The following is a 52691-nucleotide window of genomic DNA, read 5'->3' as shown; positions in this document are numbered from 1 at the left end:
CTGATCAGACAGGGCGCCGTCAAGGTCGGCGGCCAGCCGGTCAACGAGACCAAACGCAAGATGGCAGCCGGTGACCGCGTATCGGTCGACATGCCGGAGCCGGAGCCGGCGGAGCCGCAAGGCGAGAACATCCCGCTCGACGTCCTCTATGAAGACAATGAATTGATCGTCATCGACAAGCCGCCGGGGCTGGTCGTCCATCCCGGCGCCGGCAACTGGACCGGCACGCTGGTCAACGCGCTGATCCACCATTGCGGCGACAGTCTTTCCGGCATCGGCGGTGTGCGGCGGCCGGGCATCGTCCACCGCCTGGACAAGGAGACCAGCGGCGTCATGGTCGTGGCAAAAACCGACCGCGCCCACAAATCATTGTCGGAGGCCTTTGCCGACCATGGCCTGACCGGAGATCTCAAACGCGCCTATCTGGCGCTGGTCTGGGGGATTCCGATGAGACCGACAGGCACGGTCGACGAGCCACTCGGTCGCGCTGCCGACCGCGTGCGCCGTGCCGTGGTGCCACAGGGCCGCGACGATGCCCGCCACGCCGTCACCCATTTCACGGTGATCGAGCGCTTTGGCGAGCAGCAAAAGGAGTTTGCCACGGCGAGCCTGGTCGAATGCCGGCTCGAGACCGGCCGCACCCATCAGATCCGTGTCCACATGGCTCATATCGGCCATCCGGTCGTCGGCGACCCCGATTACGGCCAGGCCTTTCGCACCAAGGCGAACCGGCTGCCCGAGCCGCTGAAAGGCCAGGTGAAGGCCTTTCCGCGACAGGCATTGCATGCCCGCCTGCTTGAATTTCGGCATCCGACTACCCATTTACCGATGAGGTTCGAGGCGCCGCTACCGAGCGACATGGAGGAACTCGTGGACGGCTTCCGCAGACTCTGTACCGGCCTTCATCCATTCAAAACCAGATCGGCAAAAACCTGACCCGCGTTGTTCACTTTGGCGTGACACACTGTTTCGTGTTGAACCAAATGCTGTCCTTTCTGGTTTTGTTCCTGTATACATCCGCTGTCGCGAACGAGCCTTTTGGCGTTCGTGACATATGCCCGCCGCGTTAGGGGGCACCACTCCAAGAGAGAGGGGCGCTATCATGGCCCAGTCACTACCCAGTATCGTTTCCGGCGAAGGCGGCCTCAGCCGCTACCTGGAAGAAATCCGTCGCTTTCCGATGCTTCAGCCGCAGGAAGAGTACATGCTCGCCAAGCGTTACGCTGAGCACGAGGACACCACAGCTGCGCACAAGCTCGTCACCAGCCACCTTCGGCTCGTCGCCAAGATCGCCATGGGCTATCGCGGCTACGGCCTGCCGATCGGCGAAGTGATCTCGGAAGGCAATGTCGGCCTGATGCAGGCCGTCAAGAAATTCGAACCGGAGCGCGGCTTCCGGCTCGCCACCTACGCGATGTGGTGGATCAAGGCCTCGATCCAGGAATACATCCTGCGCTCGTGGAGCCTGGTCAAGATGGGCACCACCGCCAACCAGAAGCGCCTGTTCTTCAACCTGCGCAAGGTGAAGGGCAAGATCCAGGCGCTCGACGACGGCGACTTGAAGCCCGAGCAGATCGCCGAGATCGCCACCCGCCTCAACGTGTCGGAAGCGGAAGTGGTGTCGATGAACCGTCGCCTGTCGGGCGACGCCTCGCTCAACGCGCCGATCCGGGCGAGCGAAGGCGAGTCCGGTGAGTGGCAGGACTGGCTGGTCGATGACCACGAAAGCCAGGAAGAGGCGCTGATCGAGCAGGACGAACTGGAGAACCGGCGCGGCATGCTGTCCGGCGCTCTTGCCGTGCTCAACGAGCGCGAGCGGCGCATCTTCGAGGCGCGCCGCCTGGCCGAGGAGCCGCTGACGCTGGAAGAGCTGTCGGCCGAGTTCGACATCAGCCGCGAGCGCGTGCGCCAGATCGAGGTGCGCGCCTTCGAGAAGGTGCAGGACGCGGTCAAGGCCGCAGCCAAGCGCCAGATGCAGGCGCTGCGCACCATCGAGGCGCAGCCGGCGGCGTAAAACCTCCGGCGGAAACAAATAGCGGCGGCGCCAGGTAACTGGCGCCGCCTTTTTTGTGGGTCCTCGGTGTGATCAGCCTGGCTGGCTCATAGCGGCTTATAGCAATTTTCCCCAAGCCCTGGAAACCGCAACGCTGCAAATTGTGGCGGCAATGTTCCGGCGCCGACACGGGCTTCCGTCGTGAAATTTCACAAGGCGACGCTTGCGGCAAGCGGGCGCGACAACCGGCCGTCGGGGCTGCGCTGGGCAATTGAGCTCGCCTATTTGGAAACCAAAGGCAGTATGACGATGACGATTTCTCCGTTTCTCACCGCTCTCGGGTCCGCAGGTCCCCCAGCCGACCGAGCGAAAGACATGAACCTGTATGGATGGCTAATTGGAAGCTGGGAAATGGACACGGTCCACTACCGCAATGACGGCACAATCCAGAAATGGGATGGAGAATGCCATTTTGGCTGGGTGCTCGAAGGCCGCGCGATTCAGGACGTCTGGATCAGGCCCAAGCGCCCTGCGCCATCCACGATGTATGGCACGACTTTGCGCATCTTCGATCCTGGGATCGATGGCTGGCACGTCATATGGAATGACCCGCTCAACCGAGATCACTCGCGCCAGATCGGGCGGGCCGAGGGTAAGGACATTGTCCAACTCGGCATTGATTTGCGCGGTCTGAAAACTCGATGGCGTTTCACCGAGATCACTGCCAACAGCTTCCATTGGATCGGCGAGGAAAGATCTTCCGAGAGCGACCCTTGGCAAATCACGTATGAACATTTAGTCCGCCGAACAAAACCCTGAAGCTAGAATGGCTGGCGTCTGCGCTGCCCCTCATCCGGCTGCCGCCACCTTCTCCCCGTATAGTGACGGGGAGAAGAGGCTGCGTCAGCCAAAGCGTCCTTCTCCCCGTCACTATACGGGGAGAAGTGCCCGGCAGGGCGATGAGGGGCGGCGCCGAGATTGCAAAAGTTGGACCCGCGCCCCTCAAAGGCAATCGAGCGGAAATTTCAAATAGCGGCGGCCGTTCGATTCCGGTTCCGGCAAGCGCCCGCCATTCATGTTGACCTGCAGCGCGTGCAGGATCAGCCTAGGCATCGGCAGCGTCCTGTCGCGCGCCTCGCGCAACGCAACGAAATCGGCCTCCGTCCTGCAAGCGGCAACATGGGTGTTCTTGGATTTTTGTTCCGCGACCGTGCTCTCCCACAAGGGCTCGCGCCCCTCCGCCTGGTAGTCATGACCGACGAACAGACGTGTCTCGTCCGGCAGCGCGAGGATATTTTGGATCGAGCGCCAGAGTTGCGCGGCACTGCCGCCGGGAAAGTCCGCTCTCGCCGTGCCGCTGTCCGGCATGAACAGCGTATCATGGATGAAAGCGGCGTCGCCGATCACATAGGTGATCGAGGCCAGCGTGTGGCCCGGCGAAAAAAGCACCTTTGCCGGAACGCCGCCGACGGAAAAGGTCTCGCCGTCGGCAAACAGCCTGTTCCACTGGGATCCGTCGGCAGGAAACCCCGGCCAGTTGTAGATTGCCTTCCACAGTTTCTGGACGTCGACGACCTTCTCGCCGATCGCCGTCGGCGCTCCTGTCTTCGTGCTGAGATAGTGTGCCGCCGAGAAATGGTCGGCATGCGGGTGGGTGTCGAGGATCCATTCCGCAACCAGCCGTTGATCTCTAATGAAGTCGAGCAGGGCGTCGGCATTTTTCGTGGCAGTGGCGCCGGACTTCTCGTCGAAATCCAGGACCGGATCAATGATTGCGCATCGTCGCGTCTGCGGGTCGGCAACGACATACTGGATGGACCCGCTCGGCTTGTCGTAAAAGCCTGCCACCTGCAGCCTGGCCGATGTCGCGTCCAATCCCAGCTCCCTCAACTCTCACCCGGCAGGAATGGTTTTCCCTGCCGGGGTAAAAGAAGAGCATGGTCATTCGCCAGCGCCACGCCGTCAAGCACCGCATGCTTCGCCGAGGCAAAAAAGGCGAAAATCCTTCCGTGCCGCCTTCTCAGGCGGAGGGCTGCTTGGTCTTCCGAAGATACGGCAGGATCGTCTCGAAGGCGCCGAAACGCTTGACCGCATCCTCGTTGGAAACAGCGGCGGTGATGATGACGTCCTCGCCCTGCTTCCAGTTCGCCGGCGTCGCCACCTGGTGCTTGGCGGTCAACTGTATGGAATCGATCGCACGCAGGATCTCATCGAAGTTACGGCCGGTCGTCATCGGATAGGTGAGAACCAGCTTGATCTTCTTGTCGGGGCCGATGACATAAACTGAACGCACCGTAGCGTTGTCGGCGGGCGTGCGGCCTTCCGAGGTTTCGCCGGCGCCCGCCGGCAGCATCTCGTAAAGCTTGGCGACCTTGAGGTCCTTGTCGCCGATCAGCGGGTAGTTCACCGATTGGCCGGTCGCCTTTTTGATATCTTCCTGCCATTTGCCATGGCTCTCGACCGGATCGACGGAAATCCCGATGATCTTGACGTTGCGCTTCTTGAACTCGCCTTCCAGCCCGGCCATCGTGCCGAGCTCGGTCGTGCAGACCGGCGTGAAATTCTTCGGATGGCTGAAAAGCACGGCCCAGCCATCACCGATCCATTCGTGGAAGTTGATCGTCCCTTGCGTGGTTTCGGCCGTGAAATCCGGCGCGGTGTCATTGATACGAAGGCTCATGATGCGTCCCTACCCTGTGATTGCAGCCGGCATGGACCACCCACCGGCCCTGCTTCCGCCTTTTACCACTGCGGCGTCATCCTTCATACGCCTGTTGCACCGGTACCGGGGCCGGCGACGACAACTTTTTCGCTTTTTGTCGTAAACAGCAGCATTTCGCGCCCATTGATGCCGGCGCAATAGGGCGTTGGGCCCGACAGCAGTGGAAATCTAGGCCTTGTTCACCGCCAGAGTCGTCGCCAGATCTTCCATGCGCTGGGCGAGCGCGCCAAGCGCCTGAGTCAGTACGGAATCGTTCTTGTCGGCCTTGGTCAGCGCGTCGTCACGCGTCTTGCGCAGCGTCAGCACTTCGCTTTCCATGCCCTTGACGCGCTTTTGCAGTTCCGAAAGCTCGTCCATGACCATGATGCCGGCCATCACCGTCAGCCGCTGGTCGCCGATTTCGCCGAATGAGTCTTTCAGATGCGAGACATAGCGGTCGAAGCGCTCGGCAAGGTCGATCAGATGCTCTTCCTGGCCCTCGTCGCAAGCCATGCGATACTGCTTGCCATCGATGGAAACCGTGACTTGTGCCATTGGGCCAGCCCCTATCTATCCAACACGGCGCGGATGGTTTCCATGGCGGTCACCAGCCGACGCGACACTTCCTTGTTGGCGTCTTCCAGCCGTTCGGCGCGCGCTTCGGAATTGTCGAGTTCCTGCGCCAGCCGAGAGCGGTCGGCGTTCATGCGCTGCACCTCCGCCTCGGCTTCCGTATAGTCGCGCTCGTGCTCGAGCTTGGCCGCGACGGCGTCTTCCAGCCCCTCGATGGCCTTACCCAGCCTGGCGATGACTTCCTTGAGTGTCGTTTCCCCGGTCATGGCTTTCGTCCTGCGCCCTGCCCATCACCGAATCATCCACGTTCAGAACGCGTTATGTCTGAAACATTATGCGCCGTGTGAAGCCAACGTCAATAAAGCTCTCGCGACTGTCCCCTGCTAACGCTAATTTAGGCCACCAAAGCCCTCCTGGCGCCATCACAAGACCGGCAAAAACGCCGGTTTATTGACCAACAGGATCGGCAAAAGCGCGCCGGTTTGTTGACTAAAAAGCCGCGCCTGCTATGTGTCGCGCACCCTTTTCCAGGGCTCTCCCAAGGCCCCGACCCCCACACTGGAGGAAGCATGACCTCGCGCGAACAACATGACCGGATGGCCAATGCGATCCGTTTTCTTTCCATGGACGCCGTCGAGAAGGCCCAGTCCGGCCACCCCGGCCTCCCCATGGGCTGCGCCGACATCGCCACGGTGCTGTTCACGCGTTTCCTGAAATACGATGCGAAGAACCCGCATTGGCCCGATCGCGACCGCTTCATCCTGTCGGCCGGCCACGGTTCGATGCTGCTTTATTCGCTGCTTTATCTGACCGGCTACGAGGACATCACCCTCGACCAGATCAAGCATTTCCGCCAGGTGGGGTCGAGGACGGCAGGCCATCCCGAATATGGCCATGCCGCCGGCATCGAGACGACGACCGGCCCGCTCGGCCAGGGCCTTGCCAATTCGGTCGGCTTCGCGCTCGGCGAGCGCATCATGAATGCCGCCTTCGGCAACGACCTCGTGGACCACTACACCTATGTGCTGGCCGGTGACGGCTGCCTGATGGAGGGCGTTTCCCAGGAAGCCATCGCGCTTGCCGGACATCTCAAGCTGAACAAGCTGATCGTCTTTTGGGACAACAACAACATCTCGATCGACGGCCCGGTTTCGCTGGCCGACAACACCGATCAGGTCGCCCGCTTCCAGGCGTCCGGCTGGAATGCCAGCCACATCGACGGCCAGGACCCGGAAGCGATTGCCTATGCCATCGAGGCTGCGCGCCATTCCGACAAACCGACGATGATCGCCTGCAAGACGACGATCGGCTTCGGCGCGCCGACCAAGGCTGGCACCAACAAGGCACACGGCTCGCCGCTCGGCGCCGAGGAAATCGCCGGTGCGAGAAAATTCTTCGGTTGGGATTATCCGCCTTTCGAGCTTCCTGCCGATATCCTCGATGCCTGGCGCGACGCCGGCAAGACCGGCATCAAGGCACGCACCGACTGGGAAGGCCGCCTTGCCAGCGCCGACGCCCAATTGCGCAGCGAATTCGAGCGCCGCATCAGTGGCACGCTGCCGGCGAATTTCGACGCCGTCATCACCGACTACAAGAAGAAGCTCAGCACGGACAAACCGAAGGTCGCTACCCGCAAATCGTCGGAAATGGCGCTCGAGGTCATCAACGGCGCCGTGCCGGAAACCATCGGCGGCTCGGCCGACCTGACCGGCTCCAACAACACCAAGACCAGCCAGACCAAGAACATCACCTCGGACGACTACGGCCAGCGCTACGTTCACTACGGCATCCGCGAGCACGGCATGGCCGCCGCGCTCAACGGACTGACGCTGCATGGCGGCCTCATCGCCTATGGCGGCACGTTCATGTGCTTTTCCGACTACGCCCGTCCGTCGATGCGGCTCGCCTCGCTGATGGGCATCCGCTCGATCTTCGTCATGACCCACGATTCCATCGGTCTCGGCGAAGACGGCCCCACCCATCAGCCGGTCGAGCATCTGGCCGCACTGCGCGCCATTCCGAACCACAATGTCTTCCGCCCGGCCGACGCGGTCGAGACCGCCGAATGCTGGCAATTGGCCATCGAACAGGAAAAGACGCCTTCGACGCTGGCGCTGACCCGGCAGAACCTGGCTACGGTGCGCAACGACTTCGTTGCGGAAAATCTCAGCCGCCACGGCGCCTATGAGCTGGCCGCCGCCAGTGGCGATGCGGCGGTGACGATCTTCGCTTCGGGCTCCGAGGTCGAGATTGCGCTGGCGGCGCGCGAGGCGCTGGAGAAGCACGGCCATCCGACCCGCGTCGTCTCTGTGCCCTGCTTCGAATTGTTCGACAAGCAAAATGCTGATTACCGCAACAAGACGATCGGCACCGCGCCGGTCAAGATCGCCATCGAAGCCGGCATCCGCCAGGGCTGGGATCATTTCATCGGCATCGACGGCATCTTCATCGGCATGACCGGCTTCGGCGCCTCTGGCACGATCGAACAGCTCTATCTGCATTTCGGCATCACCGCCGAAGCGACAGTGAAGGCGGCGGAAGCCCGCCTGCACGGCGAGTAAATGTGCTGGTCTCCGGCGAAGCCGCAGATGGCGGTTTCGCCGGCAGCCGCGACCTAATGGACTTAAATCCAACCCATCGACGGCTGGATTCTTTGCCAGCCCGCCGTTATGAAGCTGCGGACTTGATCTTCGGCCTCCAACTCCCAGGGAGAGAAAAATGACCGTCAGAGTTGCCATCAACGGATTCGGCCGCATCGGCCGCAACATCCTGCGCGCCATCCACGAATCCGGCCGCAGGGACATCGATGTCGTCGCCGTCAACGACCTCGGCCCGGTCGAGACCAATGCGCATCTGCTGCGCTACGACAGCGTGCATGGCCGCTTCCCGCATGAAGTGACGGTCGACGGTGACCAGATCACCGTCGGCAGCGAAAAATTCAAGGTCACCGCGATCAAGGACCCGACGCAGCTGCCGTGGAAGGAACTCGGCATCGATATCGCGCTCGAATGCACCGGCATCTTCACCGCACGCGACAAGGCCGCCGCCCACCTCACCGCCGGCGCCAAGCGCGTCCTCGTCTCGGCGCCGGCCGAGGGCGCCGACCTCACCGTCGTCTATGGCATCAACCATGACAAGCTGACCAAGGACCACATCGTCATCTCGAACGCCTCCTGCACCACCAACTGCCTGGCGCCGCTGGCAGCCGTGCTGCATGAGGCCGTCGGCATCGAGAAGGGCATGATGACGACGATCCACTCCTACACCGGCGACCAGCCGACATTGGACACCATGCACAAGGATCTCTACCGCGCCCGCGCCGCAGCGCTGTCGCAGATCCCGACCTCGACCGGCGCGGCCAAGGCGATCGGCCTGGTGCTGCCCGATCTGAAGGGCAAGCTCGACGGCATCTCCATCCGCGTGCCGACCCCGAACGTCTCGGTCGTCGATTTCAAGTTCATCGCCAAGCGTTCGACCACGGTGCAGGAAATCAACGAGGCGGTGATCGCCGCCTCCAACGGCAAGCTGAAGGGCGTTCTCGCCGTCACCCGTCATCCGAACGTGTCGATCGACTTCAACCACGACCCGCATTCCTCGATCATGGCGCTCGACCAGACCAAGGTCATGGACGGCAACTTCGTTTCGGTGCTGTCCTGGTACGACAATGAATGGGGTTTTTCCAACCGCATGGCCGACACCGCCGTCGCCTTCGGCAAGACCATCGCCTGACCGCAGAACCATCTTCTTGCGACTTGAAACGCCCGGCCTGCCCGGGCGTTTTCATGAGAGCGCCCAGCGCCCTTTTGAATGCGCAACGACGCTCTAAGGGTTTGTTTGGCAAGACCCGCGCCTTGAGCGCCAAAACACTCGAAAATCAGCGGTATAGGGCAAAAAACCACCCTCACGCCTTGCACCGGTCATGTCTTCGCCTCACTCTCCCGTAAAGCGAGAGGGACACGAATTCGAGGGGCAATTGGCGGATGGAGCATGCGATCTATCTCGTGACGCTGGTCGGTGCCGCGCTCGTCGTCGCCGCCGCGTTTTCGAGCCTGATCGCCTTCCGCTTCGGCGCCCCTCTCTTGCTGCTGTTTCTCTGCATTGGCCTGGCCACGGGAACCGACGGCCTCGGCATCCAGTTCGACAATGCGCGGCTGGCTTATTTTGCCGGCTCACTGGCGCTGGCGGTGATCCTGTTCGATTCCGGTTTCGGCACACCGCTCAACGCGTTGCGCCAGGCGGCCGGACCGGCGCTGTCGCTGGCGACCATCGGCGTCCTTTTGACCACTGGCCTGTTCGGCGCGGTCGCCCATTATCTGCTCGATCTCAGCTGGCTGGAATCCTTCCTGCTCGGGGCCGCTGTCGCCTCGACCGACGCGGCAGCGGTGTTCTTCCTGTTGCGCGCCGGCGAGATCAATTTGCGCGAACGCGTACGCTCGACGTTAGAGGTGGAGTCCGGCACCAATGACCCGATCGCCATCTTCCTGACGATAAGCCTGGTCGAGATCATCGCCGCCAACGCCAGCCCCGAGGCCAGGGTGCTGGTTACCGACCTTGTCCTCGGCTTCCTTCTCAACATGGGGCTTGGCGCCATCGTCGGCATTTTCGGCGGCCTCGCCATTGTTCGCCTCGTCGACCGGCTCAATCTCGACCACGGGCTGCTGCCGATCTTCGTGCTGACGCTGTCGCTGATGGTGTTCGCCGCCGCCGGCGCCATTGGCGGTTCCGGCTTTCTGGCGGTCTATCTCGCCGGCCTCATTGCCGGCAATTCCGACATCCGCGCCGTCACCATCCTCAAGCGCTTCCAGGACGGCATGTCGTGGCTGGCGCAGATCATCATGTTCCTGATCCTCGGCCTGTTCGCGACGCCCTCGCAATTTCCGGCGATCCTGCTGCCGGCGGTGCTGCTGGGCCTGTTCCTGATATTCGTGGCGCGGCCGATCGCCGTCTGGCTTTGCCTGATGCCGTTTCGTCTGCCGCGCCCGGAAGTCGCCTTCGTCTCATGGGTGGGTCTGCGTGGCGCCGTGTCGATCCTGCTCGCCATCACGCCACTGCTTGGCGGTCTTGAGAATGGCCGCCTCATCTTCAACACCGCCTTCATCGTGGTGTTGGTATCGCTGGTCATCCAGGGATGGACCGTCGGACCGCTGGCGCGCCGCCTCGGTCTGATCGTGCCCGCCCGGCTGGGTCCGTTGGACAAGGTCGAGCTCGAACTGCCTGGCTCCGCCCATCACGAACTGCTCGCCTACCGCGTGGCACCAGGCAGCCCCGTGGCGCGCGGCGAGCGCATTCCGCGCTGGGCGCGGCCGTCGCTCGTGCTGCGCGACGGCCGCTCGATGCGCTTCCAGGACATGGGCAGGCTCGCCGCCGGCGACCATGTCTACATCTTCGTGCCGGATCGCTATCCCGCCCTGCTCGACAAGCTGTTCGCCAGCCGCGCCGTGGTCGATCCCGAGGATGCCGACTTCTTCGGCGCCTTCGCCGTCGATCCGGCACGCTCCGCCGCAGAACTGGAAGCCGCTTACGCGCCGGGCCTGACCGAGGAGGAACGCAAGCTGACCGTCGGCGACCTGGTGACGGCGCGGCTCGGCGGCCATGCCGAATATGCCGACCGCGTGCTGATTGGTCCGATCGAGCTGATCGTCCGCGACGTCGACGACAAGGGCAGGATCACCGGTCTCGGTCTTTCCCTCGAGCCGACCGCGCCGGTGGCGCGGGTGCCGGTGTTCCTGAGTGCCGGCGAAATCGCCGACCGCATCGTTGGCTTTGTTCGCAATTGGCGCAAGCGGACCAAAAGGCCGGGTGCCGAGGCGCCGGACGACGCGGAACCGGCTCCACAGCCAGTGATGAAAAAAACAACCGGCGAGGGCTGACTGCTTGCGACCGAGGCGTGGATCATATTTTCCGTGAACTCCCATGCAGGTCTTGCATCGTCGTTGATGCGGGGTAAGGTCCCCGCGATTTTTCGCGAAAGGGAACAGCATGGCCGGCTTTAAGACACTGGACGACATCGGCAATATCGACGGCAAGCGTGTGCTGGTGCGCGTCGACCTCAACGTTCCCGTCGCCGACGGCAAGGTCACCGACGCCACCCGCATCGAGCGCATCGCGCCGACCATCGCCGAGCTTTCCGGCAAGGGCGCCAAGGTCATCCTGCTTGCCCATTTCGGCCGGCCCAAGGATGGACCTTCGCCCGAATTCTCGCTTGAGCCGATCGCCAGGGCGGCCGCGGAGGTGCTTGGCCGCCCTGTCGGCTTCGCGGCCGATTGCATCGGCGACAAGGCCGCGAGCGCCGTCGCCGCCATGAATAACGGCGACGTGCTGCTGCTCGAAAACACCCGCTTCTACAAGGCCGAGGAGAAGAACGACCCGGCCTTCACCGAAAAGCTCGCCGCCAATGGCGACATCTTCGTCAACGACGCCTTTTCCGCCGCCCACCGCGCCCATTCGTCGACGGAAGGGCTTGCGCACCTGCTGCCGGCCTTCGCCGGCCGTACCATGCAAGCCGAGCTCGACGCGCTGGAAAAGGGCCTCGGCAATCCCCTCCGCCCTGTCGTCGCCATCGTCGGCGGCGCCAAGGTCTCGAGCAAGATCGACCTCCTGATGAATCTGGTGAAGAAGGTCGACGCGCTGGTCATCGGCGGCGGCATGGCCAACACCTTCCTCGCCGCGCGCGGCACCGCCGTCGGAAAATCGCTGTGCGAGCATGATCTCGCCAACACCGCCAAGCAGATCATGATCGAGGCGGCCGAAGCCGGCTGCGCCGTCATCCTGCCGGTCGACGGTGTCGTCGCCAGGGAATTCAAGGCGGGCGCCGCCAGCGAAACCGTCGCCATACCGAAGGTGCCGGCCGACGCCATGATCCTCGATGTCGGCGAAAAGACAGTGAAGACCGTTGCCGACTGGATCGACCGCGCCGCGACGCTGGTCTGGAACGGTCCGCTCGGCGCCTTCGAGATCGAGCCGTTCGACCGGGCGACCGTGGCGGCGGCCAGGCACGCCGCGGCCCGCACCAAGGCCGGCAAATTGATCTCGGTGGCAGGTGGCGGCGACACGGTGGCCGCCCTCAACCATGCCGGCGTTGCCGACGACTTCACCTATGTCTCGACCGCCGGCGGCGCCTTCCTGGAATGGATGGAGGGCAAGCCGTTGCCCGGTGTCGACGTGCTGAAGCGCTGAGGCGCTAGGCCCTGGGCATCAGGCGAACAGGGGCGTTTGCGCGTTTCAATCGATTCGAGCTTTCCGCTTGGAATGGTTCGACTTGAACCTGCTTTGCTCTAGTGGTCTGCTAGCCCGGATTTTCACACTGTTTGGAACAACCGGTTCAGGAGGATGCACAATGAGCGAACGTCTCGAGGACATTGCCGCTGCGATGGTGGCCGACGGCAAGGGTCTTTTGGCCGCCGACGAGAGTTCCGGCACCATCAAGAAGCGCTTCGACGTCATCGGCGTCGAATCGACCGCCGACAGCCGCCGCGACTATCGCGAGATGATGTTCCGCGCCAGGGAGGCGATGACCAGATACATCTCCGGCGTCATCCTCTATGACGAGACTATTCGCCAGAAAGCCGCCGATGGCACGCCGCTGGTCGACATCATCAAGGCGACCGGCGCCATTCCAGGCATCAAGGTCGATGCCGGCGCCAAGCCTCTGGCCGGGTACCCCGGCGACACCATCACCGAAGGCCTCGACGGCCTGCGCGAGCGGCTCGCCGACTATTACAAGCTCGGCGCCCGTTTCGCCAAATGGCGTGCGGTGATCGACATCGACGTCGCCAGGGGCGTGCCCTCCGCCACGTCGATCGGCTCGAACGCGCATGCGCTCGCCCGCTATGCGGCGCTCTGCCAGGAGGCCGGCATCGTGCCGATCGTCGAGCCGGAGGTGCTGATGGACGGCGCCCACGACATCGGCACCTGCTACGAGATCAGCAAGGCAACGCTGACGAAACTCTACACCGAGCTCTACGCCGCCCGCGTCGTCCTTGAAGGCACCATTCTGAAGCCGAACATGGTTCTCGCCGGCAAAAAGTCCGGCAACACCAGCAGCCCCGAGGAAGTCGCCGAAAAGACCATAAAACTGTTCCGCGAAACGGTGCCGGCAGCGATTGGCGGCATCGCCTTTCTCTCCGGTGGGCAATCGGATGAGGAGGCGACCGCCAACCTCAACGCCATCAACGCCATCGGCCCGCATCCATGGAAGCTGACCTTCTCCTATGGCCGCGCCTTGCAGGCGGCGCCACAGAAGGCATGGAGCGGCAAGGCGGCCAACGTCGCCGCTGCCCAGGCAGCCTTCGCCCACCGCGCCCACATGAACCACCTGGCAGCGCTTGGCAAATGGCAGCCGGAATTGGAACAGGCCGCCTGACCGGTTTTTCTATCTTCGTCCGAACCCGGGCCATGTGCCCGGGTTCCATCTGCTCCAAAATGCTCCAAAAAAATGCGGCGCCGTGTCGGCTTGCGTTGAGCCCGAACGTCCTTGGGGCTCAACGAGGAGCAGGCTGATGCCAAACAACAGGATCGTTTCACAGCAAGACTGGCTCCAGGCGCACAAGGCGCATCTGGCCCGTGAAAAGGAATTGACGCGTTTTCGCGACCGCATCGCTGCCGAACGGCGGCAATTGCCTTGGCTGAAGATGCGGAAGGACTATGTCTTCGAGACCGAACGGGGCCCGAAGAAACTGGCCGACCTGTTCGGAGGCGCGAGCCAGCTGATCGTCTACCACTTCATGTTCGGGCCGGGCGCCGACTACCGTTGCGAAGGCTGTTCCTTTCTTGCCGATCACATCGACGGCGCCAACCAGCACCTCAAGCACCATGATGTGTCGCTGATCGTGATCTCGCGGGCGCCGCTGGCCGAATTTCTGCCCTACAAACAGCGCATGGGCTGGAAATTCGACTGGGTGTCGTCCTACGCCTCGGACTTCAACTTCGACATGCAGGTTTCCTTCACCGACAAGCAGATCGCATCCGGCGACACGACCTACAATTTCGAGCAGCGCCCGCTGAGATCGAAGGACCTTCCCGGCATCAGCGTGTTCTACAGGGATGAGAACGGCGACATCTTCCTGACCTTCATGTCGCGCTCCAGGGGCGGCGATCCGCTGATCGGCGCCTATCACTATCTCGACCTGACGCCGAAGGGCCGCAACGAGACCGGTCCCTACCACAGCCTGATGGACTGGGTGCGGCTGCACGATGAATATGCGGGCAGGCACGAAATGGAGGGCGCCTGTTGCCATTGACGTCGGGCGGCCAACGCAAGGTCTTTCGTCTCTGGCCCGATATGCGCTAAGTGCTGCTTGCTATGCCCTTTGACGGACTTACCCATTGGCGGTTGGCCCCATTAACGGTGTGCGATGCAGCGTTTTCTTGCCCTCCTCACCTGGCTCGCCTTTCCGGTCTATGTCTGGCAGGGGCTCGGCGTGCGCCGCCGCACCAGCCGCATGCTGCCGGCGCAAGGTCCAGTCATGCACGAGATTTCGGGCCTGGCGCCGGCGATCTCGCTGCTGATGCTTGGCGATTCTTCCGCCGCATCGGTCGGCATCGGCAATTCCGAACACGGGCTGGCCGCGCAACTGGCCGAGCTGATCTCGAAACGCACCGGCCGCGCGGTGCGCTGGCGGGCAGCCGGCTTCAACTCGGCGACCTCAGGCCAGATCCGCGATCATGTGCTGCCCAATCTGTCGGCCGATCCCTGGACGCATATCGTGCTCGCCGTCGGCACCAACGACACCAAGAACTTTCACTCGGTGCCACGCTTCAAAAGCGATTTTGGCGGCCTGCTCTACGCGCTGCGCGCCAAATGGCCGGAGGCGCGCGTGGTGTGGTCGCCGGTGCTGGAATTCACCCGCGCACCGGCAATGCCGCCGCTGCTCGGAAAGATCCTGGAAATCCGCGCCGCCGAGATGAACCGGATGGGCGAGCGCCTTTGCCTCGAACGCGGGGCTGTGCCGGCGCCGCGCCTGCCGATCACCAATGCCGAAGCCGGTTTTGCCTCCGACGGATTTCATGCCTCGGAAGCCGGCTACCGGGCCTGGGCGGAACATCTGGTCGATTTGGTGCTGGCCAACGAACCACGCCTCGCGTAGCGGGCCGCCAGCCCTAATGCATGTCGCGCAAAAGCATGCCCTCGGGCTTGAACCGAGGGTGTGCAGCGGTTTTGCGATAACGACATGCATAAAACGACAACCTAAAGCGCGTCGCGTGAGGTCGGTCGAACGCGACGCGTTTTAGGCCCAATGGCCCAGCGCCGCTGTTATCGAAATTGCCGCCATCGCCAGCACCGCCAGCTTCCAGAAATCGCTGCGCCGCTTCAGCCCCGGCCAGCCGAGCGGCTTGATCAGCTGGATGACCATCATGGCAATGATAACGAGCGCGAGGAGTTTCGACATGGCCGCTTTTGACTAGCGCATCGGCCCGCAAATCGAAATCGATTTCGGAAAGCACGATGCGTAGAAGGTGCTGTAGCGTCCTTTGCGCGTCAAAAAGGACGCGGCGCTCCAGCATCGCGCTCAGCTGTCGAAGCGCTCCTTTCGCTCCCTCACGGGAGCACTATGCCAGCGGCTTGAGGCCGGCCTCGATCGCAGCCCGTTTCGGTTCGAGGAACGGTGGCAAGGCCAGCCTTTCGCCCAGCGTTTCGAGCGGCTCGTCGGCCGTGAACCCTGGGCCGTCGGTGGCAATCTCGAACAATATGCCGTTCGGCTCGCGGAAATAGAGCGAACGGAAGTAATATCGCTCGACCTCACCGCTTGACGGCAGGCGGAATTCGGCCAGCCGCTCCGTCCATTGATGCAAAATCTCCTGGTCCGGCGCCCTGAATGCCACGTGGTGGACCGCACCGGCGCCCTGCCGTGCCGGCGCAAGGCCCGGCTGCACAGCGACATGAAGCTCCGCCGCCGGGCCGCCTTCTCCCATCTCGAAGACGTGAACCTGGCCTTGACCATCCGGCGAGGCATAGTCCCGCGCCTTGCGCATGTTCATCACCCTGGTCAGCACGGTTTCAGTGTTGGTGATGTCGGGAACGCTGATGACGATAGGCCCGAGCCCGCGTATCTGGTGCTCGATTGGGACCGGGCTTTGATCCCAGGGGTGACTGTCGCCCTTGCCGCCATCGCTGACGAGACGCAGGCGCTGGCCTTCCGGGTCTTCGAAGTCCAGCGACGGGTGGCCGCCGATATCGCCGATCTCTCCCGTCGCGACGGTCTCGCCGGACAGGTGCTGCTTCCACCAGACAAGGCTTTCAGGGCTGGCGACCCTCAGGCTGGTCCGCACGATGCTGTTGGTGCCGCGCCGCTCGCGTCCGACCGGCCAATCGAAGAAGGTAAGATCGGTGCCAGGCGTCGCCTCGGCGTCGGCATAGAAAAGGTGATAGGCCGACGTGTCGTCCTGATTGACCGTCTTCTTGACCAGTCGCAGGCCCAGGGTCCTGGTGTAGAAACGAAGGTTTCCGGGTGCATTGGCCGTGATTGCGGTCAGATGGTGAATTCCTGTCAGTTGCAGGCTCATTGTGATCTCCCTGATCTCTCGAAAATTTTTCTCCTTAGATATCAGAACCCCGGCCCTGTCGCTGCTGCGGATTCCGACGGTCCGTCGTTGGCAGATGAAAGACTTGATCCGGCGACGAGAAAGCCTGATTCTCTCGGGCAAACGGATCGGAACCGGCAAAACCTGGCACGCTCGCCAAAGACCGCTCTGCCTCCTGACAGACTGCTGTCAGGAGGGGTGTGCGATAGTGTCTCCATAGAAAGAGAGGAGACCAGCCATGAACGGTTTTACCATTCTGCGTAGCGTTCAGCACTATGTCGGCAAGATCCGGACGATGCGCAACGAGATCCGCACCCGGCGTTTCATGAACGGGTTGCCGCAGAGCATCCGCAAGGACATCGGTTGGCCGGATAATTATGAAGGCCGCCACGGCCGCGGCCATTGAGGCGATTTTTTGCGGCAGCGGTTGCATGCGGACGCCACGCGCCCAGATAAATAGGTCCGGCGGACCGAAAGACGGAGCAGCAAATGTCGGAACAGAAAACTATCGGCGTTCTTTTCATCGATCGTTTCGCAGACTGGGAATACGGGCTGCTGGCGGCTTCGGCGGTCGAATGGTTCGGCGCACGCGCGGTTTCGCTGGCGCCGAACGGCAAGCCGGTGACTTCGGCGAGCGGATTTATGCTGACGCCCGACCGCTCCACCGCGGTTGATGAAAACACCGATCTTGACGCCGTCGCGGTCATCGGCTCCGACCAGTGGGTCGATGCTCCGCCTGACATCTCCGCACTGCTGACAGCGGTCGCAGCGCGCGGCGGTGTGGTCGGCGGCATCTGCGCGGGCACGCTGGCACTGGCGCGTGCCGGCCTGTTCGGCAACGCCAAACACACCAGCAATGGTCGTGACTGGATCAACGAAAAGGAACCGGGCTATCCGGGCGCCCAGAACTATCAGGACGTGCCCTATGCCGTCGCCGACGGTCGCATCGTGTCCGCGCCGGGTTCGGCTCCCGGCACCTTCGCTCTTGCCTTTTTGAAGACGCTCTATCCCCAGAGAAGCAGCGATCTCGCTGAGATGCGTACGCTGTTCGCCAAGGAGTATGCCGAAGGGGAATATGCTGAAGCCTCCTGACAGTATGGTGTCAGGAGCGGCGTGCAATAATTCGAAAGTACCAGGAGACAGACATGGCCTTCATCCCTGCAAAAGCTTCGGGCTCTTCGTCTAGGTGACGCATGGTAAAGAGCTGGAACGACAGGCTGAACACGCCGGGCGTCAATGGCATCAAGCCGACGCCGCGCACTGTTGCCGACGTCGTCGAGGGCCAGCCGATGCTGGTGCCGACGGCACGGCAGGTCGATGATTTCATCCGCTCAATTCCAAAGGGCGTGGCCATGGATGTCCGCGCGTTGCGCACCACGCTCGCCATTGAGCACGGCGCCGAAGTGACATGTCCGGTCACCATCGGCTATCATCTGCGCACTGTCGCCGAGGCCGCCAACGAGGATCTGGAACGCGGCATGACGCTGAGCGACATCGCGCCGTTCTGGCGGGTGCTGGATGCAAAGACGCCGACAACAGGGAAGTTGTCCTTCGGCGCGGCATTCGTCGCCGCGCAGCGCAAGCGCGAAGGGCTTGAGCCATAATGCATCGCCCGAAAGTTGGAACCGGTTTGGGGACAACGACAGGCTAAAAACAACATCGAGGGACCGTACGATGCGCCGCGCCGACAGGCTCTTCCAGATCGTGCAGCATCTGCGCGGTGGCCGTCTGGTCACCGCCCAGAAGCTGGGCACGTGGCTCGAGGTTTCCGAGCGAACCATCTACCGCGACATCGCCGACCTGCAGTCGACGGGCGTGCCGATCGACGGCGAGGCCGGCGTCGGCTACATGATGAGGGAGGGTTTCGACCTTCCGCCGCTGATGTTCACGCGTGACGAGATCGTCGCGCTGGTCGCCGGCGCCCGCATGGTGCGAGCATTTGGCGGCGCTGCCATGGCGCGGGCCGCCGACGAGGCGCTGGTCAAGATCGGCGCCGTGCTGCCCGATGCCGAAAAAGACCGCATCGCCCGCACCGAGATCCACACGCCGATGTGGGTGGTGAGCGACGCCGCCCGCGAAGCAATCGACCTGATCGAGCGCGCGGTGGAAAAACGCCAGGTGCTGACCATCGACTACTCCGACGAAGCAGGCCGCAGCACCGTGCGCGACATCAGGCCATTGGGCCTGTGGTTCTGGGGCAAGGTGTGGACGCTGGTCGCCTGGTGCGAGATGCGCGACGACTTTCGCGCTTTCCGCATCGACCGCATTGCTTCAGTGGTCATAGCCGGCCGCGTCTTCAAGCCGGAGCGCGGCAAGCAGCTCGCCGATTTTTACCGTGCGGTGGAGCGCAGCGAGGACTACGGCATGGCGCCGGACCGGGCCGCGCGAACCTAGGCGCGGCGCTTCTTGCCTTCTCCCCTTGTGGGAGAAGGTGGCCGCGAAGCGGCCGGATGAGGGGTGTTCCAGGGAACGCCGACGCCTCATTTCTTCCAACACCCCTCTTCCGTCTCAGCGCTGCGCGCCGATCCACCTTCTCCCACAAGGGGAGAAGGAAGAGGCGCCTCAGCCCTCCTCGTCGTCCTTGTCCTCGTCCTTCGACTTCAGCGCCGAGAGCTTGGCGAAGACGGCGTTGGCGTCGAGTTCCGCATCCTCGTCCCTTGGCTTCTCCGGCGCCGGCACGAGGCGCTCGGTCAATGCCGCCGGCAGCAGCGTGTCGCCGGCCGGCTGTGCCTGCTCGCGGCCACGCGAGGCGCGGTTGACTTCCATGTCGAGGTCGATCTGCGAGGCGAGCCCCAGCGTCACCGGATCCATCGGCTGCAGGTTGGCTGAGTTCCAGTGCTTTCTGTCGCGGATCTGGTCGATCGTCGACTTGGTGGTGCCGACGAGGCGCGCGATCTGCGCGTCCTTCAACTCGGGATGGTTGCGCACCAGCCAGAGGATGGCGTTGGGCCGGTCCTGGCGCTTCGACAGCGGCGTGTAGCGCGGACCCTTGCGCTTGGATTCCGGCACCCGCACCTTGGGGTCTGACAGCTTCAGCCGATGGTTCGGATCCTTCTCGGCGCGTGCGATCTCGTCGCGGCTCAGCTGGCCGGTCATGATCGGGTCCATGCCCTTGATGCCTTGCGCCGATTCGCCGTCGGCGATCGCCTTGACCTCGAGCGGATGCAGTCCGCAGAACTGCGCGATCTGCTCGAAGGACAGCGCGGTGTTGTCGACCAGCCAGACGGCGGTCGCCTTGGGCATCAGCAGCGTATTGGCCATTGCAAATATCCTTCTCGTTCGCCCGCGTTCCCGCGCGGGCGGTGGTTTTAGAGCCACCAAAATGGGAAAATCGCGGTTTATATAGCCGCTCCGTTGCCGTTCCGCAACGTTTTTGGAAGGTAGTCGCGAGATGGGGGGAGATATCGAACCTGTCAAGGCAGCCTTATCGGCGTCAGCATCGCGCCTTCGGTGAGCCGCTCAGCGGCCGCGGCCGCTAGCCCGGCAACAAAACGTCCTTCTGTCGGCATTTGCCGACTGTTAGTGGGAACATGTTTCATCCACATTTCGCTTCGGTAGCGGCGAGCTGCTTTGGGAGGGCAAGCCGCCGCCGATGTGGGCTAATCGATGTTGGAAACCGGGCACGCTGTCGCGGCGGGGTTGTTTCCGTTCGCCATTTCCTATGCGCTTCTGGCAATGCTGCCGGGCGCCAATTTTGCTGTCGTCGCGCAGGCCGGGCTAACCGCTTCGCGTACTACAGCGCTTTCGGCAGCCGCCGGCATTGCCCTGGGCGCGAGTTCGCTCGCGATGGTCGTCGCGACGGGCGCCGCAGCGCTGCCGCCGGGCGGCATTGCGCACCAGATAGCCGCCAGCCTTTACGGCGCAATGCTGGTCTTCATCGGCTGGAATTCGATGCGGCGGGCGCTGTCGATCACGATCGGCGCCGACGAGCCGAAGCCGCTTCCCATCGTTCGGTACTTCCGGCTGGGGTTTGTCACGGCGGCGGCTAATCCGGCCACCGCATTGTTTTTTGCATCCTCTGCGCTGAGCTTGAATACGCGCGGGCCAATCCAGATATCCGTGGTAGCGCTGGTTTTTGCCATTGCAATCGCCTGGTTTGGCCTTGTCGGCCTGGCTATTTCCCAGCCAGCCATGCGCGAATTCTACAACCGTTTCCGCAAGCACGTGGACATGGTGCTGGGAGGCGCCTTGATAGCGATTGGTTTTGCCGCGCTTAGCCATTGAAGCAACAAATAGGCGGTCTTCCACCGATTTGGCCGATCGTCATCTGCGATTGAGCGGTTCTGTGCTCTTGAGCAAGGCGACGAGTTGGCTTTGCTGACTTGTCCCGGTCTTGGCGAAAATCCGTTCGAGATAGGTCCGGCCGGTCTTCACGGTGATCTTCAAGTCGGATGCCGCATCTTTCAAGGGTCGTCCCTGCGAAAGCACGGCGGCCAGACGTGCCTCGGAGGGCGTCAGGTCAAACAGGCCCGCGAGGAGGATTGGTGAAGGCACGACGGCACTGGCCCTTACTTCCGTTGCAGCAACCAGGATGTCCGCGCCGGTGAAAATGTCATGTGCGGCGCGGCGCAGCGGCAAAAGATGGATGACCAGAGCCGGCCGGCTTTCGTTCGCGGCAACAGGAATGGATCGGACCGCGAAATCGTTGCGGTTCTCGAGGATGGCCTGCTGGAAAAGCGCATTGGCGGAGGCATTGGCGATCGCCATGCCGCCATAGGCGGTTGGCAGAAACATCTCGGTCAATTCTTCCAGCAGGCCGTTGGCCGTCAGCACGCGTCCCGATGCAGTCATGACCGCGGCCGGCAGCCCGATGGTCTCGAGTGCCGAGACGGTCGCCCTGGCCCGTTCCAACCCCAGTCGCGCCGAGACCATGCCGGCACGCGCGAAATGCGGGCGAAGCTGGTCCAGCCGATCGACCGACGCCCGATCGTAGGTGCCATCCTTCATCCACCGTTGAAAGACGAAAGTGACGAGCTCGCCACTCGGCATGGCGACTGCCGAACAAACGTGTGCGCCGATACCGGCCGCTCTCAGCTGTATCCGCACCGGATCACGTTCGACCTCTTCGGCTGTCAGGAAATCTTCGACCTGAACGAAGCTCGCCGGCTGCATGCTGCACATACGCTGTACCGCGTCAGAGAATTTCCAGCCGTCGCTGGCGACAAATTCGTCAAACACGGATCGCAGCGAGTTGCCGTGAACCGGAGAAACGTCACTCAATCTGCCGCGAACCGGAGATTCGGCACTGAACAGGAAGATGGCGCCGGTGGCCGAACCAGAAAGACTGCCGGCAGCTTCGAGCGCATCGCCCCAAAGTTCCGGCACGAAAGCCGCCTCGTAGATCTTGTCCGTCAGATCGTCGAACATGGGCGCAAGCCTGTTTCAGAGTCAGCACGCTACTGGCCCGGATCGGCGCCCGCAGCCGCTGACCTAGTCCCGCGCGATCAAAATGCCCACGCTGAAACCGGAGTCAACCGCAGATTGCGGTCGAGTTGTATTCGGTTCTGGATAGTGGCCATCATAGCAGCCGCCGCTGTAGCCTCGGACTTCAAAACGACAAAACCCGCCGGACAGGGTCCAGCGGGCTCGGAACCGGCGACGGGAAAACCGCCTGCCTCGGCTCTTGCTTGACGGATCAAAGCGTCTTGCGGGCGATCCTCTCGATGTCAGCACGGTTGATGCCGAGGTCGTTGAGCTCACGGGCGTTCAGGCGATTCAGTTCGCGCACGGTTTCATTGTACATGCGCCAGTTACGGAAAGCACGGATCGGGTTCATGGAGTCCTCCATCGTTTCGATGCCGCTCAAATAGGCACCGTTGATGAAAAGTTGAACAGACGCTTTTGCATGGCGGGAATGCGTTTGTTGCATTGTTCAGCTTGCTTGCCGACCGTCAGCCGACATCGAGCACGATCTTGCCGATGTGGTCGCCGTCCTCCATCCGCTCATGCGCCCGCCACGCTTCCCTGAGCGGAAAGATCATGTCCATGACCGGTGCTACCTTGCGGGTGCCGAGCAGCGGCCACACCTGCGCCTCCAGCGCTGCGGCGATCGCCGCCTTGAATTCGACGGTGCGCGGCCGCAGCATCGAGCCGGTGTGGGTGAGCCGCTTGGCCATCATCTTCGAGAAGTCGGTGCTTGCCACCGCCCCGCTCTGCGTGGCGATCTGGACGATGCGGCCTTCCACCGCCGCGGCCTCGTAGTTTCGCGCCACATAGTCGCCGCCGACCATGTCGAGGATGACGTTGGCGCCCTTGCCGCCGGTCGCGTCCTTGACCGCCGCGACGAAGTCCTCCTCGCGGTAGTTGATCGCCCGGTCGGCGCCGAGCTTCAGACAGGCGTCACACTTCTCCTGGCTGCCGGCAGTGGTAATGACATGGGCGCCGAAGGCCGAGGCGAGCTGGATCGCCGTGGTGCCGATCCCGGACGAGCCGCCATGCACGAGCAGCGTCTCGCCGCTCTTCAGGGCGCCGCGTTCGAAGACATTATGCCAGACGGTGAAGTAGTTTTCCGGTACCGCCGCCGCTTCGGTGTGGGTAAAGCCGGCGGGCAGCGGCAGCACGCTGCCGGCATGCACCCTGACGTATTCGGCATAGCCGCCGCCGGGCGTCAGCGCGCAGACCCGGTCGCCGACGCGCCAGCGCGATATCTTGTCGCCAAGAGCGGCAACTTCGCCTGACGCTTCGAGGCCCGGCAGGTCCGACGCACCAGGCGGCGGCGGGTAGACGCCCTTGCGTTGCTGCACATCCGGCCGGTTGATACCGGCGGCGCGCACCCGGATCAGGATTTCGCCAGGTCCGGGCACGGGCACGTCGCGCGTTTCCGGTTTCAGAACCCGCGGTCCGCCGGGTTCCGAGATCGCGATGGCCGTCATCTTCGCCGGAATCTTGTCCTGTCCACTCGCCATGAATTTTTCCCGTCTCGCTTCGCCAGTTTCTTGCCGACTTGCCGGTTTTATTGCCGACTGTTTGCATCCATGCCCCTGCCCTATGTATGCTCATTGCCAAATCAGGCAAATGGCCACTGCAGCGCCGGGCGTGCGATTGGACGCGCCAAGGACGCTGTAGCCGTTTAATTTTGACGCATGAGCGAGGAGCGACGATGGCGATCTTCGACGACGAACCCAAAAAGAAAGCGCGCCCGCATGAGATCGGGCAGGATCTGTCGCTGCTTTCCGTCGATGAACTGTCCGAGCGGATCGGCATCTTGCGCGACGAGATCGCCCGGCTCGAAGCCGAGCTCAAGACCAAGAGCACCACCAAATCAGCGGCCGAGGCGCTGTTTCGCCGCGGATAGTTTCCAGAGCCGAAGCGCCCGCCGCCGAAAAGCTCGAATGCGACTGTCTTCAGACCCTCCCCAAATTCCAGCCGGATCAGCTAAATGTTCGCAAGCTACCGACCGATCCTTTCGCTGCTTCGCGGCACCGCTTTCCTGCTGGCGGCAACCGGACTGCACGGGCTGTTGTTGCCGCTGCGCGGCCAGTTGGAGGGTTTCTCGACCGCATCGCTCGGCCTGATGGGCACGGCCTGGGCCGGCGGCTTCGTCACCGGCTGCTTCTTTGCGCCGCGCCTGGTGCGCCGCGCCGGTCACGTACGCGCTTTTGGCGCCTTTGCGGCATCGGGAGCCATCGTCGCACTGCTCACCGGCCTGATCATCGACGAATATATCTGGATCCTGCTGCGCGCCTTCACCGGCTTCACCATGGCCGGCGCCTTCATGATCATCGAAAGCTGGCTCAACGAGAAGTCCACCAACGAGAACCGCGGCGCCGTCTTCGGCCTTTACATGATGGTCACCTATGCCTCGATCATGGGCGGCCAGATGATCGTTGCCGGCGGCGACGTGAAGTCGGCCTCGCTGTTCATGATCACCGGTATCCTGTTCTGCCTGTCGCTCATTCCGACCGCAGTGTCGACGGCTTCGCATCCCAAGCCGCTGCAGGACGTCTCGCTCGACGTCAAGGGGCTCTATGTCAATTCGCCGGTGTCGGCGATCGCCTGCGTTCTGATCGGCGTCGCCAACGGCGCCTGGGGCACGCTTGGTGCCGTCTATGGCGCCCGCATCGGCATTTCCACGGCGGAGATCGCGCTGATGATGAGCCTGGTGGTCGTCGCCGGCGCCGCCATGCAACTTCCGGCCGGGCGTCTCTCCGACAAGACCGACCGCCGCTTCGTGCTGGCGGGCCTGGCCTGCGGCGCGGCGCTGTTCGCCATCGCGCTGTTCCTGTTCGAGCCACGCTCCGGCGTCTTTGTCATCGTCTGCACCGCCGCCTACGGGGCCTTTGCCTACACGCTCTATTCGATCGCCGTGGCCCATGCCAACGACCACGCCCGGGCGGAGGATTTCGTCAAAGTGTCCGGCGGCCTGCTGCTGCTCTATGGTTTCGGCACGATGATCGGGCCGCTGCTGGCCGCCGGCCTGATGGGCTGGATGCGTCCGGAAAGCCTGTTCCTTGCAACGGCCCTCGCGCATCTTTGTCTGGCAGGCTATACGCTGCTGCGCATCAGCCGGCGCGCACCGGTGCCAATCGAAGACCGCGACGCCTTCAAGACGCAACCGGCCGAGCGCTCGATCACCCCGGAAGCCTTGCGGCTCGATCCGCGCAGAAAGCCTGAAACCAACGGTTGAGATTTGGAAAACTTTGCCTCACAAATAAGGCATGATGTTTTCCGACGCCTTCATGGCGATTGCCGACCCCAACCGGCGCTATCTCTTGGAAGAGCTTCGGCGCGGCCCGAAGACTGTCAACGAACTGGCCGCCGGGTTGCCGGTCTCGCGCCCGGCGGTTTCGCAGCATCTGAAAGTGCTGCTCGACGCCGGGCTGGTCAACGCCAAGCCGGAAGGGACAAGGCGCGTCTATACGGTCAGCAGTGCCGGCTTCCTGAAGCTCAACATCTGGCTCGACCAGTTCTGGGAAGCCGAGCAGCTTGGCTCGCCCGGAAGCTGAGCTGCGCCGTCGCATCTTTGCCAGTAGACAGGCATGGCGAAGCTCCTCCGGATCCAGGTGCTGGCGCTGAGCCGCACATCTCATTGAAACAATGTCAGACACCGGCCTAAGCGTTCCAGCTTGGACGTTTCTGAACGCGGTCGAGCCAATGATGGACATTGACGAGCGAGTCCGGGATGTCGGCTCCGAAGAAGGCGCCAAGCCACGCTGCGACGCAGGCGGTGATGTCGGCGACGGAGTACTGGTCGCCCGCGATGAACGGGCGGCCATCGGCGATCTCGCGGTCAAGCCACGCCCGCTTTGCCGGAACGGCTTCGCGCTGGGTTTCGGCGAAAGCCGGGTACTGCACAAGCCGCTCCGCAAACATGGGATCGGAATGCAGCGCAATGCTGCCGATCGTTCCGAAGATCTCGATCTCGGCGCGGCGGTTCCACATCTCGACCTTGCCTTGGCTGACCGCGTCCGAGCCGAACAGTGCCGGCGTTGGATGAAGCGCCTCCAGATAGCGGCAGATGGCGATGCTTTCGGTGATCACCGTCCCGCCATCGAGCACGAGCACGGGAATCTGGCCGAGTGAGTTGAGCTCAAGGAATTGCGGGGTTTTGTGCTCGCCTTTTGTCAGATCGACATCAACCCGCGGAACGTCGATGCCTTTCTCAGCCATGAAGATGCGGACGCGGTAGGAATTCGGACCGATGCCGCAGTAGAGTTTCATCATATCCTCCCGATTCTGCTGGTCTTTGGCTCAGGCTGGGGCACTCGCGCGCATTCCACCCGCAGGTTGTCGAGCATCTGGCTCCAGCCAGCCTGATGGTTTTTGGGCTGATCATGGCCGTCAAGAAAGGCGCCTTGCTCGGTCATCAGCAGCCGGCAGCCTGTGCCTTCTGGACTGAATTCAACCGTCAGCAGGCCGACAACAATGGCTGGCCGCTGCTGGTCATGCCACCAGCCGAGACGATGCGCTGGTCGCGCACGATGTCGAGGTAGCGCGTCTCGTTCACATAACTCTCGCCATCCTTGGGTCCGAAACGGCTGAGCGCAATGCCGCCCACTTGGAACTCGAAGCATTCAATGCTGCTTTCCCAACCCTCGCCGGGCGAGCCCCAGCGCTGCAATGCGGCGGGATCGGACCAAGCGGCGAACACCCGCGCCGGCGAAGCGTCGTAGCTGCGTTCGAGCACTATGGTCGAATGGATGACGGAGCGTTCGCTCATGTTGGCCTCCTCAGTTTCCTTCGGTTTCGTCTTTGGTTTCCGCAAGAAAGCCGCCGAGCCGGTCGAGCCGCTGTTCCCAACTCAGGCGCCGTTCGTTGATCCAGTGTTCGGCGGTCCTCAGCGCCCTCGGCTCGAGCTGGCAGGTGCGCACCCGGCCGAGCTTTTCGGTGCGGACGAGACCGCTCGCCTCGAGCACGTTCAGGTGCTGGACGACCGCCGACAGCGACATCGCCAGCGGCTCGGCCAACTGGCTGACCGATACGGGGCCGCACGACAGCCGCTCCACCATGTGCCGCCGCGCCGGGTCGGCGAGCGCCTGGAACATCAGGTCGAGCTGGGCGGTATCGTGCAGCATCGGGCTTAACCGTTGTTGTAGGGGAAAGTTTCAAATAGGGCTGCGCTTCCTCGATCACTCGGGCGACAGACGGCCGCAGCAGCAGCCGGTCGTGGTAGCGCGCGACTGTTCATTGCCGACAGATGTGAACGGCGTTCCGTTTTCATAGTGCGATCAGCGGCTTCCAGCAGAAGGAGGCGAGCGGATGGAGATGCATCGTCAAGGACACTGCTTTGCTCGTTCGCTTGGTGGTTCGCCGCTGCATGGTTTACGGAGCTAAACACTGAAGCGATTACTTAACTATTGCCAATGGTGTGTCAAGGTCCAGCTCCGCGCTTACCTGGCTTGGCTATGGGCGACGATGGCATCAACGATCGCGGCCCAATCGTCGGGATGGAGTTCGTGGCCGCCGCCTTCAATGCGGACAAGCCTCGCGCCGGCAACTGCTTCGGCCAGAGCGGCGCCATGCTCGACCGGAAAGATCGGATCCGCGGTGCCGTGGATGACGAGGAGCGGAACCTTCAAGTCGTGCAGGCGACCCTTGCAATCCTCGCTGCCCCGATCCTCGCCGCCCCGATCTTCACCGCTCTCAAGCATGAAATGATTGGTCGCGCTTAGAAAACCGCCGGACCGGTCGTAGTCCTGTTCGACGAAGGCCCTCGTCCGCTTCCCGTCGAATGGATGCGCGGTGCCGGCGATCGCGTGCGCGTCCTTGACGATGTAGTCGACCACCTGGGCTCGGTCCGACCAATCGACCTTGGCGCCTTCGGCCGAATGCTTCATGTAGGCTTCGCTCGTCCCTGGCAGATGCGAGGTGTCGATCCCGATTGGCGAAGTGCTGATCGCCGTTAGCGAGATGATCCGCGACGGATATTTCAACGCCACGAGTTGCGCGATCATGCCGCCCATCGACATGCCGACGACATGCGCTTTCGCGATGCCATGATTGTCGAGGACGCGAATGGCGTCGTCCACCATGTCGTCGAAAGTGTAAGGCGGTTCGCCCGGCGCATATTTGGTCGAACGGCCGGTATCGCGATTGTCATAGCGGATCACGAACAGGCCCTTGCCGGCCAGTTTCCGGCAGAACGCCTCAGGCCACCAAAGCATCGAAGCCATCGCGCCCATAATCAGCAGCATCGGCGGATGCGCGGGATCGCCAAACGTCTGCGACACGATTTCGGGTTCCGCTGCCTTGGTCATGGTCGCCGTCTCCTCTCTGCAAAACCGATTGCATTTCGCAATCAGTTGCACGATAATAAAACTGATATGATAATGCAACCAGTTTCTGTCGGAGATTCGCATGAGCATCGATCATCGTTCTGGGTGCCCGATCAACCTGTCGCTTGAAGTGTTCGGCGACCGGTGGAGCCTGATCATCCTCCGCGACATGATTTTCGGCGGCAAACGCCACTTTCGCGACTTGCTCAACGGGTCATTGGAACGCATCGCTTCCAACATCCTCGCCGATCGGCTGAAGCGACTGATGGAACTCGGCATGCTGACCAGGGCTGACGATCCCACCCACAAGCAGAAGGCGATCTACAGCCTGACCGAAATGGCGATAACGCTGGTGCCGATCCTGGCGCATCTCGGCGCCTGGGGTCGCGTCTGGCTGCCGGTCAGCGAGGAGCTCTCGATCCGCGCCGAGCTTCTGGAAAAGGGCGGCCCGCCGATGTGGGAAAAGTTCATGGACGAACTGCGCCACGAACATCTGGGCACGCCTTCCGACACGCCGCCGGATGCCACCGTGCGTGCGACGTTGCAGGCCGGATACGAGGCGGTTGTCGCCCGAAAGGCGGCGGGCGCCGGGTGCGATGCCGGCGCCTGACCAACTTATTTCCCCCATCGCAGGGCGGCTCTGCTATTAAAGCCGTTGAAAGCTATAATTTACGGGATTGGAAAAGCCCTTGGTTGAGAACTCTAAGGATACTGCCCGCGCGCGGGCCGATTTGCGTTTCAAGAAGCAGGAAGAGGCAGCCACGGTTCGTCAGAAGGCGATGGCGGAATATGTCGCCGAGAGCGATGCCCGCCAGATAAAGACCAACAAGCTGAGGGCGCTCCGCCTTGCCAAGGAAGCGGAAGACCTCGCCAATGCGCCGGCTGCTCCGGTGAAGAAGCCGACACGCGCCAAGAAAAAATAGCGGTCCGGCGTGTCGGGCGGGCCTGTCCTGCCGTCGGCAGGTGCTGACGACGAGGCGGCTGCTTCACCGCCTTTTATGCATGTCGTTACAGCAAAACCGCTGCGCACCCTCGTTCAAGCCCGAGGCATGCTTTGCGCGACATGCATTAGCTCATGGTTATGTCGCGGCTGGCTGCTCGCATCGATACTGAGAAGCCGGCCAGGACATCGACCAGTGCGATGACCATCAAAATGAAGAAAACCGAGTGCGCCGCGCCCTTCACCAGCAGGAACTCGACCAGGAACGCCACGAAGACGAAGGTCGACAACAGGTGGTCCATGATCGAGGCGCTCGTCGTGCGCGTCGATTTCAAGATTTCGACGAAGAAGAGAAGCAGCCCGATCAGCACGATCAGATCGCCGAGCGTCATCGAGAACACTCCGCCCGACATCATGCGGATCGAGAACATTTGGATTGCCCAAGGATCGTCGCCGCCGCCGAATATTCCCAGAAGCCCAAGATTATAGAGGACGAAGGGTACGATCAGCAGCGGGATGGCACCGAACATCAGAAGGCTCCGGTTGGACAGCCTTCTCTAGTATGCGCTCGGCGTTCGCCGTCAAGAATTTTCGCATGCGACCGCGAACACGGACAAAGACCGTGCGAAATAACAGTACCAGCCGGTACGGCTGCATCCGGTACGGCTGCTGGCATATTTGACAACAATTCGAGGGGCGATCATCTGCGCAAAACGCAGAAAGACCGGCGCGATGGCCGGTCCTTCGATAGTCCCAAACCGTCGAAAGCGTTGTCAGCTTTCCTTCGGCTCCAGAACCTGGCGACCGCGATACATGCCGGTCTTCAGGTCGATATGGTGCGGGCGGCGCATCTCGCCGGAATTCTTGTCCTCGACATAGGTCGGGGCCTTCAGCGCATCGGCCGAGCGGCGCATGCCGCGCTTCGACGGGGAGGTTTTTCGTTTCGGTACGGCCATGGATATGCTCCACTACATGGTCAAAATGCCCCGGCTGCCCTCGTGAAAGGGCCGCGTCAGGGCCGGAATCTGAGAAAGTCGGGTGCCTATACACGCCCTGCGCCGTTTTGGCCAGCGCCGTCGCGAATTTTTTTAAGCTATCGCAGACAGCCGACATAGGCGCCGGACCGACCGGCGCGCCGCTCGATCAGCGAGGCCAGCCGTCTCAGCCCCGGCCCGGGCTTCGCCGGGTTGCGGGCGATCGGGTTCGGCAGGGTGACGGCAAGCAGCGCCGCCTGGCGACGCGACAATCGTTTTGCCGAAACCCCGAAATGATGCTGGGCGGCGGCCTCGATGCCATAGATGCCCGGCCCCCATTCGGCGATATTGAGATAGATTTCCATGATGCGCCGTTTCGACATCACCATGTCGACATAGACAGCCAGCGGCAGCTCGACGACTTTCCGGACCGAGCCCAACGGCCGCGACCACAGATAGAGGTTCTTGACGCTCTGCATGGTGATGGTCGAGGCGCCGCGCGTCATCTCACCGGCCAGCGCGTCGTCGACGACGCCCCTCAACTCGCCAAGGTCGATGCCGCGATGGAAACAGAACTGCCCGTCCTCCGACATGATGACCGAATGCGCCAACGCCGGCGCCACATCGTCGATCGAGACCCAGCGCCGGTCATAGCCGGAAAACGTCGCCAGATCCTTCAGCATCAGTGTCGATACCGGATGCACGAACGGCGGCAGGTACAGAAAGGTCAACACCAGCGGCATCAGCGCCAGCACCACGGCGATGGTGATACCGCGCCGGACCCAGTGCCGAGGCCAGCGTTTGAGACCGATGCGATTGCCGCGTTTCGGCCTCACCATGTCCAGCCCTTCGGTTTCGTGATCGACGATCGGTTCCGCCAAGCCGCTCAATCCATGCTGCTCCCTGCCCCCGGCATAATGGCGCTTGGCTTCTTGCGCAACGTCTGAGTGTCGGCTACCCGTCCCCGGCATGGCGAAAGACGATCAAATACCGTTCGAGGCAGCGCTTCTCGCACGCACAGGGCCGATCGAGGCGCTGCTCAGGCGGTTGCTCGACGACCGCCCGCTTTCAGGCGAGATCGCGCGGCCGCAGCGTCTGATGGAGGCGATGCGCCACGGCGTGCTGAATGGCGGCAAGCGCCTGCGCCCTTTCCTGGTCATGGAAAGCGCCGCGCTGTTTTCCGCCGACGGCGAGGCGGCGCTGCGCGTGGCGGCGGCGCTCGAATGCGTGCATTGCTATTCGCTGATCCATGACGATCTGCCGGCCATGGACGACGACGATCTGCGCCGAGGCCAGCCGACCGTTCACAAGGCCTTCGACGAGGCGACCGCCATCCTCGCCGGCGACGCCTTGCTAGCGCTCGCCTTCGACATCATTGCCGACGAAGCGACAATGCTGCCGGCCGAACGGCGGGCGGCGCTGGTGCTGGCGCTGGCCCGCGCCGCCGGAGCCGGCGGCATGGTCGGCGGCCAGATGCTCGATCTCGAAGCCGAGCGTAACCGGCCGGAGGAAGCCGGCATCATCCGGCTTCAGGCGATGAAGACCGGCGCGTTGATCCGCTTCGCCTGCGAAGCGGGCGCAATTGTTGCCGGCGCGCCGGCGGCCGACCGTGAAAGACTGGCGGAATTCGGCTCGGCGATCGGGCTTGCCTTTCAGCTTGCCGACGACCTGCTCGATCTGACGGCGGATGCGCGCCAGATGGGCAAGGCGACCGGCAAGGACGCAGCCGCCGGCAAGGCGACGCTGGTGGCGCTGCACGGCGCCAACTGGGCGCGGGACCAGCTTCAAGGCCTCGTCGACCAGGCCCACGCCTTGCTTTGTCCCTATGGCGAAGACGCCGTGCTTCTGAAGCAAGCAGCGGAATTCGTGGCGGCCCGCAACAGCTGACGCTGTTCCAAGCTGTACTCCCGCCCTATGGCGCGCCGTGCAGCCAAGGAGGGTTGGCGAACTGTTCGGCCAGGAAATCCACGAACACGCGCACGCGCGGCGACAGAATTCGGCCAGGCGGATAGACAGCGCAGATTGGCGCTCCGTTAGGATGATTGTATCCGGTGAGCAGCGCGGTCAGTCTGCCTGCCTCGATATCCGGCCCGACCAAGATCTCGGACATGCGGATGATGCCTATACCGGCGAGCGCCAGCCGGCGTAGCGCTTCGGTGCTGTTGGCCTCTATCGGGCTGCGGATACGCATGCTTTGCAGACCGTCCGGGCCATCGAACTCCCAGATATTGAGACCGCCGCGCGCTGTGACGCCAAGACAGATATGACCTTGAAGGTCGTCTGGCGTTGTCGGCATGCCATGTCTTTCGAGATATCGAGGTGATGCGCAAATGACACGGCGATTGGGCGCCAGCCGCCGCACCACCAGCCTGGAATCGCTGTGTGCGGCAACGCGCACGGCGACGTCCGTCGCCTCAGCCAACAGGTCGACAATCGCATCTGTGAACATCAGCTCGAGCTCGACGGCCGGGTAGCGATCGATGAAGGCCGGCAACATCGGCACGATCAAGCGATGGCCGAAGGCGCTCGGAAGACTGACGCGCAGCCGGCCGCGCGGTTCTGCTCCGGGTTGAACCGCGATTTCAGCCTCTTTGATGTCGTTCAGGATGCGGCGAGCGCTCTCGGCATAGGTGCTGCCTTCCGCCGTCAAGCTGATGCGCCGCGTCGAGCGCTGCAGCAAGCGCACGCCAAGGCGGGACTCAAGCCGACCGATGATTTTGCTGACGGCCGAAGGTGTCATCCGCAGCCGGCGTGCCGCTGCCGAGAAGTCGCCTTCCTCGACAACTGCCAGGAACACACCCATCGTCTCTTGCCGGTCGATGATATCTATTCCAATTCGTCACAGATGAACGGAAACTATCACCGATTATCGGCAGATGCGAACCATAATATGTTTTCCTCTTCAGCATGCAAAATGCTGGAGAGGAGGTGCCATGGGTGCAGAACACGTAAACCTGCGAGATGCTCACGACGTGCATCGGTGGGCACGTCGTCAGCGCAGCGCCGCAATTGGGCGGTGGTGTCTTTGGCTTATCCGTACGCTCAATCGGTCACGTCAAGGAATGGGAAAACGCTCAAGGCGAAGCAACGTCCGGGCTGGCGCAGCCGGCCGATCGGAATGATTTCTGGCGATGTTGGAACGTATGGCTCGCCACGCCAGTTGCCGAGCCATTCTTCGACGACCAGCCCGGTCTGGTCCAGCATCGGCGCAAGGCTTTCCTTTGTCGGCACGGCGATTTTCGATTCGGCGCTGAGCACGCGTCCGCTACCGGGCATTTCGTAACGGGTGGAGTAAGTGACGACACCGGTAGCGGGATTGTGGCGGAAATCGTTCGAAGTCCACGCCGCCTTCGTTCTCCCATATCATAGAACTGGACGAGGCCGGATCGTTGTAGAGACGGTCGGTCGTGGTAAGCCTATAGCTGAAGCCGTGGACCAGCAGAATTCGTGGAATAAAAGCGCAGCTTCGATGGTTTGTCGGGAAAATCAGTCGGCACCCATCACCGATTCCGCACCACAATGCATGCACCGCCGACGCTTTGCAGTTTCCGGCAGATGTTGTCGGCCTTGGCTTTGGAGTCGGCGCCGATGCGGACAGCATAGATCCCGCGCCTGCCGATCGGCGAGCGCACCCGGCTTACCACCGGATCATGGCCCTTAAGCAAGGCCGGAAACCGGCGCTTCACACCAGTCCATTGATTGAGCGCCGCGGCGCGGCGGAAATTGCCGGCCACCTGCACGCCCCACGGCTTGATGTTGATCGACGCCATGGCCACGGTTTGGGACTTGATGACCGGCAGTTTTCGGCAGGCGACCGCGAAGCTCGCTTTCTTGTCGAGCGGCTGGATGCTGCCGGCATAGGCGGTGTCGGTGAACCTGTCGGCCGGCTCGCCCATGATGTCCAGGACGTAGTTTTCGGTCTCCATCGGCAGGAAGCCGCCGGAACTCAGCCAGCGCGACACCCGGCTTTCGCCGGCATTGTAGGCGGCGGCGGCCAGGCCCAGATTGCCAAAGCCGGTTTTCATCTCGGCGAGATATTTTGCCGAGGCCGGAATGGCCTGCTCGATATCGAAGGAATTGGCGAGGCCGCGTATCTTGGCGGTGCCCGGCATGAACTGGGCAATGCCTTCGGCGCCGACCGGACTGACCGCATTGGGGTCGAAGCGGCTTTCCTTCCAGATCAGCCGGGCAAAGAAATCCTTGGGCAGGCCGTTTTGATCGGCATGCGCCTCGATCAGGTTGCAAACCCGGTCGAGCAGCCGCTGCTTGGCAGGGCGCGGCGGATCGGCGTGGACGGCTGTCGCCCAGCCCAGCCCACCAAGTAAAACACCAAGCAAAATCGGCGTCGCCCAAGGGAAGCGCCGCATCGACCTACTCCGCCGCAGCCTTGCCAGGTTGCCCAAACCGCTGCTCGATATAGTCGGCGACCATTTTCTCGAAGTCGGCGGCGATCGAAGGGCCGCGCAGCGTCGCCGCCTTCCTGCCGTCGACGAATACCGGCGCCGTCGGCGTCTCGCCGGTGCCGGGCAGCGAAATGCCGATATCGGCATGCTTGGATTCACCCGGACCGTTGACGATGCAGCCCATCACCGCGACTTTGAGGTTTTCGACGCCGGGGTATTTTTCACGCCACACCGGCATGTTCTTGCGCAGATCCGCCTGGATATCCTGCGCGAGTTCCTGGAACACGGTAGAGGTGGTGCGGCCGCAACCGGGGCAGGCGGCGACGATCGGTACGAACTGCCGAAACCCCATGGTCTGCAGGAGTTCCTGCGACACTTGCACCTCGCGGGTGCGGTCGCCGTTCGGCTCCGGCGTCAGCGAGATGCGGATCGTGTCGCCAATGCCTTGCTGGAGAAGAATGCCCATCGCCGCGGATGAGGCGACGATGCCTTTCGAACCCATGCCGGCCTCTGTGAGGCCGAGATGCAGCGCGTGGTTGGAGCGGGTGGCAAGCTCGGTGTAGACCGCGATCAGATCCTGCACGCCGCTGACCTTGGCCGACAGGATGATCTTCTCGCGGCCAAGGCCGATCTCCTCGGCCATTTCGGCCGACAGAATCGCCGACTGCACGATCGCCTCGCGCGTTACCTCCTGCGCGGTCAGCGGAAAGCCCTGGCGCTGGTTGTCGTCCATCAGCCTGGTCAAAAGCTCTTGGTCGAGCGACCCCCAGTTGACGCCGATTCGCACCGGCTTGTCGTACCGGATCGCCATCTCGACGATCGCCGCGAACTGCCGGTCCTTCTTGTCCTTGAAGCCGACATTGCCGGGATTGATGCGGTATTTGGCCAGCGCCTCGGCGCAAGCCGGGTGGTCGGCGAGCAGCTTGTGGCCGATATAATGAAAATCGCCGACCAGCGGCACATTTATGCCGAGCCGTTCGAGCCGCTCGCGGATGGCGGGCACGGCGGCGGCACTCTCGTCGCGGTCGACGGTGATGCGCACGATCTCGGAGCCGGCGCGATGCAGCGCGGCAACTTGAGCGACTGTCTGGTCGACATCGGCGGTGTCGGTGTTGGTCATCGACTGAACGACGACAGGGGCGCCCCCGCCGACCATCACGCCGCCGACGTCGACACCGACAGACGTGCGGCGCGAGAAGGGTGAAGAAAAATATCCGGTCATGGCCGGCTGCCCTTTGTTAGCGCCGAATTCCGGAATCGGTTTCCGGAAACAATCTGCGCAAAAATCAAAATACAGCGTCCATTGCGCGTCCGAAAGGAGGCGCGGCGCTATAGAAGGTCCCGGCATGAGGTGGAGGAGCAAAGATGGCTTGTCAATGGCGATAGGCAGGCAAACCTGTCAAATCGAACCGCCGGACAAACAGGGAAACGCTCCGGCGGCATTGGTTGCCACCGGAGAAGATGGTCGGGCAAAGCGCGCACTGTTCCCTGCATGAACCCGAAACCGAAAGGATTTTCGGAAAGGACCATGCGCCGAAATCAGAAGCACGACAGCGCCCTTTGCGCGTCCAAAGGACGCGCAGCGCCGTAGATGAGCGTCAGTGCGTGGTGGGTTTCGGCTTCGCCTTCAATTTCTCAATCTCGTCCTTGAGCGCCAGCTTGCGCCGCTTGAGATTCACGATTTCGAGGTCGTCGACCGATGGATGGTTCATCGCATCATCGATTTCGCGTTCGATGTCGCCGTGTTTCCGCTGCAGCTCATCAAGATGGGATGCAAGAGACATGATTGGTTCTCCCTTTCATGGTTTCCTCGATTGCAGCCGTCAAGGCGCGTCCCACCGCAATTTCGCTTCTGTGACGGCATAATGACAGTGTGCCACTATCGGGCACCGATGTCGAATGCTGCGTGGTAGCATTCCACGACAATACGAAATGTGGTATTGGCTGCGCGCCGGTGCAAGATACCTCCGGCCTCGCCCAATCAGGCCCATTTTTGGGCGCCGCAGACGTGCAGACGGTAAATAATGTCCGAACAGGAACAGGCCGATATCCGCCTCGAATATTCTCGGCTAAAGCAAGAACACGCCGATTTCGACGCGGCGATCAACGCGATGATCGCCATGGGCTGCGACCCTCTGCAGATCCAGCGCATGAAGAAGAAAAAGCTCTTCCTGAAAGACCGGCTGATGGCGCTGGAAGACCGGATCATCCCCGACATCATCGCGTGAGCGAATCCCACTTACGGTCGCGACAAATCCTGCTCATCCCGTGATCGAAAGCCTCGCGGCGCGTTCGCGCAGCAGGGCGATGAGATCGCCGGTCTTTTCCTCGGAAGTGTCGATGGGAACCACCAGGCATATCGTCGCCTCGACCTTGCCGGCAGCTGAAAAGACCGGCGCGGCAAGGCACTTTGTATAGGCGTCGACAAGACCGGAAGTCACACAGTAGCCGGCAGCCCCGGCCGTAGCGATATCTTCTATGAAGTCGTACAGCAGCAATCTGCGGCCATCCGGCAGGACGAGATCGTCTTCGGACACCATGTCTTCGATCACAGCCCGTTCGAAACCGGCGAGAAGCAACCGCCCGGAAGCGGTCCAGGGAAGCGGTATCTGCAGACCCGTGGCCGAACTGATCCGGAACGGCCTGGTGCCCGGGCTTGAATGGACAATCGTGTAGCGGCCGCTTTGCAGCATGCACAATTCGGAGGTCTCGCCTGTCTCGCGCGAAAGATCGTCGACTTCCTGACGCCCTCTCCTGAGCAGGTCGTTGCCGCGCACATAGTCCATTCCGTAGAGATAAAGCTTCTTCCCGAAATAGACGCGATTGCCGTCGCCGGCCATTTCCAGCAGGCCCGCATCCACGAGCGAGCGCACAAGCGTGTAGATCGTCGAGCGCGGCGCATTCACTCCCTTGGCGAGATCGCCAATCCCGATCGCTCGCTGGTTCGCATGAAGAAACTCCAGGATATGGAGCACGCGGTTGAGACCCTTCTCGCGGGAGCCCGCAATCCTGTCTTCGTCCGGACCAGCGTCCGGCCGAACTGCCAAGCCATTGCCATCTTGCATTGCTGATTCCTGGTGTTAGTATCTGTCTCGTACAGGATACATGTGTCTTTTGTAAGAGACAATCCAGCAGATTACCGATGCATGTATCGGCAAAGGGGAACACAACACGAAAAGGAGGTCGCCGTGAACGACACATCCAAAAGACGTGATTTTCTGAAACTGGCCGGGCTTGCAACGGCCGGAGTGGTGGGCGCAGCGACAACAGTCGATGTTCAGAAGGCGGCGGCGCAGGCGGCACCGGACAGCCTGCTGCGCACCGTTCTCGATCGCGGCAAGGTGATCGTCGGCACCGGCAGCACCAACGCGCCCTGGCACTTTGAAAACGATGCCGGCGAACTGGTCGGCATGGACATCACCATGGGGCGCATTCTTGCCAAGGGACTTTTCGACGATACGACCAAGGTCGAGTTCGTCATGCAGGATCCGGCCCAGCGCATTCCGAACGTGACCACCAACAAGGTCGACATTTCGATCCAGTTCATGACCATGACCGCCCAGCGCTCGCAGCTGATCCACTTCTCCCGGCCCTATTACGTCGAAGGCATCGCCTTGCTGACCCTTCCGAACGCCGAAAACAAGACCTTCGACAAGCTGCTTGCCGGCGGTTCGGCGACGCGGGTTTCCATTCTGCAGAATGTCGATGCCGAGGCAAATGTGCACATCGTCCTGCCGGAGTCGCAGGTGATGCAGATAGACACGCAGGCCAACGTGCTGCAGGCACTGGAATCGAAACGCGTCGACGCCGCCGCCGTCGATCTGTCGACGGTTCGCTGGCTCGCCTCGCGTAATCCGGACAAATACTTCGATGCCGGCAAGAGCTGGTTCTCGATGCTTTACGGCGCCGCACTTCGGCAAGGCGACCTCGACTGGCTGACCTTCGTCAACACGACCTTCACCACCGCCATGTTCGGCCATGAGACGGCGCTCTACGACGCTGCATTCAAGGACTATTTTGGACAGGAGCCGCCGGCGCGCCATCCCGGCTTCCCGGTCATCTGATGCAAGCAAGTGGAAGGGCTTGCGCCCTTCCGCGGCTTATCGTCGACAGCCCTCGATAATGACAGGGACACATGGGCTATACCCTGAACTTCAACCTGATCTGGCGGCATTTCGACAAGCTTTGGGGCGGGCTGCTGCTCAGCCTCGAGCTGGCCGTGATCTCCATCGCGATCGGCATCCTCATCGGACTGCTTCTGGCGGTCTGGTACGTGTCGGCCGGGCGTGCGGTGCGGACCGTCATCGCCGCCTATGTCGAGTTCATCCGCAACGTGCCGCTGATCCTGCTCGTCTATCTCGTCTTCTACGGCCTGCCGACGGTGGTCGACATCGCCTACAGCGCGCAGACCTCGTTCATTGCCACGCTGTCGCTCTATAGCGGCGCTTATCTGGTCGAGGTGTTCCGCTCGGGGCTCGAAGCGGTTCCGCGCGGACAGCTCGACGCCGGCAAGGCGATCGGCCTGACGCCATGGCAAAGGCTGGTTCATGTGCGCCTGCCGACGATGCTGCGCATAACGCTGCCCGCGCTTTCAAACACGTTCCTGTCGCTGTTCAAGGACACGTCCGTTGCTTCGGTCATTTCGGTGCCCGAGCTCACCTACGGCGCCCAGTGGATCAACTTCAACACCTTCCGCATCGTCGAGGTCTACCTTGTGGTGACGGCGATGTATCTCTTGACGGGCTACGCGCTTCTTTTTGCACTTCGGCTTGTCGAGCGCCGGTTCAGGGCAGCGCACTAGGATGCTTGGCCAGATCGCCTATGCCTTGCCCTTCCTGGCCCAGGGTTTTGCCGTGACGCTATGGGTCTCGCTGCTGGTCGTGGTGTTGTCGCTGGTCGCTGGCGTGATGATGGGCGTCGGCGTTGTCTATGGCCCGGCTCCGCTGCGCTGGGCAGTGCGCATTTTCAGCGATACCATTCGCGGCATTCCGATCCTGGTGCTCATCTTCTTCGTCTATTACGGCCTGCCTGCCGTCGGCCTCCATCTGGAATCCTTCTGGGCAGCCGTGCTGGCGCTCACCCTGTTCAAGACGGCGCAGGTCATCGAGTATCTGCGCGGTGCGGTCGGTTCCATACCGAAGGGGCAGTCCGAAGCGGCGATGGCGATCGGGCTGACCTTTCGCCAGCGACTGGCCTACGTCATCTTCCCGCAGGCGTTCAGGCGTTTCCTGCCGCCATGGATCAATGGCGTCACCGATGCGGTGAAGGGCAGCGCGCTGGTCTCGCTGCTCGGCATCACCGACCTGATGCACGCCATCAACCAGGTCATCGGCCGCACCTACGAAGCGATGCCGCTCTACATCCTCGGCGCGGTCATCTATTTCGCCGTCAATTACGCGCTCTCCCTGGCCAGCCGACGGTTGGAGCGGCGTTTCTCCTTCATCCGGGAATAGCAAGATGCCCATCGCCCCGCCCGCCAATCCGGCGCTTCTCGATGTCTCCGAGGTTTCCAAATCCTTTGGATCCGTCGCGGTCCTGCGCTCCGTCAGCCTGCAGGTGACGCGCGGCGAGGTGGTGACTGTCATCGGGCCTTCCGGCAGCGGCAAGACCACGCTGCTGCGCTGCGTCAACTTCCTGGAGAGCTACGACAGCGGCTCCATCCGCATCGACGGCAAGGAGGTCGGCTTCCGCGACACGGGAACACGCCAGCGCCGCAGCGAGCGTGACCTGGCGAAGATGCGGGCCGAAACCGGGATGGTGTTCCAGAGTTTCAATCTGTTTCCGCATCTGACGGCGGCCGGCAACATCATGCTTGGCCTGCGCAAGGTGCGCGGCAAGAGCAGTACCGAGGCCCGCGCCATTGCCGAGCACTGGCTCGGCCGGGTCGGCCTTGCCCACAAGGCCGACAGCCTGCCGGCCGAGCTTTCCGGCGGCCAGCAGCAGCGTGTCGGCATCGCCCGCGCGGTGGCGATGGAGCCAAAAATCCTGCTTCTTGACGAGATAACCTCCGCGCTCGACCCGGAACTCGTCGGCGAGGTGCTCGAGGTCGTGCGCAGCCTGGCCGAGGACGGCATGACGATGGTGATGGTCACGCACGAGATGGCCTTTGCCCGCGATGCCTCGAGCCGCATCATCTTCATGGCAGATGGCGGCGTCAGCGCCGCAGGCCCGCCCGCCGAGATTCTGGGCGCGGAGATCGACAATGAGCGTCTCCGCAGTTTCCTGGCGCGGTTTCGTGCCTCGCATTTCTGAAGGACGGCGAAAGCTGTCGCAAGGAGCCTTTTCATGACGCCTTACATCCGGCTCGCAGAATTGGGCCTGACACTGCCCGAGCCGCCGACGCCGATCGCCAACTTCGTCACCCATGCCGAAAGCGGACGGCTGATCTTCCTCTCCGGCCAAGGCCCGTTGCGCGCCGACGGCACGCTTTGCACCGGCAAGGTCGGCGAGGACGTCACGGTTGAAGAGGCCTATAAGCATGCCCGTCTCACCGGCCTGAACCTGCTCGCCGTCATGCACGCTGCGGCAGGCGACCTCGGCCGTATCGTGCGCGTCGTCAAGCTGCTTGGCTTCGTCAACGCGATCCCGACCTTCAGCGACCATCCGCAGGTGGTGAATGGCTGTTCCGATCTTTTCGCCGCTGTCTTTGATAGTATCGGCGGGCACGCCCGTTCGGCGATCGGTGTCGGCTCCCTGCCGGGCAACATCACCGTGGAAATCGAGGCGGTCGTCGAGATCGCCGCCTGAAATCTACCAATGGGACCTTTAGAGATGAAAACCTATTCCGCGAACGGCTCCAACACGACAATCCGCGAACGGCTCGGCCTTCGCCCGATCATCAATGTCTCCGGCACGATGACGGCGCTCGGCGCCTCGATCATCGTCCCGGAAGCGATCGCCGCCATGTCGGAAATCGCCTCGCAGTGGGTGGAGATGGACGATCTGCAGCGCGCTGCAAGCACGGTTGTCGCGCGCCTCACCGGCGGCGAGGCCGGCTTCATCACGGCGTGCTGCGCCAGCGGCATCACCATGGCCATTGCCGGCACGATGACCGGCACCAACCTTCTGGCGATCGAGCGGCTGCCGGACGACACCGAGGGCCTCAAGTCGGAGGTGATCGTCCAACTCGGCCATATCGTCAATTACGGCGCGCCGATCGACCAGTCGATCCGGCTCGCCGGGGCAAGCACCGTACCGGCCGGTACGGTCAGCGTGACGCAGGATTATCATGTGCGCGAAGCGATCCGCGACCACACCGCAGCAGGCCTCTATGTCGTTGCCCATCACACGGTGCAATACGGCATGCTCTCGCTCGAGGAGTTCTGCGAGATCTGCCACGCCAAAGGCGTCCCGGTGATCGTCGACGCCGCCTCCGAATACGATTTGCGCGGCTTTCTCGCGCGCGGCGCCGACATCGTCGTCTATAGCGGACACAAATTCCTCTCGGGACCGACAAGCGGCATCGTCACCGGGCGCAAGGATCTGGTGCGCGCCGCCTATCTGCAGGTCCGTGGCGTTGCGCGGGCGATGAAGGTCGGCAAGGAAAGCATCGCCGGCACCATGGCCGCACTGGAGGCTTGGGAGCGGCGCGATCATGCTGGCATCCGCAAGCGGGAAGAAGCGGCGCTCGATCTGTGGAAGGACGCATTGCAGGGCCTGCCGGGCATCGCCGCGCATGTCATTCCCGATCCGACCGGTAATCCGCTCGACCGCCTGCAGGTGTTTGTTACGGCTGAGAGCAGGTTCACCGCCGCCGGCCTTGCGTCGGCGCTGGCGGCCGGTTCGCCTCCCATTATAGTGCGCAACCACGAAGTCGAGCGCGGGCATTTCTTCCTCGATCCATGCAATCTTCATCCCGGCGAGGCGGAAATCGTCGCCGAACGCCTGCGGGCCGTGTTGAGCGCGGCCGAGCGTCCGGCGGATGCGATGAAGGCAGCCCGCAAGGATAGCGCCGGCGCCTTGCGCTGGCCGGATTAGGTAATGATGGCGCCTCGCGCCAGAACGCTTGCGCAGAGGCAGCGCATCCTTGCCGTCGAACCCGAATTCCGCTAAGGCGCGCCTTTGCCGCCGGGAGCACAAGCTTGGACGATCACCGCGCCGACGTCGCCATCATCATGGGCAGCCAGTCCGACTGGGCGACGATGCGCCACTCCGCCGAAACGCTGGAGGCGCTGGGCATCCCGCACAAGCGGCTGATCGTCTCGGCTCATCGCACCCCCGACCGGCTCTATGACTTCGCCAAGGGCGCCAAGGCGGCCGGCTTTCGGGTGATCATCGCCGGCGCCGGCGGCGCGGCACACCTGCCCGGCATGACGGCGGCGATGACGCCGCTCCCGGTTTTTGGCGTGCCGGTGGAATCGAAGGCGCTTTCCGGACAGGACTCGCTGCTCTCCATCGTGCAGATGCCGGCCGGCATTCCGGTCGGCACGCTGGCCATCGGCAAGGCGGGCGCCACCAATGCCGCCCTTCTGGCTGCGGCCGTGCTGGCGCTGACCGACGAAAAGCTCGCCGCCCGGCTCGATGCCTGGCGCGCCGCCCAGACCGCCAAGGTCGCCGCCGAGCCCACGGACACGCCATGAGCCTGGCCGCCGGATCGACCATCGGCATCATCGGTGGCGGCCAGCTCGGCCGCATGCTGGCGATGGCCGCGGCGCGCCTCGGCTACCGCACGGTCGTGCTGGAGCCGCAGCCGGATTGTCCGGCGGCACAGGTCGCCAACCGCCAGATCACTGCCGCTTATGACGACACGGCCGCGCTCGCCGAACTGGCTGCAGTCAGCGCCGTCGTCACCTACGAGTTCGAGAACGTTCCAGTCATGGCCGCCAGCGCGCTTGCCGTCACGGTGCCCGTCTACCCGCCGGCGCGCGCGCTGGAAGTAGCGCAGGACCGGGTGGCGGAGAAGAAATTCCTCAACGGCATCGGCATTCCCACCGCTGATTTCTGCCCCGTCGACAATGACGACCAATTGACGGCGGCGCTGAAAAAGTTCGACGGCAGCGGCATATTGAAGACGCGACGCATGGGCTATGACGGCAAGGGCCAGCGCGTGTTCCGCAATATGGAAACAGGGGGCTTTGCCGGCACCTGCGAGGCAATGGGCAACGTGCCGCTGGTCCTCGAATCCTTCGTCGCCTTCGAACGCGAGATTTCGGTGATCGCGGCGCGCGGCATGGACGGTTCGCTCGCCGCCTACGATCCGGCAGAAAACATCCACCGCAGCGGCATCCTGCACAGCTCGACCCTGCCGGCCAGGATAGGGTCCGAAACCGCCGCTGCAGCGCAGGCGGCGGCAGCAGAAATACTCGCCGCGCTCGACTATGTCGGCGTCATCGGCATCGAGTTCTTTGTCCTTGCCGACGGCGCGCTGCTGGCCAATGAGATCGCGCCGCGTGTTCACAATTCCGGCCACTGGACGGAAGCCGCCTGCCTCGTCTCGCAGTTCGAGCAGCACATTCGCGCCGTCGCCGGCCTGCCGTTGGGAAACCCCGGCCGCCATTTTGACTGCGTCATGGAAAACCTGATCGGCGACGATATCCTGCGCGTCCCGGCCCTGCTCGTGGAGCCCGATCTGATGCTGCATCTCTATGGCAAGGCCGAGGCACGTCCCGGCCGCAAGATGGGCCATTTTACGCGAATGAGCCGCCACCGTTGAGGCTATTGGACGGCGCCGCTCCAATGCCGTCGATAGGGCAGAAACTCAAACTCCGCCACATGCTTGGTTGACACGGGCAAGGCTCCTCGTTTATGAGCCACGCACAAGTTGAGAGGCGCGCTTTCCGAGCGCGCCTTAATAATTCGGCCCAAGCGGGCCCAGACCGACGGGCAAGACCATGAAGATCAAGAATTCGCTCAAGGCGCTCAAGGCGCGTCACCGCGACAACCAGCTGGTTCGCCGCAAGGGCCGCGTGTACATCATCAACAAGACCGCTCCGCGCTACAAGGCGCGCCAGGGCTGAGCCTTTTCGCGTTGGGGGCGCCTGCCTCCGCGCCTGCATGATGTACCGCATCGATCCAAAAATCGGAATCGATTTTCGGAAAGCACGATGCCAGGAATTCAAAATGCTGGAACGGCCTTTACGCGTCCAAAAGGACGCGTGCGCTCTAATACCGGCCTGCCGGCCCTTTCACGCTAAATTCAGTTTGACGATCCGCTGTCCGGGGTTAGATTCCGGTCATGCGGATTCATTTTGCATTCTTCGCGGCGCTTTTTCTTTTCGGTGTCGCCCCGCTTCCGGCTCAAGCGGAAGACCCGGTCACCCCTCCGGTTGCCACGACCAGGGAGGAAAGGCTCGACCAGCTGTTTGTCGACCTGAAGCGCGAGCTCAATGAAAAAGCCGCCGAGCGCATCGCGGCGCGCATCTCGCACGAGTGGTCGCAATCCGGCAGCGCCTCGATCGACCTGATGATGCAATGGTCGCAAAAGGCGGCCGAAGACAAGAAGTTCGACGTGGCGCTCGACTTCCTCGACCAGGTGGTGACGTTGCAACCGGCCTATGCCGAAGGCTGGAACCGGCGCGCCACCGTGCATTTCATGATGAATAACTTTGGGAAATCAATGGCGGACATCGACCGCACGCTGCAGCTCGAGCCGCGCCATTTCGGCGCGCTGTCCGGCCTGGCGCAGATCATGGCGGTAACCGGCCACAAGCAGTCGGCGCTGGAAGCCTGGCAGCGCGTGCTCAGCATCTATCCGATGATGCGCAGCGCCCAGGATCAGGTCGGCACGCTTTCGGAAGAACTTGCCGGCGAAGGGATCTGAATTCCCAGTTGGCGGACAATTCCACTTAAGTGAAAGTCTTTTTAGCTAGACTGTGAACTAATTTCGCTCCGGTCCGTACCTCTCTCCATGAACCCGATCTACCCCGCGCTCGCCTTCCTCCTGGCGCTTGTGTTCACCCTTGCAGGTGTCACCCGCGCCGGTTCATGGCTGATCGAGCGCCGCAATCCGCCGAGCGGCGACTTCGCGGATATAAACGGTGCCCGCATCCACTACGTTCACGTTCCGGCGCGGGAAAACGCCGAACTGCCGCCGATTGTCTTTATCCACGGCGCCAGTGCCAATCTCAGGGATCAGATGCTGCCGTTGAGGCCCTTGCTGGAAGGCCGTGCCGAGATGCTGTTCTTCGACCGCCCGGGTGCAGGCTGGTCGGCGCGCGGCCCCGGCAACAACGAGACCCCATCGGCGCAGGCCAGCACCATCGCAGCGCTGATGGACCATCTCGGCATCAGGAAAGCCATCATCGCCGGCCATTCCTTCGGCGGCTCGGTGACCACCGCCTTCGGCCGCGAGCATCCCGACAAGACGCTCGGCCTGGTGTTCATGGCGCCTGCCACCCATCCCTGGCCGGGCGGCGCGACCGCCTGGTACTACAATTTGACGACCATTCCGATCGTCGGCCGGCTTTTTTCCGAAACGCTGACCTATCCGTCGGGAACGCTGCAGATGAATGCCGCCACCGCCTGCGTCTTTGCCCCCAACAAGGTGCCGGACTTCTATGTCGCCGAGGTCGCGATCCCGCTGGTGCTTCGGCCGAACGCCTTTCGTGCCAACGCCACCGATGTCGCCGGGCTTTATCGCTACACGCTCGATGCCGCACCGCACTACCGCGATATCAAGGCGCCGACTGTGGTCATCTCGGGCGACCGCGACAAGGTGGTCTATGCAACGATCCATTCGGTCGGCCTCGTCCGCGATATCGCCGGGGCCGAACTGGTCTGGGTCCGCAATCTCGGCCACAAGCCAGACTGGATAGCACCCGATCTCGTTGTCGGCGCGATCGAAAAGGTCGCCGGCAGGGACGTGGACCTCCAGGCAATGGCGAAGGCCGTGGAAATCAGGATTGCCGGCGACACCTACGGTGCCGGCAAATGCGCCGACATCAAAGCCCCGGAAGCCGAACTCGCGCCAATTTAGAGCAACCGAAATCACTCGAAGCGACGGCCAAGCCTAGCGGCGGGCCTGCACGTCCGATCCGACATAGGCGATGCGCAGCATGTTGGTGGAGCCGGGCGTTCTCAACGGCACGCCGGCGGTGATGATGACCCGGTCGCCGGGCTTGCCGAACCCCTCGTCCAAAGCGATGCGGCAGGCGCGGTCGACCATGTCGTCGAGGTCGATGGCGTCGGGCGAGACGACGCAATGCGTGCCCCACAAAAGCGATAGCCGCCGCGCCGTGTTGACGATCGGCGACAGGGCGACGATCGGCACCTGTGGCCGCTCGCGCGCGGCGCGCAGGCCGGTCGTGCCGGACGCCGTATAGCTGATGATCGCCGACAGTTTCAGCGTCTCGGCGATTTCGCGGGCGGCAAGCGAAATGGCGTCGGCGCCGGTCGCTTCCGGCTCCGAGCGCTGCGCATTGATGATGCCGGCATAGGTCGGGTCGGTTTCGACCTTGCTGGCGATGCGGTTCATCATCGCCACCGCCTCGACCGGGTAGGCGCCGGCCGCGGATTCGGCCGAGAGCATGATGGCGTCGGCGCCTTCGAACACGGCGATCGAGACGTCCGACACCTCGGCGCGGGTCGGCACCGGCGCGGTGATCATCGATTCCAGCATCTGCGTGGCGATCACCACCGGCTTGCCGGCGCGGCGCGCGGCGCGGGTGATCTGCTTCTGGATGCCGGGCACGGCTTCGAGCGGCATTTCGACGCCGAGATCGCCGCGGGCAACCATCAGTGCGTCCGAAAGTTCGATGATCTCGGCCAGCCTGGCGACGGCTTGCGGCTTTTCGATCTTGGCCATGATCAGCGCCCGGCCGCGCGCGATCTTGCGCGCTTCCGCCAAATCCTCCGGCCGCTGCACGAACGACAGCGCCACCCAGTCGACGCCGGTGGCCAGCACAGCATCGAGATCGCTGCGGTCCTTTTCGGTCAGCGCGCCGACCGGCAGGTCGGTGTCGGGCAGGCTGACGCCCTTCTTGTCGGAGATACTGGTGCCGGCGACGACGGTGCAGACGATCGCCTGTCCGTCGCTCTCCACCGCCTTCAGCTCGAGCTTGCCGTCGTCGATCAAAAGACGGTGACCGGCCTCGACCGATCTCAGGATTTCCGGATGGGGCAGATAGACCCTGGTCGAGTTGCCGGGCTCGGGATTGTCGTCGAGCGTGAAGGTCTGGCCGAGTGTCAGCGTCTCCTTGCCGTTGGCAAACTTGCCGACCCGAAGCTTGGGTCCCTGCAGGTCGGCGAGAATGCCGATCGGCCGGCCGACCGCTTTCTCGACGGTGCGGATGCGACCGACAAGTGTGCGCATCAATTCATGATCGGTGTGGCTCATATTGATGCGAAACACGTCGGCGCCGGCTTCGAAAAGCTTCTTCAGCATGTCCTCGGAGGAGGAGGCCGGACCGATGGTGGCGAGTATCTTGACCTTGCGGCTGCGTCTCATTGACTGTTTGTTCCCGGAGCGGCTGGAACGCCCCCCGTTGCGGGGTCATCGGTCAGCTGGACCATCCAGCTTGCCTGCTCGCCCGTGTCATATTCCTGGAATCCGGCGCGCTGGAAGCCCCGGGCGACGCAATCGCTAACGCCGGCGATCTTGAACTCTTTTTCGGCCACGCACATGTTGATCGGGCCATCCCAGCGCCCGCCGCGCTCGGCGTCTTCTGCATAAAGATAGTAAAATCTTGATGACAGCGGGCCCTCGATCAGCGTCTTGCAGCTCGAACCCTCGATGTGCCACCAGCCTTCGGTGATCCAGCCGGCCTTGGCGCGATAGCCGATGCCGACGCCTACCAGGTTCTGCGTGGCGTTGCAGACACGGAAATCGGCGCGCGCCGGCGAGGCAGCAACCATCGCGGCGAGGCCCACAGCGAAGGTCAGGAACGGCATGGCGAAGGTATGGCGCACACGCGGCCTGCCGGCGGAACCCATCCTGAAACCTCTCAAGAACCACATTTGCATCTCTCAACGCCCCTTTTCGGAAAAGTCCGGGCGCATGTCAACGCGCCCTTCTGCTCAATTCCAATCGATTTAGAAAGGCCTCTAGCGCACGGTCAGTCGCCTTCTGCCAGATTTCCGCAGAAACCGTGGCCAAACGACGGCATTGCGTAATCGTCCCCTTCGTGGAAAGACGATACCATCCTCCCCCGAAGCCAGCGAACAGACCAATTCCCGCCGATGACCCGATCCACAGTTTTCGCGCCTTTCGACGTCGTCGAAGGCGATCGCAAGCGAGGCATCGTGCTCCTGGCCGATCACGCCCGTCGCGACCTGCCGGAAGAGTATGGCAGCCTCGGCCTGCCGGCGGCGGAATTCGACCGCCATATCGCCTACGACATCGGTGTCGAAACGGTGACGCGCGAACTGGCCGCTTTGCTCGGCGTGCCGGCGGTACTCGCCAATTTTTCGCGACTTCTGATCGATCCCAATCGCGGCGAAGACGATCCGACACTGATCCGCCAACTCTATGACGGCACCGTCATTTCGGGAAATTATCCACTTACCTTGAAAGAACGTGAAATGCGGCTCGACCGCTTCTATCGACCCTATCACGATGCGGTCGGCGCCATGATCGCCTCGGTGGCGCAGGCTTGCGCAAGCGCTCCCTTTATCCTTTCGGTGCATTCCTTCACCCCGTTCATGCAGGGGTTCGTGCGCCCTTGGCATGTTGGCATCTTGTGGGATCGCGACGACCGGGTGGCGCGACCGCTGATCGACATGCTTGCGAAGGACAAAAGCCTTATCGTCGGCGACAACGAGCCCTATGACGGCGCGCTGCGCGGCGACACCATATTCAGGCATGCCATCGTCAACGGCTTCGCCCATGCGCTGATCGAAATCCGCCAGGACCTGATCGCCGATCGGCAGGATGCGATCGCCTGGGCCGAACGGCTGGCGCCGATCGTTGACGCGATCAACCGCCGTCCCGATATACATCAGGTCAGACGATTCGGCTCGCGCACCGGGCCGCTCTAAGGAGGCCCAAGGAGGCCAAGAACACATGACCGAACTCAGCGACGAGCAGAAACGCGATTTCGAAGCCGCCGCCTTCCGCCGGCTGGTCGCGCATCTGCGCGAACGCACGGACGTACAGAACATCGACCTGATGAACCTCGCCGGCTTCTGCCGCAATTGCCTCTCCAACTGGTATCGCGACGCCGCGGAGGCCGAGGGTGTCGACCTCAGCAAGGACCAGTCGCGCGAGATCATCTACGGCATGCCCTATGCCGAATGGCAGGCGCTCAACCAGACCGACGCCTCCGATGCCAAGAAGGCCGAGTTCGAGGCAAGACGCCCCAGGGATCACTGAGTCTGCCCCAGGAGAGGTGTCTCCGCTAATCTCCAGCGTGGGCAATCCGCCGCGAACGGGACGGCCCTATTTCCTTGTTTGGCCCAAGCACTTTTCAAGAACGAGCGCTTGACTGGGAATTGAATCGATCTAATTTGCCGCGCGAAACTATTTTTCGCATCGGATTCTACACGATGGACACGCTAAACCGCATGCAGGCCGCCATTCGTGGACGATGGGCGGTGGCGGCCATCTTCCTGGCCAATGGCTTTCTGACCGGCGCCTGGGCGCCGCAGATCCCGGTGGTGCTGACCCGGCTGGATATCAGCAAGTTCACGCTTGGCCTGCTGATCCTGCTGTTCGGCGCCGGCGCGGTCACAGCGATGACCTGGTGCGGCCACCTGATCTCCAGGCATGGGTCGCGCACCGTGCTGAGTTGGTTCGGCCTCATCGGCAGCTTCGGCCTGCTGGTTGTGGCGCTGGCTCCAAACGTGCCGCTAGCGGCCATCGCCATGTTCATCTTTGGCGGTTCGATCGGCGGCATGGATGTCGCCATGAACGCCAATGCGGTCACGGTGGAACGGCGCTTGTCCCGGGCCATCATGTCGTCCTCGCACGGCTTCTGGAGCCTTGGCGGTTTCGCCGGCGGCGCTCTCGGTGGCCTCGCCATCCAGAATTACGGTCATCTCGCCCATGCGACGGTGGTGACGGCGCTCGCTTTCGCCGTGATTGCAGTGGCAGTCCGCTACCTGATCGCCGAGGACAAGCCAGTCCAAGCATCCTCGGGGGTAATCGGGCATCGCAAATTCGCGCTCCCTGGAAATCCGCTGGTCTATCTGGTCGGGCTGATGGCGCTGATGACGATGATCTCCGAGGGTGCGGTGCTCGACTGGGCAGCGCTTTACCTGCAACAGGAACTCGGCACCGACCTCGCCGTAGCTGGTTTGGCCTACGCCGCTTTTTCCGGCGTCATGGCCGTCATGCGCTTCGTTGGCGACGGCGTCCGTAACCGTTTCGGTGCCGTGACGACACTGCGCGTCTCGGCGCTTGTCGCCGCCGCCGGCATGCTGGTGGCCGGACTGGCGCCCTCGCCCTGGCTCGCCATCTCAGCTTTTGCCTTTTGCGGCTTCGGCATCGCCAATATGGTGCCGATCCTGTTTTCGGCCGGCGGCAACCAGGAAGGCATGTCGTCCGGCACCGGCATGAGCGTCGTCACCACAATGGGCTATTCCGGCATTCTGGTGGCGCCGTCGGCAATCGGCTTCGTCGCCGAGCATTCAAGCTTCGGTCCGATCTTCGTCGCTTTGTCGGGACTGCTGGTCGTCGTATTCTTGATGGCCGGGCTCGCTCACCGCGCCGAATTCGCGCCTGACGCGGCCCCGGCCGAATAGCGCTTCAACGCCTCGTAGAGGAAATCCGCAGCACGGCGAATGCGCACGCTGGTGCGCACGTTGCGATGCATGGCGAGCAAATCAAACGCTACAGCGCTGCTAGTCCTGGAGGACGCGCAGCGCTGCAGGTTCCGCGCGCACCAATCTCCGGGGTTAAATCCTGCCCATCAGCAGCAGCACCAGCAGCACGATCAGGATGACGCCGACGATGCCGGAGGGACCATAACCCCAGGAACGCGAATGAGGCCATGCCGGTATCGCGCCGATCAGGATGAGGATCAGAATGATGACGAGAATGGTGCTGAGCGTCATGAGAAACTCCCCGCTTTGAGGCATTCCATGACAGGACAATGCAAAAGGCCGCTGGGTTGTTCCCGGCGGCCTTTTCTACCCTGGGGCTGAAATGTGAAGCGAGCGACCTATTCGGCGGCCCTCGGGAAGTCGATCGCCGGCTCGTCGAGCAAGCCGGGCCTGGCGGAGGCCTCCATAGTCGCATCGGCTGGCGTTCCGCGCCGGAACAGCCGACGGAAGAATGCATAGAAGCGGCTGTTCTTGCTGCGCGTGAACACCATCAGCATCGACGGCGTCACCACCAGCGTCAGCAGGGTGGCGAAGGACAGGCCAAAGACGATTGCCGAGGACAGTGAAATCCACCATTGCGTCGACGGCGCGTTGATCGTCGTCTCGTGATGGAAGATTTCAAGACCGAGGCCGAAGGCGATCGGCAGCACGCCGAGGATCGCCGACACCGCCGTCAGCACCACCGGGCGGGCACGTTCGCGGCAAGTCTGCAGCACCGCGTCCATCTTGTCCCAGCCCTCTTCGCGCAGCCGGTCGTAGGTGTCGATCAGCACGATGTTGTTGTTCACCACCACGCCGGCCAGTGCGATTACGCCGATGCCTGACATGACGATGCCGAACGCCTCTCCGGTCAACAGCAATCCCAGGAACACGCCAACCGTCGCCATGACTACGCAGGATAGTACCAGCCAGACGCTGGTGAACTTATTGAACTGCATCAGAAGCACCAGGAAGATCAGGAAGATCGCCGCGCCGAAGGCCTTGCTGAGGAAAGCGCTGGCCTCGGCGCTGTCCTCGTTCGAGCCGGCGAGCTTCCAGCGTATGCCACTGCCGAGATCCACTTCGGCGACAGCCTGGGTGACCTGCTGCTGGACAGAAGCGACCTGCTCGCCGGCGGCGACATTGGCCTGGACGACCACGGTGCGCGCGCCATCGATGCGGTTGAGGATGCCGAC

The 52691-nt window shown here is 62.7% G+C and carries 64 protein-coding genes (1 of these 64 running past the window's edge); 36 read left to right on the top strand and 28 right to left on the bottom strand.

All coding sequences use genetic code 11. The features are described 5' to 3' along the window. From AC0L28_RS19595 to AC0L28_RS19585, 3 genes are all read left to right on the top strand, one after another. Positions 1 to 936 carry the 3' portion of an RluA family pseudouridine synthase gene (locus tag AC0L28_RS19595; RefSeq protein WP_473479674.1) on the top strand. It extends 174 nt beyond the left edge of the window, so the window shows 936 of its 1110 coding nt (coding positions 175-1110); the start codon falls outside the window, past its left edge; it ends in the stop codon at positions 934 to 936. 166 nt (positions 937 to 1102) lie between these two features. Continuing rightward, positions 1103 to 2014: an RNA polymerase sigma factor RpoH gene (gene rpoH / locus AC0L28_RS19590; RefSeq protein ID WP_023797074.1), complete on the top strand. Its 912-nt coding sequence runs from the start codon at positions 1103 to 1105 to the stop codon at positions 2012 to 2014. 180 nt (positions 2015 to 2194) lie between these two features. After that, entirely contained in the window at positions 2195 to 2812 is a 618-nt protein-coding gene (locus AC0L28_RS19585; protein ID WP_287181512.1) for a hypothetical protein, read from the top strand. A gap of 183 nt (positions 2813 to 2995) precedes the next feature. Here the strand turns inward: AC0L28_RS19585 and AC0L28_RS19580 are convergent, their stop codons facing one another. The 4 genes from AC0L28_RS19580 to AC0L28_RS19565 all read right to left on the bottom strand — a co-directional run bounded on the left by AC0L28_RS19580 (position 2996) and on the right by AC0L28_RS19565 (position 5533). Beyond that, positions 2996 to 3868 (bottom strand): MBL fold metallo-hydrolase, encoded by an 873-nt coding sequence (locus AC0L28_RS19580; RefSeq protein ID WP_473479670.1) that lies wholly within the window; start codon positions 3866 to 3868, stop codon positions 2996 to 2998. Between the two features lie 145 nt (positions 3869 to 4013). Beyond that, positions 4014 to 4673, bottom strand: coding sequence for a peroxiredoxin (locus AC0L28_RS19575; RefSeq protein ID WP_027152994.1), 660 nt, complete (start codon positions 4671 to 4673; stop codon positions 4014 to 4016). Between the two features lie 210 nt (positions 4674 to 4883). After that, positions 4884 to 5249 (bottom strand): cell division protein ZapA, encoded by a 366-nt coding sequence (locus tag AC0L28_RS19570; RefSeq protein WP_023797070.1) that lies wholly within the window; start codon positions 5247 to 5249, stop codon positions 4884 to 4886. Positions 5250 to 5260: 11 nt separating this feature from the next. After that, positions 5261 to 5533 (bottom strand): DUF4164 domain-containing protein, encoded by a 273-nt coding sequence (locus tag AC0L28_RS19565; RefSeq protein WP_128170608.1) that lies wholly within the window; start codon positions 5531 to 5533, stop codon positions 5261 to 5263. 303 nt (positions 5534 to 5836) lie between these two features. On the opposite strand from AC0L28_RS19565, the gene tkt reads away from it, so the two are divergent. The 7 genes from tkt to AC0L28_RS19530 all read left to right on the top strand — a co-directional run bounded on the left by tkt (position 5837) and on the right by AC0L28_RS19530 (position 15352). Then, entirely contained in the window at positions 5837 to 7828 is a 1992-nt protein-coding gene (tkt, locus tag AC0L28_RS19560; RefSeq protein WP_473479665.1) for a transketolase, read from the top strand. A gap of 157 nt (positions 7829 to 7985) precedes the next feature. Further along, positions 7986 to 8996, top strand: a complete 1011-nt coding sequence (gene gap / locus AC0L28_RS19555) for a type I glyceraldehyde-3-phosphate dehydrogenase (protein WP_128170606.1) — start codon at positions 7986 to 7988, stop codon at positions 8994 to 8996. Between the two features lie 251 nt (positions 8997 to 9247). After that, positions 9248 to 11137, top strand: coding sequence for a potassium/proton antiporter (locus tag AC0L28_RS19550; protein WP_473479662.1), 1890 nt, complete (start codon positions 9248 to 9250; stop codon positions 11135 to 11137). A gap of 109 nt (positions 11138 to 11246) precedes the next feature. After that, a complete protein-coding gene (locus AC0L28_RS19545; protein ID WP_287238266.1) occupies positions 11247 to 12443 on the top strand; it encodes a phosphoglycerate kinase in 1197 nt (398 codons plus the stop codon). A gap of 160 nt (positions 12444 to 12603) precedes the next feature. Beyond that, positions 12604 to 13629 (top strand): class I fructose-bisphosphate aldolase, encoded by a 1026-nt coding sequence (locus AC0L28_RS19540; protein ID WP_091593288.1) that lies wholly within the window; start codon positions 12604 to 12606, stop codon positions 13627 to 13629. A 136-nt stretch (positions 13630 to 13765) separates the two neighbouring features. Continuing rightward, positions 13766 to 14506, top strand: a complete 741-nt coding sequence (locus tag AC0L28_RS19535) for a DUF899 domain-containing protein (RefSeq protein WP_287238267.1) — start codon at positions 13766 to 13768, stop codon at positions 14504 to 14506. 114 nt (positions 14507 to 14620) lie between these two features. Beyond that, the gene (locus tag AC0L28_RS19530) at positions 14621 to 15352 is read left to right on the top strand and encodes an SGNH/GDSL hydrolase family protein (RefSeq protein ID WP_287238268.1); all 732 of its coding nucleotides are present in this window, start codon (positions 14621 to 14623) and stop codon (positions 15350 to 15352) included. A gap of 141 nt (positions 15353 to 15493) precedes the next feature. Here the strand turns inward: AC0L28_RS19530 and AC0L28_RS19525 are convergent, their stop codons facing one another. Continuing rightward, positions 15494 to 15655: a hypothetical protein gene (locus AC0L28_RS19525; protein ID WP_128170600.1), complete on the bottom strand. Its 162-nt coding sequence runs from the start codon at positions 15653 to 15655 to the stop codon at positions 15494 to 15496. Positions 15656 to 15815: 160 nt separating this feature from the next. Next, positions 15816 to 16769 carry a ring-cleaving dioxygenase gene (locus AC0L28_RS19520; protein ID WP_287238269.1) on the bottom strand — a complete coding sequence of 318 codons (954 nt, stop codon included), beginning with the start codon at positions 16767 to 16769 and terminating at the stop codon, positions 15816 to 15818. Between the two features lie 256 nt (positions 16770 to 17025). Here AC0L28_RS19520 and AC0L28_RS19515 point away from each other — a divergent pair, with 256 nt between their 5' ends. The 4 genes from AC0L28_RS19515 to AC0L28_RS19500 all read left to right on the top strand — a co-directional run bounded on the left by AC0L28_RS19515 (position 17026) and on the right by AC0L28_RS19500 (position 19181). Beyond that, positions 17026 to 17193 carry a hypothetical protein gene (locus AC0L28_RS19515; protein ID WP_082982284.1) on the top strand — a complete coding sequence of 56 codons (168 nt, stop codon included), beginning with the start codon at positions 17026 to 17028 and terminating at the stop codon, positions 17191 to 17193. A gap of 83 nt (positions 17194 to 17276) precedes the next feature. Further along, positions 17277 to 17879, top strand: coding sequence for a DJ-1/PfpI family protein (locus tag AC0L28_RS19510; protein ID WP_287238270.1), 603 nt, complete (start codon positions 17277 to 17279; stop codon positions 17877 to 17879). A 101-nt stretch (positions 17880 to 17980) separates the two neighbouring features. After that, on the top strand, positions 17981 to 18391 hold the full coding sequence (locus AC0L28_RS19505) for a hypothetical protein (RefSeq protein ID WP_091593299.1): 411 nt from the start codon (positions 17981 to 17983) through the stop codon (positions 18389 to 18391). 70 nt (positions 18392 to 18461) lie between these two features. Then, positions 18462 to 19181, top strand: coding sequence for a helix-turn-helix transcriptional regulator (locus AC0L28_RS19500; RefSeq protein ID WP_023797058.1), 720 nt, complete (start codon positions 18462 to 18464; stop codon positions 19179 to 19181). Positions 19182 to 19349: 168 nt separating this feature from the next. Here AC0L28_RS19500 and AC0L28_RS19495 read toward each other — a convergent pair whose 3' ends face one another. After that, on the bottom strand, positions 19350 to 20048 hold the full coding sequence (locus AC0L28_RS19495) for a DUF1013 domain-containing protein (protein ID WP_023797057.1): 699 nt from the start codon (positions 20046 to 20048) through the stop codon (positions 19350 to 19352). A 414-nt stretch (positions 20049 to 20462) separates the two neighbouring features. Between AC0L28_RS19495 and AC0L28_RS19490 the strand changes: the two genes are divergently transcribed. Beyond that, entirely contained in the window at positions 20463 to 21011 is a 549-nt protein-coding gene (locus AC0L28_RS19490) for a LysE family transporter (RefSeq protein WP_287238311.1), read from the top strand. Positions 21012 to 21050: 39 nt separating this feature from the next. Here the strand turns inward: AC0L28_RS19490 and AC0L28_RS19485 are convergent, their stop codons facing one another. The 3 genes from AC0L28_RS19485 to AC0L28_RS19475 form a co-directional block, all read right to left on the bottom strand. Further along, on the bottom strand, positions 21051 to 22154 hold the full coding sequence (locus tag AC0L28_RS19485) for a helix-turn-helix transcriptional regulator (RefSeq protein WP_473479652.1): 1104 nt from the start codon (positions 22152 to 22154) through the stop codon (positions 21051 to 21053). A gap of 268 nt (positions 22155 to 22422) precedes the next feature. Further along, positions 22423 to 22563 (bottom strand): DUF1127 domain-containing protein, encoded by a 141-nt coding sequence (locus AC0L28_RS19480; RefSeq protein ID WP_084646712.1) that lies wholly within the window; start codon positions 22561 to 22563, stop codon positions 22423 to 22425. 115 nt (positions 22564 to 22678) lie between these two features. Continuing rightward, entirely contained in the window at positions 22679 to 23692 is a 1014-nt protein-coding gene (locus tag AC0L28_RS19475) for an NAD(P)H-quinone oxidoreductase (protein WP_473479649.1), read from the bottom strand. 194 nt (positions 23693 to 23886) lie between these two features. On the opposite strand from AC0L28_RS19475, the gene AC0L28_RS19470 reads away from it, so the two are divergent. The 3 genes from AC0L28_RS19470 to AC0L28_RS19460 all read left to right on the top strand — a co-directional run bounded on the left by AC0L28_RS19470 (position 23887) and on the right by AC0L28_RS19460 (position 25732). Then, positions 23887 to 24081: a DUF1192 domain-containing protein gene (locus AC0L28_RS19470; protein ID WP_023797052.1), complete on the top strand. Its 195-nt coding sequence runs from the start codon at positions 23887 to 23889 to the stop codon at positions 24079 to 24081. 84 nt (positions 24082 to 24165) lie between these two features. Further along, the gene (locus tag AC0L28_RS19465; protein ID WP_473479646.1) at positions 24166 to 25413 is read left to right on the top strand and encodes an MFS transporter; all 1248 of its coding nucleotides are present in this window, start codon (positions 24166 to 24168) and stop codon (positions 25411 to 25413) included. 31 nt (positions 25414 to 25444) lie between these two features. Then, positions 25445 to 25732 carry an ArsR/SmtB family transcription factor gene (locus AC0L28_RS19460; RefSeq protein ID WP_027152975.1) on the top strand — a complete coding sequence of 96 codons (288 nt, stop codon included), beginning with the start codon at positions 25445 to 25447 and terminating at the stop codon, positions 25730 to 25732. A gap of 106 nt (positions 25733 to 25838) precedes the next feature. Here the strand turns inward: AC0L28_RS19460 and AC0L28_RS19455 are convergent, their stop codons facing one another. The 5 genes from AC0L28_RS19455 to AC0L28_RS19435 all read right to left on the bottom strand — a co-directional run bounded on the left by AC0L28_RS19455 (position 25839) and on the right by AC0L28_RS19435 (position 28483). After that, complete coding sequence (locus AC0L28_RS19455; protein WP_473479641.1) at positions 25839 to 26447, bottom strand: glutathione S-transferase family protein; 609 nt, start codon at positions 26445 to 26447, stop codon at positions 25839 to 25841. Continuing rightward, positions 26447 to 26638 (bottom strand): SRPBCC domain-containing protein, encoded by a 192-nt coding sequence (locus AC0L28_RS19450; protein WP_473479877.1) that lies wholly within the window; start codon positions 26636 to 26638, stop codon positions 26447 to 26449. Before AC0L28_RS19450 ends, AC0L28_RS19455 begins: the two co-directional genes overlap by 1 nt. Next, on the bottom strand, positions 26635 to 26946 hold the full coding sequence (locus AC0L28_RS19445) for an SRPBCC domain-containing protein (protein WP_473479638.1): 312 nt from the start codon (positions 26944 to 26946) through the stop codon (positions 26635 to 26637). Before AC0L28_RS19445 ends, AC0L28_RS19450 begins: the two co-directional genes overlap by 4 nt. Positions 26947 to 26956: 10 nt before the next feature. After that, entirely contained in the window at positions 26957 to 27301 is a 345-nt protein-coding gene (locus AC0L28_RS19440; protein ID WP_473479633.1) for an ArsR/SmtB family transcription factor, read from the bottom strand. Between the two features lie 315 nt (positions 27302 to 27616). Then, positions 27617 to 28483: an alpha/beta fold hydrolase gene (locus AC0L28_RS19435; protein ID WP_473479630.1), complete on the bottom strand. Its 867-nt coding sequence runs from the start codon at positions 28481 to 28483 to the stop codon at positions 27617 to 27619. A 100-nt stretch (positions 28484 to 28583) separates the two neighbouring features. Here AC0L28_RS19435 and AC0L28_RS19430 point away from each other — a divergent pair, with 100 nt between their 5' ends. Together AC0L28_RS19430 and AC0L28_RS19425 are read left to right on the top strand one after the other, a co-directional pair. After that, a complete protein-coding gene (locus AC0L28_RS19430) occupies positions 28584 to 29111 on the top strand; it encodes a winged helix-turn-helix transcriptional regulator (RefSeq protein ID WP_091593309.1) in 528 nt (175 codons plus the stop codon). A gap of 79 nt (positions 29112 to 29190) precedes the next feature. After that, entirely contained in the window at positions 29191 to 29424 is a 234-nt protein-coding gene (locus AC0L28_RS19425; RefSeq protein ID WP_023797044.1) for a hypothetical protein, read from the top strand. 145 nt (positions 29425 to 29569) lie between these two features. Here AC0L28_RS19425 and AC0L28_RS19420 read toward each other — a convergent pair whose 3' ends face one another. The 3 genes from AC0L28_RS19420 to AC0L28_RS19410 all read right to left on the bottom strand — a co-directional run bounded on the left by AC0L28_RS19420 (position 29570) and on the right by AC0L28_RS19410 (position 31305). Continuing rightward, a complete protein-coding gene (locus AC0L28_RS19420) occupies positions 29570 to 29971 on the bottom strand; it encodes a hypothetical protein (RefSeq protein ID WP_091593310.1) in 402 nt (133 codons plus the stop codon). A 243-nt stretch (positions 29972 to 30214) separates the two neighbouring features. After that, positions 30215 to 30397 (bottom strand): 50S ribosomal protein L32, encoded by a 183-nt coding sequence (gene rpmF, locus AC0L28_RS19415; protein WP_006203806.1) that lies wholly within the window; start codon positions 30395 to 30397, stop codon positions 30215 to 30217. Positions 30398 to 30534: 137 nt separating this feature from the next. After that, positions 30535 to 31305 (bottom strand): biosynthetic peptidoglycan transglycosylase, encoded by a 771-nt coding sequence (locus tag AC0L28_RS19410; RefSeq protein ID WP_031254079.1) that lies wholly within the window; start codon positions 31303 to 31305, stop codon positions 30535 to 30537. 79 nt (positions 31306 to 31384) lie between these two features. On the opposite strand from AC0L28_RS19410, the gene AC0L28_RS19405 reads away from it, so the two are divergent. Then, complete coding sequence (locus AC0L28_RS19405; RefSeq protein ID WP_128170591.1) at positions 31385 to 32302, top strand: polyprenyl synthetase family protein; 918 nt, start codon at positions 31385 to 31387, stop codon at positions 32300 to 32302. Between the two features lie 25 nt (positions 32303 to 32327). Here AC0L28_RS19405 and AC0L28_RS19400 read toward each other — a convergent pair whose 3' ends face one another. The 5 genes from AC0L28_RS19400 to AC0L28_RS19380 form a co-directional block, all read right to left on the bottom strand. After that, positions 32328 to 33218 (bottom strand): LysR family transcriptional regulator, encoded by an 891-nt coding sequence (locus AC0L28_RS19400; protein ID WP_473479625.1) that lies wholly within the window; start codon positions 33216 to 33218, stop codon positions 32328 to 32330. A gap of 239 nt (positions 33219 to 33457) precedes the next feature. Next, on the bottom strand, positions 33458 to 33619 hold the full coding sequence (locus tag AC0L28_RS19395) for a hypothetical protein (RefSeq protein ID WP_473479622.1): 162 nt from the start codon (positions 33617 to 33619) through the stop codon (positions 33458 to 33460). Between the two features lie 296 nt (positions 33620 to 33915). After that, positions 33916 to 34782, bottom strand: coding sequence for a lytic transglycosylase domain-containing protein (locus AC0L28_RS19390; protein ID WP_128170589.1), 867 nt, complete (start codon positions 34780 to 34782; stop codon positions 33916 to 33918). A gap of 4 nt (positions 34783 to 34786) precedes the next feature. Further along, positions 34787 to 36040 carry a flavodoxin-dependent (E)-4-hydroxy-3-methylbut-2-enyl-diphosphate synthase gene (gene ispG, locus AC0L28_RS19385; protein WP_027152966.1) on the bottom strand — a complete coding sequence of 418 codons (1254 nt, stop codon included), beginning with the start codon at positions 36038 to 36040 and terminating at the stop codon, positions 34787 to 34789. 376 nt (positions 36041 to 36416) lie between these two features. Beyond that, on the bottom strand, positions 36417 to 36602 hold the full coding sequence (locus AC0L28_RS19380) for a YdcH family protein (RefSeq protein ID WP_023797036.1): 186 nt from the start codon (positions 36600 to 36602) through the stop codon (positions 36417 to 36419). 240 nt (positions 36603 to 36842) lie between these two features. Between AC0L28_RS19380 and AC0L28_RS19375 the strand changes: the two genes are divergently transcribed. Beyond that, positions 36843 to 37046: a YdcH family protein gene (locus AC0L28_RS19375; RefSeq protein WP_023797035.1), complete on the top strand. Its 204-nt coding sequence runs from the start codon at positions 36843 to 36845 to the stop codon at positions 37044 to 37046. 33 nt (positions 37047 to 37079) lie between these two features. Here AC0L28_RS19375 and AC0L28_RS19370 read toward each other — a convergent pair whose 3' ends face one another. Beyond that, positions 37080 to 37883: an IclR family transcriptional regulator gene (locus AC0L28_RS19370; RefSeq protein ID WP_023797034.1), complete on the bottom strand. Its 804-nt coding sequence runs from the start codon at positions 37881 to 37883 to the stop codon at positions 37080 to 37082. Positions 37884 to 38006: 123 nt separating this feature from the next. Between AC0L28_RS19370 and AC0L28_RS19365 the strand changes: the two genes are divergently transcribed. The 11 genes from AC0L28_RS19365 to AC0L28_RS19315 all read left to right on the top strand — a co-directional run bounded on the left by AC0L28_RS19365 (position 38007) and on the right by AC0L28_RS19315 (position 46732). Continuing rightward, positions 38007 to 38882, top strand: a complete 876-nt coding sequence (locus AC0L28_RS19365; RefSeq protein ID WP_091593538.1) for a transporter substrate-binding domain-containing protein — start codon at positions 38007 to 38009, stop codon at positions 38880 to 38882. Positions 38883 to 38953: 71 nt separating this feature from the next. Continuing rightward, positions 38954 to 39619, top strand: coding sequence for an amino acid ABC transporter permease (locus AC0L28_RS19360; protein WP_023797032.1), 666 nt, complete (start codon positions 38954 to 38956; stop codon positions 39617 to 39619). Position 39620: 1 nt separating this feature from the next. Continuing rightward, entirely contained in the window at positions 39621 to 40271 is a 651-nt protein-coding gene (locus AC0L28_RS19355) for an amino acid ABC transporter permease (RefSeq protein ID WP_473479614.1), read from the top strand. A 4-nt stretch (positions 40272 to 40275) separates the two neighbouring features. Further along, positions 40276 to 41070, top strand: coding sequence for an amino acid ABC transporter ATP-binding protein (locus AC0L28_RS19350; protein WP_287341908.1), 795 nt, complete (start codon positions 40276 to 40278; stop codon positions 41068 to 41070). Between the two features lie 33 nt (positions 41071 to 41103). Continuing rightward, on the top strand, positions 41104 to 41565 hold the full coding sequence (locus AC0L28_RS19345; protein WP_128245992.1) for a RidA family protein: 462 nt from the start codon (positions 41104 to 41106) through the stop codon (positions 41563 to 41565). 24 nt (positions 41566 to 41589) lie between these two features. Then, positions 41590 to 42795, top strand: a complete 1206-nt coding sequence (locus tag AC0L28_RS19340; RefSeq protein WP_287341907.1) for an aminotransferase class V-fold PLP-dependent enzyme — start codon at positions 41590 to 41592, stop codon at positions 42793 to 42795. Positions 42796 to 42899: 104 nt separating this feature from the next. Continuing rightward, complete coding sequence (purE, locus tag AC0L28_RS19335) at positions 42900 to 43397, top strand: 5-(carboxyamino)imidazole ribonucleotide mutase (RefSeq protein ID WP_023797027.1); 498 nt, start codon at positions 42900 to 42902, stop codon at positions 43395 to 43397. Beyond that, positions 43394 to 44470, top strand: a complete 1077-nt coding sequence (locus tag AC0L28_RS19330; RefSeq protein ID WP_287341906.1) for a 5-(carboxyamino)imidazole ribonucleotide synthase — start codon at positions 43394 to 43396, stop codon at positions 44468 to 44470. The genes purE and AC0L28_RS19330 overlap by 4 nt, the downstream gene beginning before the upstream one ends. A gap of 178 nt (positions 44471 to 44648) precedes the next feature. Further along, the gene (ykgO, locus tag AC0L28_RS19325) at positions 44649 to 44774 is read left to right on the top strand and encodes a type B 50S ribosomal protein L36 (RefSeq protein ID WP_006327841.1); all 126 of its coding nucleotides are present in this window, start codon (positions 44649 to 44651) and stop codon (positions 44772 to 44774) included. Positions 44775 to 44992: 218 nt separating this feature from the next. Then, on the top strand, positions 44993 to 45577 hold the full coding sequence (locus tag AC0L28_RS19320; RefSeq protein ID WP_023797025.1) for a tetratricopeptide repeat protein: 585 nt from the start codon (positions 44993 to 44995) through the stop codon (positions 45575 to 45577). 87 nt (positions 45578 to 45664) lie between these two features. Further along, positions 45665 to 46732 (top strand): alpha/beta fold hydrolase, encoded by a 1068-nt coding sequence (locus AC0L28_RS19315; protein WP_023797024.1) that lies wholly within the window; start codon positions 45665 to 45667, stop codon positions 46730 to 46732. A 33-nt stretch (positions 46733 to 46765) separates the two neighbouring features. On the opposite strand, the gene pyk is transcribed toward AC0L28_RS19315, so the two are convergent. Together pyk and AC0L28_RS19305 are read right to left on the bottom strand one after the other, a co-directional pair. Then, complete coding sequence (gene pyk, locus AC0L28_RS19310; RefSeq protein WP_023797023.1) at positions 46766 to 48202, bottom strand: pyruvate kinase; 1437 nt, start codon at positions 48200 to 48202, stop codon at positions 46766 to 46768. Beyond that, entirely contained in the window at positions 48199 to 48687 is a 489-nt protein-coding gene (locus tag AC0L28_RS19305; RefSeq protein ID WP_473479875.1) for a DUF1036 domain-containing protein, read from the bottom strand. The genes pyk and AC0L28_RS19305 overlap by 4 nt, the downstream gene beginning before the upstream one ends. Positions 48688 to 48933: 246 nt before the next feature. Here AC0L28_RS19305 and AC0L28_RS19300 point away from each other — a divergent pair, with 246 nt between their 5' ends. The 3 genes from AC0L28_RS19300 (at position 48934) to AC0L28_RS19290 (ending at position 51435) form a co-directional block, all read left to right on the top strand. Beyond that, complete coding sequence (locus tag AC0L28_RS19300) at positions 48934 to 49731, top strand: N-formylglutamate amidohydrolase (RefSeq protein ID WP_473479608.1); 798 nt, start codon at positions 48934 to 48936, stop codon at positions 49729 to 49731. 25 nt (positions 49732 to 49756) lie between these two features. Then, on the top strand, positions 49757 to 50065 hold the full coding sequence (locus AC0L28_RS19295) for a DUF1244 domain-containing protein (RefSeq protein WP_202365622.1): 309 nt from the start codon (positions 49757 to 49759) through the stop codon (positions 50063 to 50065). 173 nt (positions 50066 to 50238) lie between these two features. Next, positions 50239 to 51435: an MFS transporter gene (locus AC0L28_RS19290; protein ID WP_287230001.1), complete on the top strand. Its 1197-nt coding sequence runs from the start codon at positions 50239 to 50241 to the stop codon at positions 51433 to 51435. Between the two features lie 153 nt (positions 51436 to 51588). On the opposite strand, the gene AC0L28_RS19285 is transcribed toward AC0L28_RS19290, so the two are convergent. Both AC0L28_RS19285 and AC0L28_RS19280 read right to left on the bottom strand, forming a co-directional pair. After that, positions 51589 to 51747 (bottom strand): DUF3309 family protein, encoded by a 159-nt coding sequence (locus tag AC0L28_RS19285; protein WP_473479604.1) that lies wholly within the window; start codon positions 51745 to 51747, stop codon positions 51589 to 51591. Between the two features lie 107 nt (positions 51748 to 51854). Next, positions 51855 to 52691: efflux RND transporter permease subunit (locus AC0L28_RS19280; protein ID WP_473479601.1), on the bottom strand; the 837-nt coding region annotated here is incomplete at its 5' end.

This window comes from Mesorhizobium sp. WSM4847 (assembly GCF_055811335.1).
The sequence above is the reverse complement of the archived record's forward strand: the minus strand, read 5'-3'. Positions and strand labels throughout refer to the sequence as shown.

Excerpts from the sequence above, each read along its gene's own strand:
- rpoH (WP_023797074.1), top strand. The coding sequence starts at position 1,103 with ATGGCCCAGTCACTACCCAGTATCGTTTCCGGCGAAGGCGGCCTCAGC.
- AC0L28_RS19575 (WP_027152994.1), bottom strand. The coding sequence starts at position 4,673 with ATGAGCCTTCGTATCAATGACACCGCGCCGGATTTCACGGCCGAAACC.
- AC0L28_RS19570 (WP_023797070.1), bottom strand. The coding sequence starts at position 5,249 with ATGGCACAAGTCACGGTTTCCATCGATGGCAAGCAGTATCGCATGGCT.
- AC0L28_RS19565 (WP_128170608.1), bottom strand. The coding sequence starts at position 5,533 with ATGACCGGGGAAACGACACTCAAGGAAGTCATCGCCAGGCTGGGTAAG.
- tkt (WP_473479665.1), top strand. The coding sequence starts at position 5,837 with ATGACCTCGCGCGAACAACATGACCGGATGGCCAATGCGATCCGTTTT.
- gap (WP_128170606.1), top strand. The coding sequence starts at position 7,986 with ATGACCGTCAGAGTTGCCATCAACGGATTCGGCCGCATCGGCCGCAAC.
- AC0L28_RS19550 (WP_473479662.1), top strand. The coding sequence starts at position 9,248 with ATGGAGCATGCGATCTATCTCGTGACGCTGGTCGGTGCCGCGCTCGTC.
- AC0L28_RS19545 (WP_287238266.1), top strand. The coding sequence starts at position 11,247 with ATGGCCGGCTTTAAGACACTGGACGACATCGGCAATATCGACGGCAAG.
- AC0L28_RS19540 (WP_091593288.1), top strand. The coding sequence starts at position 12,604 with ATGAGCGAACGTCTCGAGGACATTGCCGCTGCGATGGTGGCCGACGGC.
- AC0L28_RS19535 (WP_287238267.1), top strand. The coding sequence starts at position 13,766 with ATGCCAAACAACAGGATCGTTTCACAGCAAGACTGGCTCCAGGCGCAC.
- AC0L28_RS19530 (WP_287238268.1), top strand. The coding sequence starts at position 14,621 with ATGCAGCGTTTTCTTGCCCTCCTCACCTGGCTCGCCTTTCCGGTCTAT.
- AC0L28_RS19525 (WP_128170600.1), bottom strand. The coding sequence starts at position 15,655 with ATGTCGAAACTCCTCGCGCTCGTTATCATTGCCATGATGGTCATCCAG.
- AC0L28_RS19520 (WP_287238269.1), bottom strand. The coding sequence starts at position 16,769 with ATGAGCCTGCAACTGACAGGAATTCACCATCTGACCGCAATCACGGCC.
- AC0L28_RS19515 (WP_082982284.1), top strand. The coding sequence starts at position 17,026 with ATGAACGGTTTTACCATTCTGCGTAGCGTTCAGCACTATGTCGGCAAG.
- AC0L28_RS19510 (WP_287238270.1), top strand. The coding sequence starts at position 17,277 with ATGTCGGAACAGAAAACTATCGGCGTTCTTTTCATCGATCGTTTCGCA.
- AC0L28_RS19505 (WP_091593299.1), top strand. The coding sequence starts at position 17,981 with ATGGTAAAGAGCTGGAACGACAGGCTGAACACGCCGGGCGTCAATGGC.
- AC0L28_RS19500 (WP_023797058.1), top strand. The coding sequence starts at position 18,462 with ATGCGCCGCGCCGACAGGCTCTTCCAGATCGTGCAGCATCTGCGCGGT.
- AC0L28_RS19495 (WP_023797057.1), bottom strand. The coding sequence starts at position 20,048 with ATGGCCAATACGCTGCTGATGCCCAAGGCGACCGCCGTCTGGCTGGTC.
- AC0L28_RS19490 (WP_287238311.1), top strand. The coding sequence starts at position 20,463 with ATGCTGCCGGGCGCCAATTTTGCTGTCGTCGCGCAGGCCGGGCTAACC.
- AC0L28_RS19485 (WP_473479652.1), bottom strand. The coding sequence starts at position 22,154 with ATGTTCGACGATCTGACGGACAAGATCTACGAGGCGGCTTTCGTGCCG.
- AC0L28_RS19480 (WP_084646712.1), bottom strand. The coding sequence starts at position 22,563 with ATGAACCCGATCCGTGCTTTCCGTAACTGGCGCATGTACAATGAAACC.
- AC0L28_RS19475 (WP_473479649.1), bottom strand. The coding sequence starts at position 23,692 with ATGGCGAGTGGACAGGACAAGATTCCGGCGAAGATGACGGCCATCGCG.
- AC0L28_RS19470 (WP_023797052.1), top strand. The coding sequence starts at position 23,887 with ATGGCGATCTTCGACGACGAACCCAAAAAGAAAGCGCGCCCGCATGAG.
- AC0L28_RS19465 (WP_473479646.1), top strand. The coding sequence starts at position 24,166 with ATGTTCGCAAGCTACCGACCGATCCTTTCGCTGCTTCGCGGCACCGCT.
- AC0L28_RS19460 (WP_027152975.1), top strand. The coding sequence starts at position 25,445 with ATGATGTTTTCCGACGCCTTCATGGCGATTGCCGACCCCAACCGGCGC.
- AC0L28_RS19455 (WP_473479641.1), bottom strand. The coding sequence starts at position 26,447 with ATGAAACTCTACTGCGGCATCGGTCCGAATTCCTACCGCGTCCGCATC.
- AC0L28_RS19445 (WP_473479638.1), bottom strand. The coding sequence starts at position 26,946 with ATGAGCGAACGCTCCGTCATCCATTCGACCATAGTGCTCGAACGCAGC.
- AC0L28_RS19440 (WP_473479633.1), bottom strand. The coding sequence starts at position 27,301 with ATGCTGCACGATACCGCCCAGCTCGACCTGATGTTCCAGGCGCTCGCC.
- AC0L28_RS19435 (WP_473479630.1), bottom strand. The coding sequence starts at position 28,483 with ATGACCAAGGCAGCGGAACCCGAAATCGTGTCGCAGACGTTTGGCGAT.
- AC0L28_RS19430 (WP_091593309.1), top strand. The coding sequence starts at position 28,584 with ATGAGCATCGATCATCGTTCTGGGTGCCCGATCAACCTGTCGCTTGAA.
- AC0L28_RS19420 (WP_091593310.1), bottom strand. The coding sequence starts at position 29,971 with ATGTTCGGTGCCATCCCGCTGCTGATCGTACCCTTCGTCCTCTATAAT.
- rpmF (WP_006203806.1), bottom strand. The coding sequence starts at position 30,397 with ATGGCCGTACCGAAACGAAAAACCTCCCCGTCGAAGCGCGGCATGCGC.
- AC0L28_RS19405 (WP_128170591.1), top strand. The coding sequence starts at position 31,385 with ATGGCGAAAGACGATCAAATACCGTTCGAGGCAGCGCTTCTCGCACGC.
- AC0L28_RS19400 (WP_473479625.1), bottom strand. The coding sequence starts at position 33,218 with ATGGGTGTGTTCCTGGCAGTTGTCGAGGAAGGCGACTTCTCGGCAGCG.
- AC0L28_RS19395 (WP_473479622.1), bottom strand. The coding sequence starts at position 33,619 with ATGCTGGACCAGACCGGGCTGGTCGTCGAAGAATGGCTCGGCAACTGG.
- AC0L28_RS19390 (WP_128170589.1), bottom strand. The coding sequence starts at position 34,782 with ATGCGGCGCTTCCCTTGGGCGACGCCGATTTTGCTTGGTGTTTTACTT.
- ispG (WP_027152966.1), bottom strand. The coding sequence starts at position 36,040 with ATGACCGGATATTTTTCTTCACCCTTCTCGCGCCGCACGTCTGTCGGT.
- AC0L28_RS19380 (WP_023797036.1), bottom strand. The coding sequence starts at position 36,602 with ATGTCTCTTGCATCCCATCTTGATGAGCTGCAGCGGAAACACGGCGAC.
- AC0L28_RS19375 (WP_023797035.1), top strand. The coding sequence starts at position 36,843 with ATGTCCGAACAGGAACAGGCCGATATCCGCCTCGAATATTCTCGGCTA.
- AC0L28_RS19370 (WP_023797034.1), bottom strand. The coding sequence starts at position 37,883 with ATGCAAGATGGCAATGGCTTGGCAGTTCGGCCGGACGCTGGTCCGGAC.
- AC0L28_RS19360 (WP_023797032.1), top strand. The coding sequence starts at position 38,954 with ATGGGCTATACCCTGAACTTCAACCTGATCTGGCGGCATTTCGACAAG.
- AC0L28_RS19355 (WP_473479614.1), top strand. The coding sequence starts at position 39,621 with ATGCTTGGCCAGATCGCCTATGCCTTGCCCTTCCTGGCCCAGGGTTTT.
- AC0L28_RS19350 (WP_287341908.1), top strand. The coding sequence starts at position 40,276 with ATGCCCATCGCCCCGCCCGCCAATCCGGCGCTTCTCGATGTCTCCGAG.
- AC0L28_RS19345 (WP_128245992.1), top strand. The coding sequence starts at position 41,104 with ATGACGCCTTACATCCGGCTCGCAGAATTGGGCCTGACACTGCCCGAG.
- AC0L28_RS19340 (WP_287341907.1), top strand. The coding sequence starts at position 41,590 with ATGAAAACCTATTCCGCGAACGGCTCCAACACGACAATCCGCGAACGG.
- AC0L28_RS19330 (WP_287341906.1), top strand. The coding sequence starts at position 43,394 with ATGAGCCTGGCCGCCGGATCGACCATCGGCATCATCGGTGGCGGCCAG.
- ykgO (WP_006327841.1), top strand. The coding sequence starts at position 44,649 with ATGAAGATCAAGAATTCGCTCAAGGCGCTCAAGGCGCGTCACCGCGAC.
- AC0L28_RS19320 (WP_023797025.1), top strand. The coding sequence starts at position 44,993 with ATGCGGATTCATTTTGCATTCTTCGCGGCGCTTTTTCTTTTCGGTGTC.
- AC0L28_RS19315 (WP_023797024.1), top strand. The coding sequence starts at position 45,665 with ATGAACCCGATCTACCCCGCGCTCGCCTTCCTCCTGGCGCTTGTGTTC.
- pyk (WP_023797023.1), bottom strand. The coding sequence starts at position 48,202 with ATGAGACGCAGCCGCAAGGTCAAGATACTCGCCACCATCGGTCCGGCC.
- AC0L28_RS19305 (WP_473479875.1), bottom strand. The coding sequence starts at position 48,687 with ATGGGTTCCGCCGGCAGGCCGCGTGTGCGCCATACCTTCGCCATGCCG.
- AC0L28_RS19300 (WP_473479608.1), top strand. The coding sequence starts at position 48,934 with ATGACCCGATCCACAGTTTTCGCGCCTTTCGACGTCGTCGAAGGCGAT.
- AC0L28_RS19295 (WP_202365622.1), top strand. The coding sequence starts at position 49,757 with ATGACCGAACTCAGCGACGAGCAGAAACGCGATTTCGAAGCCGCCGCC.
- AC0L28_RS19290 (WP_287230001.1), top strand. The coding sequence starts at position 50,239 with ATGGACACGCTAAACCGCATGCAGGCCGCCATTCGTGGACGATGGGCG.
- AC0L28_RS19285 (WP_473479604.1), bottom strand. The coding sequence starts at position 51,747 with ATGACGCTCAGCACCATTCTCGTCATCATTCTGATCCTCATCCTGATC.